We start from the raw sequence: 57,227 nt of genomic DNA, 5'->3' as shown, positions 1-57,227 counted from the left end.
TACCTCTACCGCGTGGGCGACGGCGAGACCTGGAGCGAGTGGTTCGAGTTCCAGACCGCCGCCCAGACCGCCGAGCCGTTCTCGTTCCTCGTGCAAGGCGACGCCCAGAACGACGTCAAGTCGTACGCCTCGCGCTCCTTCCGCGCCGCCTACGAAGCGCGCCCCTACTCGAAGGCCGTCGTGCACCTCGGCGACCTCATCGACACCGACGTCGCCGACGCCGAGTGGGGCGAGTGGTTCACCGCCGCCGGCTTCGAGAACCAGTACCTCAACGTGATCGCCGCCCCCGGCAACCACGAGTACTACCCGGGTCCCGAGCTCACCCGCTACTGGGGCGCCCAGTTCGAGTACCCGAAGAACGGCCCGGCGCAGACGGATGCGGTGAAGCAGCTCTTCAATGAGAACGTCTACTTCACCGACATCCAGGGCGTGCGCTTCATCACCCTGAACGCCAACATGGCCTACGGCGCCGAGCTCGACGCGCAGACCGCGTGGCTCGAGCAGGTGCTCGCGACCAACCCGAGCAAGTGGACCGTCATCGCGTTCCACCAGCCGATCTTCTCGGTGACCTCGGGTCGTGACAACGCCTCCATCCGCACCGCCTGGCTGCCGATCTTCGAGAAGTACAACGTCGACCTGGTGCTGGCCGGGCACGACCACGCCTACGGCCGCGGAAACCTCTTCGCGAACGAGCAGAACCTGCCCGCGGGAGCCGACCCGAAGACCAGCCAGACCGGACCGGTCTACATGGTGACCGTCGCCGGACCCAAGATGTACGTTCCCGACCCGCTCGAGTCGAACAACTGGGTCACCAACGGGGCCGACCTCAAGAGCACCAACCGCGACACGCAGATGTACCAGACGGTCGACGTCGTGGGCGACCAGCTGCACGTCGAGAGCCACAAGGTCACCGGTGAGCTGTTCGACGCCTTCACCATCACGAAGCCCGCGGGCGGCACCAAGCTCGTGACCGACGAGACCGTGGCCTGGGCCTCCGGGCCCGGTTCGGCCCGCGCCGACATCGGTGCGCCCGAGCGCCCCACCGCCGTGGTCCCCGGCGGCGAGTCGACCCCCGAGCCGACGCCGACCCCGGAGCCGACCGCGACGCCCGAGCCGACGGCGACCCCGGAGCCGACTGCGACCCCCACCCCGCAGCCGACGACCACGCCGGAGCCCACCGCGACCCCGGAGCCGACGGCCACGCCGGAGCCCACCTCGACCCCGACCCCGGAGCCGACCGTGACGCCCACCACCGAGCCCACGGCCACGCCGGAGCCCACGACGAGTCCCGAGCCGACGAGCCAGCCCACCAGCCAGCCCACGACGGAGCCGACGGCCCAGCCGACCTCGGAGCCGACGGCCCAGCCCACGGCCGGCCCGACGACGCAGCCCACCACACCCGGCACCGAGCTGCCCACCAGCCCGAAGCCCGCGGCCAACCCGAGCTCCATCGAGCTCTCGGCCACCGGCATCGCGGCGGGCGACAGCCTGAGCCTCAAGGGCAGCGGCTTCTGGCCGAACGAGGACCTCCAGATCACGTTGCACTCCGACCCGATCGAGCTCGGCTACCCGAGCGCGGATGCGAACGGCGGCTACTTCTTCACCGCCCACATCCCCGCCGGCGTCGAGCCGGGGGCGCACAAGATCATCGTGCGCGGCCTCGAGTCGGGCGCCACCGCCTCCGTCGACATCACGATCCTCGCCCCGGGCTCCGCGGCGACCGGCGTGAAAGACCTCGCGAACACGGGCGTGCAGGGCGTCGGCGTCGTGATCGCCCTGGCCGGAGCCGCGCTCCTGGCCGGCGTGATCGTGATGATCGTGCTCTCCCTGCGCCGCCGCCGGGCCGGTGGTCTCGCATGAGCCGCCCCGCCGCATCCGGAATCTTCTCCACAGCATCGAAAGGTCGTCAGGACATGACGAACACGTCCACGCGGGGCCGCAGCAAGCGGATGCTCGCCGGTCTCGCGATCGCGGCCGTCGCCGCCTCGCTCTTCACGCCCGTGCTGGGGGTGAGCTCCTCGGCGCAGGCCGCCACGGTCACGCCGCTCGTGCAGCACGGCCCGTCGGTCGTGCCCGACCGCATCGTGCTCACGCCCTCGGGTGACCTCTCCACCTCGCAGGCGGTCACCTGGCGCACCTCGAAGGGCGTCACCACGGCGAAGGCCGAGATCCGCACCGCCACGGCCACGCCGTACCCCACCGGCATCCAGACGGTGAACGCCACGTCGAACACCGAGCTGTCCACGGCGAACTACGACGAGTCGTTCCACTCGCTCACCTTCACGGGCCTGACCCCCGACACGCAGTACCAGTACCGCGTGGGCGACGGAACGAACGTCAGCGAGTGGCAGCACTTCACCACCGCGTCGGCCACCGCCGACCCGTTCTCGTTCATCTACCTCGGTGACGTGCAGAACGGCATCAAGTCCGACGCGAGCCGCGTCATCCGCAACGCCTTCCGCGACCGCCCCGACGCGAGCATCGTGCTGCAGGCGGGCGACCTGATCGACGAGGCGAACAACGACTCGCAGTGGGGAGAGGTGTTCGACGCCGCCGGCTACCAGTTCGGCACGCAGAACTTCCTCGCGGCCGCGGGCAACCACGAGTACGAGGGCGAGCAGCTCTCAAGCCAGTGGCAGGCCCAGTTCGAGTACCCCGACAACGGACCCAAGGGCACCGACGGCATCGAGGCGCTGCTTGCGGGCACGGTCTACTACAACGACTACCAGGGTGTGCGGTTCATCTCGCTGAACAGCAACATCACGGATGCGGCGGCGCTCGCCGTGCAGACCGCGTGGCTGAAGCAGACCCTCGAGTCGAACCCGAACAAGTGGACCGTGGTGTTCTTCCACCACCCGGTGTTCTCGCTCGACGAGGGACGCAACAACCGCGCCATCCGGGAGGCCTGGCTGCCGCTGTTCGAAGCGAACAACGTCGACCTCGTGCTGCAGGGTCACGACCACAACTACGGGCGTGGCAACACGCTCGCCGCCGAGGAGGGCAACCCCGCCACCTGGAACAAGGACCTCAACTACGACGGCCCCGTGTACGCGGTCTCGGTGGTGGGCTCCAAGATGTACTCCGGCGCCGGCCCCCGGGTGTGGAACGAGAACGGCGGTCACCTCAAGAAGCTCGAGGGCGACACCGAGCTCTACCAGCTGATCGACGTCTCGGGCGACACCCTGCGCTACGAGTCGCGCACCGCCGACGGCGAGTACTTCGACGGCCTCACCATCGTCAAGAACGCCGCCGGCAAGGCCGTGACCGACGACGAGAAGCCGCAGGAGATCAAGCCGAACGACCCCGGAACCTGCCTCGGCTGTGTGCCGAACCCGGATCCGGGCGGAGAGACACCGACCGACCCCACCGACCCGGAGACGACCGTCGACTACCAGGTCACGGCCCAGCTCGACTCGGTCAACAAGTCCAACGCCCAGCTCCCCGCCGGCTCCGCCTACTCGGAGTCGAAGGACCTGCTCTACCTCGGCGACCAGAACAGCCGGAACATCTTCGAGATGGACCCGACCACCGATGAGGTCAAGCGCACGATCACGCTGCCGGAGAACATCCGCGACCTGGGCATCGACGACGAGAAGCAGCTGCTCTACGTGGGCCAGCAGAACCGCAACTGGGTCGTGGTCTCGATCGCGGATGCGAACTTCGGCCAGGTCGTGCGCGGGCCGTACTCCTTCATCGAGTCGAACCGCTCCATCGACGTCGACCCGGTGAACGACCTGGTCTACGGCGCCGTGCCCTCCCGGGGCATCGAGGTGCTGCGCGCCTCGACCGGAGAGTCGCTCGGCGTGATCGGCGAGACGACGGGGGCCTACTACGTGGCGGCCGACCCGAAGCGCGGCTACGTGGCCGCGGCGTACTTCGAAGAGGTGCCCGACGCCATCCAGGTGGGGGTCTTCGACGCGAAGAACGGCTTCGGGCAGGTGTGGGAGAAGGCGACCCGCGTGAACGCGCGACAGGTCGACATCGACTCCACCAACGGACTGCTCTACCTCGGCTACACCGGCACGGCGGCGGGCACCGGAGGGTTCTCGGTGCACGACATCGCCACCGGCACCCAGCTCGGCGACTTCGCCGACCCGAAGTTCGGCAAGGACGGCTACGGCATCTCGGTCGACGAGGAGCACCAGCGGGTGTTCGTGTCGAACCGCGACTTCCGCCTGAACCCGCCCGGATCGGAGCTCGAGGCCTCGGCGGTGACCGTCTCCACCCGAGTCGTCGACGAGACGCCGAGCTACGAGTACGAGGCCGTCGGAACGGTCGACGCGGTGAACAAGTCGAACGCGCAGCTTCCGGCCGGCTCGGCTTACTCGCAGGCCAAGAAGAAGCTCTACCTGGGCGACCAGAACGCGCAGAACATCTTCGAGGTCGACCCCGACACCAACGCGATCAGCCGCACGATCACGCTGCCGGAGAACATCCGCGACCTGGGCATCGACGACGAGAAGCAGCTGCTCTACGTGGGGCAGCAGAACCGCAACTGGGTGGTGGTGTCGATCGCGGATGCGAACTTCGGCCAGGTCGTGCGCGGCCCGTTCTCGTTCATCGAGTCGAACCGCTCCATCGACGTCGACCCCGTCAAGGGCTACGTCTACGGGGCTGTGCCCTCGCGCGGCATCGAGGTGCTCGACGCGAACACGGGAGCCTCGCTCGGCGTGATCGGCGGAACGGCGGGTGCGTACTACGTGGCCGCCGACCCGGCGCACGGCCAGGTGGCGGCGGCGTACTTCCAGGAGACGCCCGACGCCATCCAGATCGCCGCGTTCGACGTGAACGACGGTTTCGCGCAGCTCTGGCAGAAGGCCACCCGCGTGAAGGCCCGTCAGCTCGACTACGACTCGACGCACGGTCTGCTCTACGTGGGCTACACCGGCACCGCGGCGGGCACCGCTGGATTCTCGGTGCACGACTCGGCGACCGGCGAGCAGCTGGCCGACCTGGCCGACCCGAAGTACGGGAAGGACGGCTACGGCATCTCGGTCGACGAGCAACGCCAGCGGGTGTTCGTGTCGAACCGCGACTTCCGTCTCAACCCGCCCGGGTCGGAGACCGCCGCGGTGGCCGTGACGATCAGTCAGCGGGTGGGCGCGGGCGGCACGCCGGTCGACCCGACGGACCCGACGGACCCGACCGACCCGACCGACCCGACGGATCCGACCGACCCGGAGCCCCCGATGGGCTTGGCCTACGCGCCCACGGCGCTGAACGCCATCCCCTCGGCGGCCGACAACGCCGAGCTCGACACCAAGCCCGTCGGCTCGGTCGTCGACTCCCGCAACGGCCACCTGTTCGTGGGCAACGAGCAGCGGCCGGCGCGTGTCGTCGAGGTCGACCCGGCGACGGATGCGGTGCTCGCCACCCACATCGTGCCGAACGCGGCCGGTGAGGGCGTGCGCGACGTCGCGATCGACGCGGCGAAGAACGAGCTCTACGTGGCCTACGGCAATTCGTGGGTCGTGCTCGATCTCGCGGACGACTCCGTCAAGCGCGGGCCGTTCGTGTTCTCCGGCAACGTGCGCGGCATGGACGTGGACCTGGTCAACGGCCGCGTCTTCGGCGCGACCCGCGGTTCGGGCTTCGACGTGATGGATGCGAACACCGGCGCGGCCGTCCAGGTCGTGACCGGCGACGGCGCGACCTGGCAGTCGCACGGCATCGCCTTCGACCCGAAGGCGAACCGCGTCTACCTGACGAACGACAACCAGACCAACGGCACCGAGGGTATCCGGGTGTTCGACGGAACGAGCTACGCCCAGCTGCAGTCGCTCGCGGTCTCGAAGCCGGACTACCGTTCGGTGGCGGTCGATCCCGAGGCCGGGCGCCTCTACATCGGGCACTCCTCGGATGCCTACGAGGCGAGCGGTGTTCGCGTGCTGAACGCGGCCGACTTCACCGAGATCGCGAACTACCCGGGCACCGCCTACGGCAACAAGGTGTACGGCATCTCGGTCGACCCGGCGCTCGGCAAGGTCTACGTCTCGGCGCGCGACCGCTTCCCCACGGGCCTCATCGCCCTGCAGCGCGCGAAGTAGCCCTCACCCGCCCCGCCCCGCCCCATCCCGGACTCGTCACTTTCGGCTCGATACGCGCGCGTCTTCGAGCCGAAAGTGACGAGTCTGCGTCTTAAGGGGAGGAGAGGGGTCAGGCGCGGGCGCCGAGGGAGGCGCCGAGAGCGGATGCCTCGGCGTGCGCTGCGGCGAGCTCGGCGCGGCTGCGGTCGAGCTGGTCGGCGAGGGCCGGAACGGTCTCGGCGAGGGTGAGGCTCGCGGTGATCACGGTGACGTCCATGCCGAGCGCCGTGCCGAGGATGAGCCTCAGCGCAGGGACCTCGTGGTCCCAGCCGTCGGTCGGCGACCCTGCGTCGTAGGAGGCGCCGCGGCTCGTGACGATCACGGCGGGGCGTCCGGCGAGGGGCTGGGTGTCCACGTCGAAGGGCGCGGTCACGGCCGGCACGTGGATGTTGTCGATCCACGCCTTGAGGCTCGAGGGCAGCGAGTAGTTGTAGAGCGGAGCCCCCACGAGCAGCACGTCGGCGGCGAGCAGCTCGGCGATGAGCGAGGCCTGCAGCGCCTCGGCCTCGGCGGGCGGCTGCGAGCCCTCGGGGCGCAGCCGCGGCGGCCAGTGCAGGTCGGCGTCGGCGAGGTGCGGCAACGGGTCGCGGTGCAGGTCGCGGTGCGTCACGGTGTTGCCGGCCGCGGCCGCCAGCCAGGCTTCGCTGAACGAGTGCCCGATCGACCGTGACCGGGAGTGCCGAAGATCGGCGGAGGAGTCGAGATGAAGCAGATTCGCCATGCCGCCACGCTATACCGCAGCGGATGCGCGGGACAGCGGCGACCGCACCCGGCCGTGCGACGGGGTCAGGCCGACAGGCTCTCGCGCTGCGCCGCGACGAGGGGCAGCAGTTCGGCCAGTCGTGCGGTCAGCTGCGGGGTCATGGCCGCGGTGTCGAGCTGCAGGTCGAGGATGAGGGCGTGCAGGCGCGCGATCGTGTCCGCGTCGAGGGCCCCGATCGAGGCTTCCGAGAACGGCAAGGACACCGCGAGTGCGGCGATCTCATCTGTCCACGCGATGCGGCCCATGGTCCCCCTCACGAGCATCCGTCGTTAACGGCTGAGCATATCGCCGCCGGGGCCGCAGGCGGTGACCCCAGTTGGGGGCGGATTCGGCGTGTCGCGCCGGTTCGGCGCCGCCGCGGCGAGGCGTGGCCGGGCCTCAGGGGTGCGTCGGGGGCTTTCGGAGCTCAGGAGGCGGATGCGGTGAGCGAACGCACCTGCTGCAGCAGCTCATCCGACACCAGGTCGAAGGGCTCGAAACTCTGCTCGGCGCGGCTCAGAACCACGGCCCCCTCGCTCGAGGCCACGAGCAGCGCCGAGAAGCGGGCGGCGTCGGCCGCGCTCAGCCCGCCGAGCTCGAGCAGCCGGGCGAGCTTGCGGCGCCACGCCCGGAACACCTCCGCGGTGTGCGTGAGCAGCTCGGGGGAGTCGGTGGCCACGGTGACGGCGAGCACCGCGCATCCGGCGCTGAACGTCGAGCGCTCGAGCACGCTGCGCCAGAGCTCGAGGAAGTAGCCCGTGACGGTCTCGGCGCTCTGCCCGGCCACGGCGTCGAGCACGTCGAGGGCCCGCTTGCCCGCGGCGTCCAGTGCGGCGTCGACGAGCTGCTGCTTGCCGCCGGGGAAGTGGTGGTACACCGAGCCGCGTGGCGCCCCGGTGAGCTCGAGCACCTCGGAGAACGAGGTGGCGTGCAGGCCGCGCTTGGCCAGGAGCAGGGCGGCGCCGTCGACCATCTTGGTGCGGGCGTCCGACGCCATTCGTTCTCCTCGCTCCTTGACTATGACGCTCGTCATAATGAATGATCTATGTAGACCATCATAATCCTGAAGGAGCCACCCATGCCCATGATCGACGTCTACGCCCCGGCCGAGCTCTTCCCGCCCGACGCGGATGCGCAGCTCGGCGACGAGCTCACCCACGCCGTGCTCCGAGCGGAGGGTGTGGCGACGCCCGGGCCGTTCCACCTCGACAACACCGCCGCGTTCATCCACCGCCTGCCCGCGAGCGCGATCTCCACCGCGAGCAGCCAGCCGGCCCGCGCCGTGCGCGTGCAGATCATCACGCCGCCCGGCTCGCTGAACCGCGACGGCCAGAAGCAGATCACGGCCGAGGCCACCGAGATCGTGGCGCGACTCGCGGGCGATCCGGCCCTCGCCGCAAGCACCTGGGTGATCCTCACCGAGGCCGCGGAGGGCGGCTGGGGCCTCGCCGGCACCGCCTTCGGCCTCGAGGAGTTCGGCGCCCTCGCCGCACAGGCGGCCGCCGCGCGCGCCGCCGCAGCGGGAGCCTGACGCCCGAAGCGGGCGCCGCCGGGCAGCCCGGCCTACCATCTCAGCATGCGCGATTTCGATGCGATCACCCTCGAGCAGCTGCAGTCGAGCGGCGGCCTCAAGTGGGAGACGTTCCCCGGCGCCATCGGCGCCTTCGTGGCGGAGGCCGACTTCGGCACCGCTCCGGCAGTGAGGGATGCATTGCGCACGGCCGTCGAGGAGGACCGCTTCGGCTACCTCCCGCCGTCGCTCGCGCGCGGGCTGGGGGAGGCCTGTGCTCGCTGGCAGAGCGAGAACCACAGCTGGGAGGTGCGGCCTGAGCGCGTGCATCCGATCGCCGACGTGGTTCGCGGCCTGGAGCTCGCGATCGAGCATTTCTCGCGACCCGGCTCCGCCGTCATCCTGCCGACTCCGGCGTACATGCCTTTCCTCGAGGTGCCGATCGCGGCCGGACGGGAGATCATCGCGGTGCCGATGCTCGTCGAGGCCGGACGCTACGCGCTCGACCTCGCCGGGATCGACGCGGCCTTCGCGGCCGGAGGTGGGCTGCTCGTGCTGTGCAACCCGTACAACCCGGTCGGGCGTGTGTTCTCGCGCGGCGAGCTCCTCGCGGTGAGCGAGGTCGTGTCGCGGCACGGAGGGCGGGTGTTCTCCGACGAGATCCACTCGCCGCTGGTGTATCCGGGCGGGCCCGCGCACATCCCGTACGCCTCGGTGTCGGACGCGGCGGCCGGCCACTCGGTCACCGCCACTTCGGCCTCGAAGGCGTGGAATCTGCCGGGCCTCAAGTGTGCGCAGTTCATCCTCACCAACGACGCCGACGCCGACGTGTGGGCGCCCGTCGAGCACGCCGCCACACACGGCGCGAGCACTCTCGGCGTGATCGCGAACACCGCGGCCTACACGGCGGGCAAGCCGTGGCTCGACGATCTCGTGTCCTACCTCGACGGCAACCGCCGGGTCCTCGGCTCGCTGCTGTCGTCGCTCCTGCCCGAGGTGGGCTACCGGATGCCCGAGGGCACCTACATCGCCTGGCTCGACTTCCGTGCGCTCGGTCTCGGCGACCACCCGGCGCGCTTCCTCCGGGGGCAGGCGGCTGTGGCGCTCACCGACGGCCCCGTCTGCGGAGCCTCCGGCGCGGGCTTCGCCCGCTTCGTGTTCGCCACCCCGCGCCCCGTGCTCGAGCAGGCCGTCCGCCGCATGGCGGACGCCCTCGCGTCTCGCTGACGCGTCTCGCGCGCCTACCCCCCCCCTCGCGCCCCCACCTCTCGCGCCCCCACCTGTCGCGCCCCTACCCCTCGCGCCCCACCCCCTCCTCGCACCCGCCAAGGTAGCGCCAAGTGCTGCCGGAGCACTGCGGGCGTGCACTTGGGGCGACCTCGGGCCCGAACCCCCCCCGCGCTCCTCCCGAGGTAGCGCTAAGTGCTGCCGAAGCGCTGCGGGCGTGCACTTGGGGCGACCTCGGGCCCGTGCCCCCCTCGCCCTCCTCCCGAGGTAGCGCTATGTGCTGCCGAAGCGTCGGGGCCGTGCACTTGGGGCGACCTCGGTCCCGCGCACCCCTCGCGCTCCTCTCGGGGTAGCGCTATGTGCTGCCGAAGCGTCGGGGCCATGCATTTGGGGCGACCTCGGGCCCGTGCACCCCTCGCGCTCCTCCCGAGGTAGCGCTATGTGCTGCCGAAGCATTGGGGCCGTGCACTTGGGGCGACCTCGGGCCCGTGCCCCCCCTCGCGCTCCTCCCGAGGTAGCGCTAAGAGCTGCCGAAGCACTGCGGGCGTGCACTTGGGGCGACCTCGGGTGGCGAGGGGCGGGATGCGCGGAGGAGAGGAAGAGAGGAAAGCGCGGGGCGCGGGGCGCTGGGTCCTGAGCGAGTCCGGGGTGCGGGGCGTGCGTGGGGGCGGGGGCGCGCGCGGGCGCGGGCGCGGGGCATCAGCGCGCGCGGAGGCAGCGGGGCGTCAGCGCGCGGGGGCGGCGAGGCGGCGGGCCGCGTCGAGGCCCTGGCGGGTGGCGCGCACGGCGTCGACGCGGGTGGCGTCGAGGGCGCCGCCGACGAGCTCATGGGGCACGCCGAGTTCCGTGAGCGAGGCGCTCAGCGGGTCGTGGGACTCCTGGCCCGCGCAGACGATCACGGCCTCGGCCGGCACGAGCTCGACCGATCCGTCGGCAGTGAGGCGCACCTCCACGCCCGCGGGGGTGATGCGCTCGTACGTGATCTCGCCGAGCATCCGCACCCCGGCCTCGCGCAACTCCGCGAGAGCCACCCAGCGCGAGGTGATGCCCATGCCGGCGCCGAACTTGCCCGAGCGCCGCAGCACGGTGACGTCGGCGCCCGGCCGTGGCGTCATCCGCACCCCCTCCGCCGCGGACCGGGCCTCCGCCCGTTGCGGCAGCGACGCCCCCTCGAGCACCGTGCTCGGCGCCGCGAGCCCGTACTGCTCGGTGAAAGCGCGGGCTCGCTCGAGCGGGTCGTGCGAGAGCACGAGGTACTTGGCCACGTCCACGCCGATGCCGCCCCCACCGATGATCGCCACGCGACCCGCCGGAACCCCTTCGGTGATCGCCCTCTCGTAGCTCAGCACATGGGGCAGCCCGGCACCCGGCAGCTCGAGCTCACGCGGACGCACACCGGTCGCGAGCACCACGCCGTCGAAGCCGGCGGCGAGCTCGGAGGCGGTCGGGGCGTGCGAGAGCACGACCCGCGCGCCGAGCCGTTCGAGCCGCGAGGCGTAGTGCGCCACGGTGAGGGCGTAGTCCTCCTTGGTGGGGATGCGCGCGGCCAGCGTGAACTGACCGCCGAGCCGGTCGGATGCCTCGAACAACGTCACCCGGTGCCCCGCCTCCGCGAGGTCCACCGCGGCCACGAGCCCCGCGGGCCCTCCGCCGACGACCGCGAAGGCGGCAGCGCCGGCGCCGGCTGAGTGGCCGACAGCGTCCGCTGCGCTTGCACCCGCGTCGCCGCGCGCATCTGCGGCGCTTGCGCCCGGGCCTTCGAGCGCCTCGGCTTGGCCGCGCGTACGCGCGTCGTCTGCCGTGCCGGTACCCCCGAGCGCCTGCGCCGCGCGCGCGTCCAGCGCCGCGCCGGCCGCCCCGAGCGGGTACCGCGTCTCGTTTCCCGCCCGCGGATTCACCAGGCACGACACCGGCTGCTTCACGAAGGAGCGGTCGAGGCAGGCCTGGTTGCAGCCGATGCACGAGTTCACCTGCTCGAACAGCCCGGCCCGCGAGCGGGCGACGATCGCCGCGTCCGCGAGGAACGGCCGCGCGAGCGCCACCGCGGTCACGAGCCCGCCCGCGAGCACGTCTTCGGCGTCGCGCAGATCGGTGAGCCGGTTGCTCGCGATCACCGGGATGGCGGTCAGCGGCAGCGCCGCCGGGGCGCTGAGCCGCGCCACGGCGGGCGAGTCGGCGGGCTCCAGCGCCGATGCCTCCGCGGCGGGGAGCGACACCGGCATCGAGATCGCCCGTGCCACCGCCTCGGCATAGCCGAGCCACACGCCGTGCGGCACCGCCGCCTGCACGGTCGGCACCCGCGACTCGTGCCAGCCGATGCCCACGTTCAGCGCGTCGGCCCCGGCCCGCACGAGGTCGCGGGCGAGCTCGTCGGTCTCGTCCTGCGTGCTCGAGCCGGGCACGAGGTCGGCGCCCGACATCCGCACGATCACGGGCACGTCGAACCCCGTCCCACGCCGCACCGCCCGCACGGCCTCCACGGCGAAGCGGCGGCGCCGCCGCGCGTCACCGCCCCAGTCGTCGTCGCGCAGGTTCGTGACCGGCGAGCAGAACTGGTTGATCAGGTAGCCCTCCGAGGCCATCACCTCGACGGCGTCGAAGCCGAGTTCCACGGCTCGCTCCGCGGCGGCGCGGAAGTCCCCGAGCGTGCGCAGGATGCCCACTTCGTCGAGCTCTTCCGGCACCTGGGCGCCGGCGCTGCGCCACGGCAGCGGCGACGGCGCGACCGGATGCACTGGCCGGCCCGCGGCATCCGTCACCCCGTCGAGCAGCGCGTAGCGCCCCGCGTGGAACAGCTGCGCCGCGATGCGCCCGCCCGCCGCGTGCACGGCCTCGACGGCGGCGGCGAAGCGTGCATCGCTCGCCGGGTCGCCGAGCACGCTGAAGTCGTCGGCCCCGCAGCCCTCGAGGTTGACCGCGAGCCCGCCCGTGATGAGCAGCGCCGCGCCGCCCCGCACCCGCTCGGCGTAGTAGGCCGAGAGCGCCGCCCCGCCGTCGTCGATCGTCTCGAGCCCCGTGTGCATGCTGCCGGCGATCACGCGGTGCGGCAGCTCGAGCGCACCGAGGCGCCACGGCGAGAAGGTGCGCGCGAGGGCGGGGGTGGCGAGCATGCGGACGCCCGTCCCTACTCGGCCGCGCCGAGCACGGCCGCGCGCAGGTCTCCGGTGGTGTCGGCCCAGAACGGCGGCGCCACCACGGTGAGGCCGCCGTCGACCACGAGCACCTGCCCCGTGATGTACCCGGCCTTCTCCGAGAGCAGGAACTCGGCCGCATCCGCCATGTCGTCGGCCGTGCCGGGCCGCCCGAGCGGGATCTTCTCGAACACGGTCTCGACCGGCGCCATGCCGGGCACCTTGTTGTAGAAGTAGTCGAGCGAATCGGTGTCGATCAGGCCGCCGTTCACCGCGTTCACCGTGATGCCCCGCGGCCCGAACTCGGTGGCCATGAACTTCACGTAGGCCTCGTTCGCGGCCTTCGCCGCGCCGAGGGCCGCATAGGTGGGGAAGGCGCGCAGCGAGCCGTAGCTCGTGATCGCCAGGATGCGCCCGCCCGCGTCCATGAGCTCGGCGGCCCGGATGGCGCCGAGCACGAAGGAGCGCGTGTTCATGGCGTAGCTGCGGTCGAGGTGGTGCACCTTGAGCGCGGCCACAGGCTTGAAGGCGCTCGCCGCAGCATTCGCCACGAAGGCGTCGACGCGGCCGTAGTGCTCGCGCACCACGTCGAAGAGACGGTCGATGTCGTCGGGGTTCTCGATGTCGGCCTGCACGGTGATGCCCGAGCCGCCGGCGGCCACCACGTCGGCGAGCGACTGCTCGGCGAGGTCGGCGTTCACCTTGTAGTTGATCACCACGGCGGCGCCCTGCGCGCCGAGCTTCTGCGCGAGCAGGCGGCCGATGCCGCGCGAGGCGCCCGTGATCACGACCACGCGGGGCCCGGATGCGCCGGCCGGCCCCGATTCGGGCGTCGCGGACTCGCTGATGTCGGTCATGCCTGCTCCTCGGCCTTCGCAGCTCCGGCTGCCTTCGCGGCGACGGCCTCGGCGAGCACCGCTCGCGCCACCACCGTCTTCTGGATCTCGTTCGTTCCCTCTTCGAAGCGCTGCGCCCGGGCATCCCGGTACACCCGCTCGATCGCGTTGCGATGCCAGTATCCCTGGCCGCCGTGGATCTGCAGCGCCTTGTCGGTGACCCGCGTGAGCATGTCGACGGCGATCATCTTCGACGCGCTCGACAGCGGCCCCGCATCCGGAGCCCCGTTCTCGAAGGCGCGGGCGGCCTCGAACACGAGGGCGCGCGCGGCGGCGATGTCGGCGTAGTTCTCGGCCAGGTAGGCCTGGATGACGGGCCGCTCGGCGATCTTCTTGCCGAAGGTCTCGCGCTTGAGCGCGTACTCGATGGCGAGCTCCTGGGCGCGCTCCGCGAGCCCGACGCAGCTCATCGCCACCGAGACGCGGCTCGGCAGCAGGAAGCCGCCCAGGGCGACCTTGAGGCCCTCGCCCTCCTCGCCGAGGCGCGCGGAGACCGGCACCGGGGTGTCGGTGAAGCGCAGGATGGCGTGGTCGGTTCCGCGCACCCCCATGGTCTCCGAGTCGTCGATCACCTCGGCGCCCGGCAGCCCCGAGTTCGGCACGAGCAGCGCCACGGTGCCGTCGGACCCGCTCGTGCCCTCGAGGCGCGCGAAGAGCAGCCAGTAGTCGCACTTCACCCCGAAGGTGATCAGGTGCTTCTCGCCGTTGAGGTAGTAGGTGTCGCCCTCGCGGCGCACCGTGGAGCGGAGGTCGGCCCCGGTGCCCGCGGTCGCCTCGGTCAGGGTGAAGGCCACGAGCACCTCGCCCGACACCGACTTCGCGATGATCTCGCGCTGCTCGGCGTTCGCGAACGGCAGCATGGCCCGCCAGGTGCCGTTGTTGACGTGCGCGAGCATGCGGATCGACCCGTGCGAGCGCGAGAAGATCTCCATCAGTTCGAGGTAGCGGGTGAACGGGATGCCGCGGCCGCCGAGCTCGGGCGGGGCGGCGAGGCTCATGTAGCCGAGGCTGCGGAGCTCCTCGTAGAGCTCGCGGGGCACGTCGCCCTCGGCCTCGATGCGCTCGGCCCAGACCTCGGCCGGCCCGCGCACCCAGGCGTCGATCTCGGCCTTGAGGCGCTGGAACTCGGTCTCGTCGAATGCGGGTGTCTCGCTCACACGTCTACTCTCTCTTGCTCGTCGATCAGCGCGGCGATGCGCTCGCGCAGCAGGTTCTTCTGGATCTTGCCCACGGGGTTGCGCGGCAGCGCGTCGATGAGTTCGAGCCGCTCGGGCCAGTAGTACTTCGACACGCGGGCCGCGGCGAGGAACTGCTGCATCTCGCCGAAGCCCAGCGCATCCTGCCCCGCGGCGGTCACCACGAAGGCGCAGGCCCGTTCGCCCAGGCGCGGGTCGGGCATGGCCACGATGGCCACGTCGGCCACTCGCGGATGCGTGAACAGCAGGTTCTCGATCTCCACGACGGGCACCTTCTCGCCGCCGCGGTTGATGACGTCCTTCACCCGGCCGGTGACGTGCAGGTAGCCGTCGGCGTCGACGACACCGAGGTCGCCGGTCTTGTACCAGCCGTCGGGGGTGAAGACCTCGGCCGTGAGGTCGGGGCGGTCGAGGTAGCCGAGGAACATCGTGGGGGAGTGCAGCTCGTAGTTGCCCTCCCGGCCGGGCGGCAGCTCGGTTCCCTCGTCGTCGACGATGCGGATGCGGATGCCGTCGAGCGGGCGCCCGTCGGTTCCCCACGCGGAGCCGGGCGGATCGTCCGGCGCCGAGAGTGTGCCGAGGCAGGTCTCGGTGGTGCCGAAGGCGCCGCACACCGCGGTGTCGAGCACACGCGTGGCCCGCTCCGCGAGGGCGCGGGGCACGGCGGCGCCGGTGGCCACGAAGATGCGCAGGCTCGCGGGAACGGATGCGCCGCCCTCGACGGCCGCCACGAGGTCCATCAGGAACGGGGTCGCCGCCTGCACGAAGCTGGCCCGCGCCTCGCCGAAGGCCTGGCTCAAGGAGACCTCGGCGCTCCAGACGGGCTGCACCACCGCGGCGACGCCGAGCCGCCAGCTGAGCAGCAGTCCGTAGAGGAACCCGGTCTGGTGGGCGAGCGGGGAGGGGATGTAGACGCGGTCGGCGGCGGTGAGCCCGAGGTGGGCCACCTCCATCGTGGTCGCGAGCCCGAGCGAGCGGTGGGCGTGCTGCACGCCCTTCGGCTCGCCCGTGGTGCCGGAGGTGAACAGCAGCTGGGCCACGTCGTCGGCTCCGGGCCGTCGGGCGGCCAGGCGCGCGGCGGTCTCGTCGTCGAGCACGACGGCGGCGACGGCAGCGTCGAAGTCGTGCCACTCCCACCCCGCACCCGCACCCCCACCCCCACCCTTCGCGCCCCTGCCACCTCCTCGCGACTCGCCAAATTCCGCCCTATCCGCAGCGTTTTGGGGCGTTTCTTGGCGAGTCGCGAGGAGATCGACGAGGGGGACGACCGGATGCGCCGGGACGTCGTGCGCGGATCCGTCGTGCGCGAGGCCGTCGGTGCCGGCGCGGGCGGCGCCCGCGGGGTCGAGGTCGGCGAGAACGAGCACGTGCTCCACCCGCAGCGGGAGACCGCGCGACGCGGCTTCGCGCACCACCGCGGGGAGTTCATCCGCGTGCCGCCGCCGCCGGAACGAGCGCGGCACGATGAGCACGCGTGCCCGCGAGCGGGAGAGCACCATGGCCACCTCGCGTTCGCCGAACACCGGCATGATCGGGGCGACGACGGCGCCGATCTGCAGCACTCCGAGCGTCACGGTGACGCATTCCGCCCAGTTCGGCAGCTGGAAGGCCACCGATTCGCCGGGCTCGACGCCGAGCTCGAGCAGCAGCGCCGAGATGCGGTCGGCCTCGGCGCGGAGCCCGGCCCAGGAGAGCGTGCGCGGGCGGTCGCCCACCTCGATCACGGCGGCGGCGTGCGGGCTCGTGCGGGCCAGCTCGTCGACGGGGGCGGTGAGGCCGGCGGGCGGCGGCACCCGGGTGGCGGTCGCTCCGGATCGGCCGCGCTCGTTCTCGTGATCGCTCACGAGGCCAGCACCGCAGCGGTCTGCGCTGCTTCGCCTCCGGATGCCGCCGCGGCGGTCACTCCCATGTCGAGTCCGACCCCCGTCATGGCGTCGAGGAAGGTGGGGTAGGAGATGCGGTACGCCCGCGGGTAGGTGAGGCGCGACTCGCCCGAGGCCCGGGTGGCGGCCACGGCGAGCGACATGAGCACGCGGTGGTCGTTGAACGACGACATCGGAGCCCCCCGAAGACTCTCGACGCCCGTGATGCGCAGCTCGTCACCCGCGTCGACGAGGGCGCCGCCGAGTTTGTTGAGCTGCAGCATGGCGTTCACGCGGTCGGACTCCTTGAGTCGGATGTGCGCGATGTTCCGCAGCCGCGAGGTGCCGTTGGTGAAGGTGGCGAGTGCCGAGATCACGGGCAGCAGATCGGGGATGGGCTGGCAGTCGAGATCGATCGGGGCCAGGGCGATGCCGTCGTGCCGCACGCGCACGAATCCGGTGGCGGCATCCGTGGTCATCGGCAGGCCCATCGCCCGCACGATGTCGAGGAACTCGGCCTCGGGGTGGTCGGTCTCGGCGGCGGTCGTGGTGGAGAGCCCGCGGAACAGCACGTCGGAGGGATGCAGCGCCGTGGAGGCGAGGCCGAAGGCGGCCGAGCCGATGTCGGGCGGGATCACGTAGTCGGCGGCCACGGCGGTCTGCCCGGGCTCGATCGTGTAGTGCAGCCAGTCGTCGCTGTGCTCGACCCGGAGGCCGAAGTGCCGCATCATGCGCACGGTGAGCTCCACGTAGGGCTGTTCGTTGAGCTCGCCCACCACGTCGACGGTGGTGGTGCTGCGCGCGAACGGGGCCACGAGCAGGAGGCCGGAGAGCCACTGCGAGAGGGTGCCCGGGATGCTGACGTGGCCGCCGGCGGGCCGGCCCGGTTGCACGGTGATGGGCGGGCGGTCGCTGGTGGCTTCGTAGCGCACGCCGATCGCGGCGAGCGAGTCGAGCAGGGCCTTGATGGGCCGGCGCTGGAAGTACTTCATGCCGGTGAGGGTGATGGGCCGGTCGGCGAGGGCGGCGAGGCCGGTCATGAAGTAGAGCGTGGTGCCGGAGGAGCCGACGTTCAGCACGCCCGCGGCCGACGAGGAGCCGTGGTCGACCACCCCGTTCCTCGTGTGGTACTCGCCTCCGTGCACGACGTAGCCGTCGTCGACCACGTCGATCCGGGTGCCGAGGGCGCGCAGCACACCGATCGTCCACACCACCTGTCTCGTCTCGGAGAGACCGCGGATGACGCTCCGCCCCGGTGCCAGCGAGGCCAGCACGAGGGCGCGGTGGGCGTGGTATTTCGAGACGGGGATGTGGAGCTCGCCGGAGATCGGCCGATCCGATCCGCTCACGAACAACTGCACTTTCTGACCTCCTGGACTGGTATGTCGCGGGCTCGGGCACGCCGGAGTCGCACAGGCATCGAAAAGGTTGTGAGTTCCATATTGCCACTGTCCCCAGGCGGTGATTTCCACAGATGTCTGAAATCGCTGCCGACGCGCTCGGCCACGAGTGAGAATTCCTCCATGAACGGCACACTAATTGATATCATTCCTGCATCCCGCATATATCACGGAGGTCAGGACATGACGAGAACCCTCATCGACATCGACGACGACGCCCTGGCGGCGGCATCGGCCGAACTCGGCACCAAGACCAAGGTCGACACCGTGAATCGGGCGCTCGCCGAGGTGGGCGCCCGTCGTCGTCGCCTCGAGGCGGTGCAGAACCTCCTCGACGCCCCCGACGATCTGGGCGACGCCGATCTCATGCGCGGGGCCTGGTCGTAGCGGCCGTGTACCTCGTCGACAAGTCGGCCTACGAGAGGCAGCGCCACCATCCGGCGGCCGCGGCGCTGCTCGAGGGCCTCGCCGCCGACAACCAGCTCGCCATCTGCGAGATCGTCGCGCTCGAGCTGCTCTATTCCGCCCGCGGGCCAGGTGACTACGAAGAGCGCTGGCGGGCGCTGCAGGAGTTCGTCTGGCTGCGGCTCGACGAGCGCATCGGGGCGCGCGCCCTCGACATCCAGCGGCGGCTGGCGAAGCGAGGGCATCACCGCCGCCCGATCCCCGACCTTCTGATCGCGGCGACCGCGATCGAGCACGGAGCCGTCGTACTGCACTTCGATCGCGACTTCGACATCATCGCCGAGGAGACCGCACTGGTCGCGCGGTGGATTACTCCGAGGCCCGAGCGGGAACCCGCTCCATCCGGGTGAAGCGGGCGTCGCAGAGGCGGTGAGGTCGATCAGCGGCGACCGTCAGAGCGTGGTGCGCACGAGGGGCTGCGAGGTTCCGGCCACGCGGATGTCGACGGAGTGGATCTGGGAGGTCGGGATGCTCGTCGAGGCGGAGAGGCTGCCGGCCTCGCCGCCCGAGGCGGTCCAGCTGGCCACGGTGGTCTCGGCGCCGGCGGTGTCGGTCACCACCAGGTCGTAGGTGACGCCCTCCGGCGTAGCGGAATAGCCGCCGGTGCTGGGCGCTCCCGGTGCGCCGCTCGTGCCGGGGGCGGGGGCGGTGGTGCTCCCGCCGGCCGGCGAGGGGCCGTCGCGATAGCTGCAGTTCCAGTCGAAGCGCGTGCCCCAGCTCTTCGGTGTCACGGTGAGGGCGGCGTCGATCCATCCGGGCTGCACCTGCGCCATCGCGTTCGACACCGCTCCGGGGGCGCCGGGCGCGGCCGTGCTCGTCGCGCCGCCGCCGGCCTGGGGCACCGCGATGCCGCCGCCGCCGACCGCGTTGCCGAGCCCCACTCCGATCAGCACCCCCGCCACCGCGAGCACCGCGCCGGCGCCGGCCGTGACCGCCAGCAGGATGCGCCGTGAACGGCCGCGGCGTCGCCTCACCGAGCGCGCCAGGTTCTGAACGAGCTCGGGCCGGTGCGCCTCGGAGCGCAGGTGCGCATCCGCGGCCGCGCGCGGCTCGTCGTCGAGCAGCGCCCGCGCTTCGTCGGCGCTCAAAGCGCTCAGGATGCCGGGGAGCCCGGCGAGCTCGCCCACCGCCGTGGCACAGGCATCGCAGACGGCGAGGTGCTCCTCGTAGGCGCGCCGCTCCTCCGGCGTCAGCTTGCCGAGCACGTAGGCGGCATCCCAGTCGCGGAACTCGTCGTTCACCGGGTCACCCCGCGTTCCTGCAGGGCGAGGCGCAGCGCCCGCAGCGCGTAGTGCATCCGCGAGCGCACGGTGCCCACGGGCACGTCCTCGCGTTCGGCGATCTCCGCCGCCGACTGGCCGAGGTAGTACGAGCTCACCACGGCGGTGCGGTGCTCGATCGAGAGCGAGAGCAGCGCATCCGAGAGCAGCCACTTGTCGAGCACCGCATCCGTCTCGTCGTGCGCGGCGCGCTCGGGCAGCTCGTCGGTCGGGAACTCGTGGGCGTGCCGGGCACTGCGGCGGTCGTCGATCACCAGGTTGCGGGCCACGGTGAAGAGCCAGGCGCGTGCCGACTCGTCGCTCTGCTCGAGGATGGCGGGGCGCTTCCAGGCGCGTAGCAGGGCCTCCTGCACCACGTCCTGCGCGAAGCCCGGGTCCCGCGTGAGGCGCAGCACGTAGCGGAACAGCGCCGGCCCGTGCGCGTCGTGCACGGCGCGCAGCAACTCCGCCTGATCGTCAGCCATACGCACCTCCACCCTCTACAACGCAGCCGGCGCCCCGAACGTTCACCCCGCGGCGGTCACGGGGTCACGAAGAGGCCGGCCGCCGCATCCTCGGGCGCCCGGCGCTTCATCAGGAAGTGCTGCTTCTTTCCGGTGGCGGTGTAGGGCAGCTCGTCGACGAAGGCGTAGCGGCGCGGGCGCTTGAATCGTGCGAGGGCCACGCTGTCCTGGCAGAAGGCGTCGAGCTCCGCGGCGGCGGCCGCGGCATCCGGCAGCTGGCCCGTGCGCCGCACCACGTAGGCCACCACGACCTCGCCCCACTCCGGGTCGGGCAGGCCCGTCACGATCGTGTCGGCGATGCCCGGATGCGCCGCGAGAGCCTCCTCGACCTGCACCGGATGCACGTTCTCGCCGCCCGAGATGATCATGTCGTCCTTGCGGCCGATGATCGTCACGATCTCGTCGTCGTTCCAGGTGGCGAGGTCGCCCGGGTACATCCAGCCGCTCCGGAACTTCTTCTCCTGCTCCTCCGGGTTGTGCATGTAGGTGTAGCCGCTCTTGACGCTGCGCATGATGACCTCGCCCACCTCGGTGCCGTCCTTCGCCACGGTGTCGCTCGGCTCGGCGAAGCGGTCGTCGTACACCTTCACCACGGCCACGTCGTCGTCGAGGCAGGCCCGGCCGGCCGCGCCCGCCGCATCAGGCAGGTCTTCGGGGCGCAGGTAGGTGTTCCAGAAGGCCTCGGTGGTGCCGTAGCCGTTGGCGATCCGCTTGGTGAGGGTGCTCTGATAGCGCAGGGCGGCGGCGCGGTCCAGCGGCGCGCCCATGGTGACGATGCCCGAGAGCGACGAGAGGTCGCGCGGCGAGGCCTCCTGCGCATCCGCGAGGCGTTCGAGATTGGTGGGGGCGCCGATCACGTAGCTGAGGCCGTGCTTCTCGATCAGGTCGAGCACGAGCCCGGGCTCGAACTGGGGGAGCGTCACGACCTCGGAGCCCACGTAGAACGCGGTGTTCGGCCCGGCGCAGTAGTTGCCGCCGCGATGGAACCATGGCGACATGTTCATGGTCTTGTCGGTGGGCCCGAGGGGGAAGTGCATGATGGCGTCGTGGGCGCTCAGCACCTCGTTGAGGCTGGTGAGCGGCACGGCTTTCGGCATGCCGGTGGTGCCGGAGGTGTAGAGGCGCGAGGTCTCGTCCCAGACCGACCCGCCCTCGGGCGCGCGGAAGCTCGGCGCACCCGCCACGAGCAGCTCGGAGAAGCGGATGGCGCCGGGCAGGAGCCCTTCGGTGTCGTCGCCGGGGGCCGCCGCGCCGACCGCGACGAGGGTGTCGGGAACGAAGTCGGTGAGGGTGAGCGCCGTCGCGACATCCGCGGCGGCCGCCGCTTCGTAGAGGAAGATCTTCGGTCGCGACTCGCTGAGGATGTGGGCCGTCTCCGCCGGCGCCAGCCGGAAGTTCATGGGCGAGGAGACCGCGCGCAGCCCTTGCGCGGCCACGTACAGAAAAGCGAACTCGGGGCGGTTGATGAGCTGGTAGCCCACGATGTCGCCCACGCCGATGCCCCGTCCGGCGAGGCCGGCGACGAGGGCGCCGGTGACCTCGCCCAGCTGGCGGTAGCTCCACGACTCGCCGGTGACCGAATCGGTGATGGCGGTGCGGTTCGCATAGCGGTGCGTGTTGCGCTCGACGGCGGAGGCGTAGGTGAAGTGCTGCTCGAAGACCTGACGGAACGCGGACGTGTCGTAGTCGGTGTTTCCGGTCGAAGCGGTGTCGACGTCGTCGGCCGTGATGCTCATGGGTGCCCCGTTCTCTGGCTCGGTTCAGGTAGTCCAGGTATACAACCGCCGCGGGCTCCGCATCCATTCCGGGCTCGTGCTGCCCCGACCCCGCGGTTGCCTTCGGAGTCCAGGGATTGTTAGCGTGACCTCACGCCCGATCGCAACGACGCGAGACCCGGGCGTTCTCAAGGGGGAGCACCATGGGTTCGTCGACCACGCCCGTCTCACCGCGCCGACGCGTACGCGCCGTCGCCGCCATCGGGGCCTTCGCCCTCGTGGCGGCGGGCGCCCTCACCGCGGGAACGGCCGCCCAGGCGGCCGTGAGCCACACCGTCACCTTCGACTACGCACCGGGCGCCCAGAGCTGGGTGGTGCCGGCCGGCGTGACCTCGCTCGCGATGACCGTCACGGGCGGCTCGGGCGGCGCCGGCGGTGGAACCAACGGCGGCGCCGGGGGAGCAGGATCCGTGGTGACGGGCACGCTCGCCGTCTCGGCCGGGCAGACGCTCGCGATCACGGTCGGTGACGCCGGTACCTCGGCGTACCGGCTCGAGACCGGAGACTCCGGCTACGACTCCGCGCAGGCGGGCGCCCCCGGCGTCGGTGGCCTGGGCTGGACGGACGGCGGCGAAGGCGGGCACGGCTCGCTGCTCTCGCGCTCGGGCGGTGGCGGCGGCGGTTCGACCGCCGTGGTGGTCGACGGCGGCACGGCGGACGCGATCGTGGCCGCGGCGGGCGCGGGCGGCGGAGGCCGCGGCGTGGTCGGCTTCTGCTTCGGCGGCGACGGTGGGGCGGCCGGTCAGGCCGGGCACGCGCCGCGCGACGACTCTGCTCTGCCGGGCGACCCGGAGTTCCACCTGCACTGTCTCGCCGAAGGCGCGGGCGGCGTGCTCAACGACTCGGATGACGGCGACGGCACCAACGGCGGCTCGGTCTTCTTCCTCGGCGGTGGCGGAGGAGGAGGCGGCGCGAGCGTCTTCGGCGACGGCCTCTCCGGCGGCGAAGGCGGCCACGCCGGCGCCCTGTTCGCCTTCGACGACAGCGACCCCGCCACCCCCGACGGCGCGACCGGCATCCAGAACTCGATCGTCGGGCTCGGCGGAGGCGGTGGCGGCGGCGCCGGCGGCGGCACGGCCGTGGGCGCGCTCACGGATGCGACCCAGTCGCTCTCGGCGGGCGGTGCCGGCAGCGTGGTCATCAGCTACGCCGTCTCCTACGCCACCTCGACGTCGGTGGCGGTCACCCCGGCATCCCCCGTCTACGGAGCCGAGCTCACGGCCACCGTGACGGTCGCGAACCTCACCAGCTCGGCCGTCCCGGCCGGCACCGTGACCGTCATGGTGGACGGAGCGACGGTGGGCGCCGCGCTCCCGCTCGTCGACGGTGTCGCCGTGCTGCCGATCGCGGGCGGGGTGCTCGGCGGGGGTGCGCACGCGGTGACGGCGTCGTACCTGCCGGCCGACGCATCCGAGTTCCAGCCCTCCGACGGCGGGACGAGCACGACGATCGCGCGCGCCCCGACCACCACGAACCTCGTGGCGACGCCCACCTCGGTGGCGACCGGAGGCGGGGTGTCGCTTCTCGCGACGGTCTACGGCAACCTGGCGGGCGACATCCCGGTGGCCGTCAGCGGGCAGGCGACAGCGCTCGCCGCCGTGGTACCGGCAGCGCCGACCGGCACCGTGGCCTTCTACGCCGGGAGCACTCTGCTCGGCACCACGGCGCTCGCGCAGAACGGAACCGCGACGCTCTCCATCACGCCCACCGTCACCGAGACCGTGCGTGCGGTGTACTCGGCCGACGTGAACTACTCCGCGTCGACGAGCGCCGACGTCACGGTCACGGTCGCGGCGGCCCCGCCGACGCCCACGCCGACGCCGACTCCCGTGCCCGTGGTGCCGGCGGGCCTCGCCAACACCGGCCTCGACGCCGCCGCGCCCCTGCCCTGGGCCCTCGGCCTCCTCGCCCTCGGCCTGCTCGCGGCCACCGCGGCCGTGCTCATCCGCCGTCGCCGCACCCCCGCCACCCCTCCCACCCCGAAGGACTGACCCCACCCCCGCCCCACCCCCACTCGCAAAAACAAGGAGTATTCACAAAAACAAGGAGCCGTTCCCCGACACCCCGTCTGCCGGCGGTGCCGGACCGGCGTGTCGGGGAACACCTCCTTGTTTTTGGAGGGGGCCTAGGGGAGGGGCGGGGCGGTCGGGTCCGGGGAGGACCGGGCGGGCCAGGCCGTGAGTAGCATGGCCGCATGAGCTCCGCAGCCGTCGACGTCGTGGTGGTCGGCAGCGGGCCCAACGGGCTCGCGGCCGCCGTCACCATGGCGCGCGCCGGCCTTTCGGTGCGCGTGTTCGAGGCCGCCGGTTCGCCCGGCGGAGGCGCCCGCACCGCCGAGCTCACCCTGCCCGGGCACCGGCACGACGTGTGCTCCGCCGTGCATCCGATGGCCCTCGCCTCGCCCTTCTTCCGCGCGTTCGCGCTCGCCGACCGCGTCGAGTTCGTGACCCCCGAGATCTCCTACGCCCACGGCCTCGCCGGCGGTCGCGCCGCCGTGGCCTACCGCGACCTCGATCGCACCGTCGAGGGCCTCGGCCCGGGCGGCGAAGCCTGGCGGCGCCTCTTCGGCCCGCTCCTCGACGCCCAGGATGCCGTGGTCGACTTCGCGATGTCCCCGCTCGTGCGCCTGCCCCGGCATCCGCTCGCGGCGGCGGCCTTCGGGGCGCGGGTGCTCGCCTCCGCCCGCACGGCGGGCGCCGGCTTCCCGGGGGAGGCCGCCGGCGCGCTGCTGGCCGGGCTGAGCGCGCACTCGATCGGCCGAGTGGCGTCGCTCGGCGCCCGGGGCGCCGGCGTTCTGCTCGGCATGCTCGGGCACGCGCCCGGCGGCTGGCCGATCCCCGTCGGCGGCTCGCAGGCCATCGTCGACGCCCTCGTGGCGGAGCTCCGGGCCTGCGGCGGCGAGGTCGTCACCGAGACCCGGGTCGACGAGCTGCGCGCCCTGCCCTCCGCCCACGCCGTGCTGCTCGACGTCACGCCCCGGGCGCTCGCCGACATCGGCGGCGAGCTCCTGCCCACCGGCTACCGCAACGCGCTGCGCCAGTTCCGCTACGGCGACGCGGCCTCGAAGGTCGACTTCGTGCTCGACGGCCCGGTGCCGTGGAGCAACCCGGACCTCGCTCGCGCAGGCACCGTGCACCTCGGCGGCACGGCGGGGGAGGTGGATGCCGGGGAGCGCGAGGTCGCGCGCGGCCGGCATCCGGAGTCCCCGTTCGTGCTCGTGTCGCAGCCGAGTCTCTTCGACCCGGGCCGCGCCCCGGCCGGCCACCACACGCTCTGGGCCTACACGCACGTGCCGCGCGGCTCGGGGCGCGACATGACCGAGCCGGTCACCGCCCGCATCGAGGAGTTCGCGCCGGGCTTCCGCGACCGCATCCTGGCTTCCGCCGCCATCCCGGCCTCGGCGCTGCAGCACTACAACGCCAACTACGTCGACGGCGACATCGCGAGCGGAGCCACGGGCTTCGGTCAGCTGCTCGCGCGCCCGATGCTCTCGTCGTCGCCGTGGAGCACCCCGCTCGACGGCGTCTACCTCTGCTCCGCCTCGACCTCGCCCGGCCCCGGCGTGCACGGCATGGCGGGCTGGCACGCCGCCCGCCGCGCCCTGCGCGACGTCTTCGGCATCACCAGCCCGCCCTCCCTGGCCCCGGGCCCCCTGCCCTGAGAGCACCCCTCACCCTGGGCTCCGTTCGGACTCGTCGCTTTCGGCTCGAAAACCCGACGGGTTCGAGCCGAAAGCGACGAGTCCGCGGATGCGCGCTAGAGGTCGAGCGAGTCGCCGGGCTGCAGGTTGACGTACTCGCCGCCGCCCTGCGCGGTGGCCCACGCGAGACGGTCGGCGGCCATGTTCTTGCCGGCCACCGAGAGCACCATCTCGTGGGTTCCGAACGCCCGCTGGGGCTTCACCTCGAGCACGTAGTCGATCGCCTCGCCGATCTTGAGCCACGGCGCCCCGGCGGGAACGGCGAGCAGGTCGACCTCCACGCCCTCCGGCACGGCGAACGAGTCGCCCGGGTAGTAGAGCACCTCGTTGACGAGCACGCCCACGTTGTCGATCACGGGGATCGAGGAGTGGATGACGGCGTGCCGGCCGCCGAAGAAGCGCAGCGTGAACGGGCCGATCTCGACGGTCTCGCCCGGAGCCACCGTGACGACGGGGAAATCGGATGCCGCGGCCGCGACTCCTTCGGGGCCGTACAGCACCGCATCCGGAGACTGCTCGAGGATGCGGTTCAGCTGGTCGGGCGTCCAGTGGTCGGCGTGCTCGTGGGTGATCACCACGGCCACAGTGTTCGCCGCGTCCGTGATCGGGGTGGTGAAGGAGCCGGGGTCGACGAAGAGCTTCTTGCCGGAGAGTTCGAGGAGCAGGGCAGCGTGTTCGAATTTGGTGAGTCTCATGATTTCCGACTCAACACCCGCGCGGTGACGGACGCAAGTTGGGGAATAATCGGTCAACATGCACTCCTCACCGAAGCGGATCGTCGTGGCGATCAACCCGAACGCCTCCTTCGGCAAGACCCGCGCCGTGGGTCCCACCGTGGTCGCCGCGCTCAAACGCCGTGGCCATGAGGTGGTCGCGCTGAGCGCTCCCGACTTCGACGGTCTCGTGCGGGTGGTGCGCCAGGCACTCGCCGAGCCCGCGGCCCCGGATGCGCTGGTCGTCGTGGGCGGCGACGGCATGGTGAACCTCGGGGTGAACCTCGTGGCCGGCACCGGCATCCCGCTCGGCATCGTCCCCACCGGCACGGGCAACGACTTCGCGGCGGGAATCGGCCTGCCGACGGGTGACACGGATGCCGCCATCCGGGTTCTCGAGGAGGCCCTCGAGCGCGCGCCCCGCGTGATCGACGCGGCCCGGGTGTCCGGCCTGCCGGAAGGCGGCGAGGGCGGCGACGGCGGCGACGGCAGCGGAGGCGCCCCCGGCGTGCGCTGGTTCGCCGGCGTGCTCTCGGCCGGTTTCGACGCCGCGGTCAACGAGCGGGCGAACGGCATGCGCCGGCCGAAGGGCGCCTCGCGGTACGTGATCGCCCTCGTGGCCGAGCTCGCGATGCTGAAGTCGCGGCGCTACGCGCTCGAGATCGACGGCGAGCCGTACTCCGTCGACTCGTGTCTGCTCTCCATCGCCAACAACACCACGATCGGCGGCGGCATGAAGGTCGCGCCCGATGCGCTGCTCGACGACGGGCTGCTCGACGTGTTCATCGTGAAGCCGGTGTCGCGGCTGCGCTTCATCCGGCTGTTCCCGAAGGTGTTCTCGGGCACGCACAAGAGCCTCGACGTCGTGGAGTTCCGCCGGGGGCGGGTCGTGTCCATCGCATCGCCCGGCATCGTCGGCTATGCCGACGGCGAGCGATTCGGGCCGCTGCCCCTCACGGTGGAGCTCGTTCCGGGCTCGTTGTCGGTGCTGGTCTGAGGCCGCACGGCTGCGGCGCGCCCGGCCTGCATCGCCCGATTTGAGAAGGCTCGTGGCGTGTGGCATACTCGATGAGTTGTCTGAACGGCCCCATCGTTTAGCGGCCTAGGACGTCGCCCTCTCACGGCGGTAACGCGGGTTCGAATCCCGCTGGGGTCACAACAGCCCGGTTTCCTCGCATCAGCGCGGAAACCGGGCATTCTTGTCTTAACGCCGGCGCCACCCGGCGACGACGACGAGGAGCACGCCATGACCGACAAGAACGAACCCGTCGACCTCAGCGACATCGAATACCCCGACGGCGCCGGTTACCCCGACGGCCAGGGCATCGTGGGCAACGGTCCGACCACGGATGCGCCGCCCTCGGGTGTCGACGCCACGCTCGCCGACGAACCCGAGCCCGACCTCGACGGCCGCGAGATCTCGACCGACGACGAGACCCTGGTCGAGAACGACGGCTGACCTCCCCGAGCGCCGCGCCGGCGTCGACCTCACCGCCACGGGTCACGGCGGTCGTTAACCCGTATGAAGCTGATGTTTCATCATCTGCCGTCCACCTCCCCTTCATCTGCCGAGCGGCATCCCGTCATCGACGACCTCGATGGTTTCCCAGGACATACACGGGACTTTCAGGGGGAATTGATGGCGGATTCGCCGCGCGTCGTCTTCTCGTCGTTCCGCTCGGGGGGTGACCCCATGCTCGACTCCTGGACGCGCTTCCGCGACGCCGTGGCGCCGGCCTCGACCGTCGAGCGGCCGCGCGCCAGCCGCTCCGGGGTGGCGGCCGGCTCGGCCGGCGCGCAGGACCGCAGCGGCGTGTGGCGCATCCTCGCCACGAACAACCGCGAGCTGTGCCGCTCGGCCCACGTCTACCCCACCTTCGCCACGGCGCGCGCCCACGTGCTCCACCTGCGCGAGCAGGTCGAGAAGCTCGTCGTGACCCCGGTCGTGGGCCCCCGCCCCGGCAGCCGCGGCTGGTACATGACCCTCGACGGGGTGGTGGTGATCACCTGCGGCCGCTGGTACGGCGCCGCGGCCTCGAGCGGCGAGGCGGCCACGGCCAGCCTCGAGGCCCTCGTGGGCGCCGTCATCATGGACGAGGCCCGCGACGTCACGGCACCCGGCCGCCGCGCGACGCGCGACCCCGCCGGTGACCGCCGTGCGCTGACCTGGTAGCCCGGCCGGCCGAGGAACCCGCCCCAGGCCGAGCCCAGCGCGGCGCCGGACTCAGGTCGCGCGCAGCACGTCGTCGGTGAACGACTCCAGCCGGGAGCTCAGCCCCGAGGCCCGGCTCGCGATGATCTCGGCCGGGTCGGGCTGCATCTCCGACGGCGGCGGCAGCTTGCGGATGAGCATCGAGCAGGTCAGGTCGGAGCAGATGTAGTACCCCACCGTGCTGCCGTCGATGCCCGCCTGGCCGGCCCGCGGCGCCGTGAACAGCGTCACCTGACCGCCGGGCAGCGGCGTGCGGCAGAGCGAGCACATGGCCGAGATGCCGGGCCGGGTGTGTGAGCCGGCCGCCTTGAGCAGGATGCCGACCGGCCGGCCGTCGCGCCAGTACACGATGTACCCGCGCTGGATGGCGTGCGCGTCGCGCCAGCCGAGGAACTCGCGGTCCTCCCAGACGATCTCGTGCAACCCGGGGAAGGTCATGTGCTCGAGGTCGTGACCGCCGGTGTTGGCGAACGATCCGCGGATCTCCGACTCGGTGAGTGGCTGCATCCCTTCGAGCTTAATCGCTCGCGGCGCCCTTCGCATGCGCGATCGCATCCGCGGCCCGCACGAGCGCGAGGTGCGAGAAGGCCTGCGGCGTGTTGCCCACCTGACGCTTGCCCACCACGTCGTACTCCTCCGAGAGCAGGCCCACGTCGTTCGCCAGCGCCACCAGGCGGTCCATCAGCGTGATCGCGTCCGCCAGCCGGCCCGAGTGCGCGTACTGCTCCACGAGCCAGAACGAGCACGCGAGAAACGGATGCTCGCCGCCGGGCAGCCCGTCGACCCCTGACTCCGTGCGGTAGCGCAGAAGAAGGCCGTCGCGCAGCAGGTCGTTCTCGATGGCGGCGACGGTGCCGAGCATCCGTGGGTCGTCGGCCTCGACGAAGCCGATCTGCGAGAGCAGCAGCAGCGAGGCGTCGACCTCGGTCGATCCGTAATGCTGCACGAAGGTGTTGCGCTCGGCGTCGTAGCCGTTGGCCTCGATCTCGGCGCGGATGCCGTCACGGAGCGAGGCCCACCGGTCGGCGTCGCCCGGCAGGCCGTATTCGCGCACGGCCTCGACCCCGCAGGCGAACGCCGCCCAGATCATGGCCCGGGAGTGCGTGAACGCCACCTGCGGGCCGCGGATCTCCCAGATGCCGTTGTCGGGGCGCATCCAGTTCGCTTCGAGGTAGCCCAGCAGCGCGCGCTGGAGCGGCCACGAGAAGCGGTCCTCGTCGACGCCGATGCGCCGGGCCTCGCGCAGGGCGATCATGAGCTCGCCGAAGATGTCGCCCTGGTACTGCCCCGAGGCCCCGTTGCCCACGCGCACCGGGGAGGCGCCGTTGTAGCCCGGCAGGCTGTCGAGCTCGTACTCGGGCAGGCGCCGTTCGCCGGAGAGACCGTACATGATCTGGATGTCGGCGGGGTCGCCCGCGATGGCCCGCAGCAGCCAGCGGCGCCAGTGGCCCGCCTCCTCCTCGTAGCCGTGCAGCATCAGCGCCGAGAGGGTGAGGGCCGCATCGCGGATCCAGACATAGCGGTAGTCCCAGTTGCGCGAACCCCCGAACTGCTCGGGCAGGCTCGTGGTGGCGGCCGCGACGATGCCCCCGGTGTCTTCGTGCGTGAGGGCGCGCAGCACGAGCAGCGAGCGCCGCACCGCGGCCTCGTAGTCGGGCGGCAGCTCGGTGGAGTGCGCCCAGGTGCGCCACCAGGCGGCGGTGGCCTCGAGCTGCTCGTCGACGTCGACGGCCTCGGGCGGGTTGCGGTGTGAGGGGAACCAGGTCATCACGATGTCCACCTGCTCGCCCTCGGCCACGGTGAACACCGATTCGTGGGCGTGGATGTCGGCGCGGGCGTGCAGCCGGGGACCGCGCACGATCACCGCGTCCGGGCCCGCCACTCCGACGACCGAGTGGTCGCCGTGCTCGGGCGTCTGGCGCATCCAGGGCAGCGCATCCGCGTAGCCGAAGCGGATCGCGAGCTCCTGCCGCATCTCCACCGTGCCCGAGACGCCCCGGATGCGCCGGATCACGTCGGCGCGCCGGTCGCCGTGCGGCATCGCGTCGAGCACCTCCACCGAGCCGGTGGGTGTCTGCCAGATCGTCGAGAGCAGGAAGGTGTCGTCGACGTAGGAGCGGGCGGAGGTGGCGTTCTCGTCGCTGGGCGCGACGAGCCAGCGGCCGTGCTCCCGGGTGCCGAGCAGGGCGCCGAAGGTGGAGGCGGAGTCGAAACGGGGCAGACAGAGCCAGTCGATGCTGCCGTCGCGCCCCACGAGCGCCGCCGTGTGGCAATCGCCGATGATCGCGTAGTCCTCGATGGGAAGAGCCATGGGGTGATTCTGTCAACTGCGCCGCAGATCCGTTCGCAGGCGCGGCGGCGGAGCCGGGCGCTGCGGTTGTGCTGAGACCGGGGGCGCTACAGAATGGGGCGGATGAAGTACCAAGGCCCGCTCCTCGGCGTCGTCGCCATGACGTTCGCCTTCGGTGTCGCGGTCGCCACCTCGGTGCCCGCGGCCTCGCTGGCGACCCCGGGCTCCTTCGACTCGGTCCAGATCGCCGGGGCGGCGGGAGCGGATCAGTCGTACTCGGCCGAGGGCGGCGCCGATCCCACCGTCACGCGCGACGGCTTCGCGGTGCACACGCCGACCCCCACTCCGAAGCCCCTGCCGGTGAGCTCCGGGGCGAGCGAGGGCGGCTACGGGGGAGCGCAGTGCCAGGCCGGGTCGGATTCGGTGCCCGAGTCCGCGGCCTTCTCACCGGTCTACCCCGACGGCTACAAGCTGTCCGACGGCTTCGGGCCGCGCGCCGAGGGCTTCCACAAGGGTGTCGACATGCTGAACGGCCCGGGTGTGCCGGTGCACGCCATCGCCGACGGTGTGGTGATCGCCGCCTCCGGCAACGGCGGGACCGGCGGCGTCTACCTCTCCATCGCCCACAAGGTGGGCGGGCAGCCGCTCTGCAGCATGTACATGCACTTCCTCGACGGATCGCTCACCGTCGGAGTGGGGTCGCTCGTCGTGGCCGGCCAGGTCATCGGCCTCACCGGCCGCACCGGCAACGCCACCACCGAGCACACGCACTTCGAGCTCTACGGCGCCGACGGCGTTCGCTTCGACCCCATGCCCTTCCTCGCCGAGCACGGCATCGGCTGATTCTTCTGGTCGCGCCGGTCCCCGCCCGGCGCTCCGCGACATGTTCCCGTGCGGTCGCTGTCGCGGCCGCGCGCTCACCTTCGGGCGTCGAGCGCGGCCTGCAGCTTTCCGTCACTCGCGATATAACTTGACTTCGGTGCAACTCGCGACATATCGTGTTCTCAGGACAAGACGCGATATATCGCGAATCGGGCAGGAGAACACCGTGGTACTGGAGAAATGGATCGTCGACGGTCCCAAGATCATCGACATCGAGCTCGTGCGCTCGCTCAAGGTCGGCCTCATCGGCGGCCAGATCGACATCATCGGTCACGACGAGCCCGGCGCCCGCATCGAGGTGCACTCGGTCTCGGGCAAAGACCTCAAGATCTCGATCGACGGCGACACGCTGGAGATCGACCACCCGCAACTGCGTTGGGACAACTTCGTCGAGGTCTTCAAGTCGTGGCGCGGCAACGCGCGCGCCGACATCAGCCTGGTGGTGCCGAGGGACGTGGCCCTGAAGTTCGGGGTGATCTCCGCATCCGGCCTCATCTCGGGCCTCACCACGGATGCCCGCATCAGCACGGTCTCGGGCGACGTCGTGATCGACGCGGTCACCGGCGACCTCGACCTCAACAGCGTGAACGGCGAGATCTCCATCCGCGACCACGTCGGTCTCGTGAACGCGCACACGGTCTCGGGCGACATCACCGCTGTGGGCGCCTTCCGCCGGTTCTCGGTCGACGGCGTCTCGGCCGAGGTGTTCGTCGACACCACGGGCACGCCCGACGAGATCCAGAACAACACCGTCTCGGGCGACCTCACCGTGCGCCTGGACGGCGACGTGGCCGCGCGCTACAACGTGAACTCGGTCTCCGGGGTGCTCCAGCTCGGCCCGAGCACCATCAAGGGGCTGCGCGGCGGCGGCTACAACGGCCACACCGGCGTGCTCGACGGCCGCTGGACCGAGTTCCGCGCCAACTCCGTGTCGGGCAACATCACGGTGATGTTCCGCGAACCGGATGCGGCGGCCGGGCCGGCGGCGGATGCCGCAGCGCACGACGCCACCGCGGAGGCCCCGGCGAACGAGAACGAGCAGGCCCCGGCATGAGTCCCGTCTTCGGCCATGGCCACCTCAGGCTCTATCTGCTGAGCCTGCTCGACGAGTCGCCCAAGCACGGCTACGAGCTCATCCAGGCCCTCAGCGACCGCTTCGGCGGCACCTACAGCCCGAGCGCGGGCACCATCTACCCGCGCCTGGCGAAGCTCGAGGAGGAGGGCCTCGTCACCAAGACCGCCGACGGACGCAAGACCGTCTACGCCATCACCGACGCGGGGCGCGCGGAGCTCGCCGCGCGCCGAGGCGAGCTCGACGACATCGAGGCGGAGCTCTCCGACTCGGTGCGGCGTCTCGCCGACGAGGTGCGCTCGGGCGTCGACCAGGCGATGAAGAGCCTGAAGGCCGACCTGGCCTCGGCGGCTCGGGATGCGCGGGCCGGCGCGAAGGCGGCTGCCTCGGGGTTCACGGGCGGGGGCGGGGGTGCGGGCGCCGGCGCTTCGTCGGGCGCGGCGGCCGGCGGCACGAACGGTGCGGGCACCTCCGGCGGAGGCCGTCCGGCGCCCACGCGTGCCGACTCCGCGCTCCTCGCGCGGGAGGCCGAGGCCGCGGTGAACGAGTTCCGGCAGCAGCTGCGTCTCGACCTGCGCAAGGCCGCGACGGCGGAGGGCCTCGACGCGGATGCGGTGGCGCGGCTCAAACAGCGCCTCAGCGAGGTGCGGCACGAATTCCGCGACGATCTGACGCAGGCGCGGGCGCGGGCTGCCCGCTGAGGGGTGCCGATCGGTGCCGACCGGCCGCTGCCGGCTACGCCTCGACGAACTTGCCGTCGATGAGGTAGCCGCGTACGGCCGTCACCGGCACCGCTCCGGCCGGCACGAGGCTCGACTCGCGCCCATCCGGAGCCTGGCCGCCCTGACCCGTGTGGGCCGGGCCGCCGCCTGCCGGCGGGGTGAAGGTCGGCTCCGTGGGGTCGAGCGGCGCCCGCCCCTTGAGCTTGCGGGCGCCGCCCTTGTGCGACATCCGGTCGATGAGGGCCAGCGCGAGCGCCGACACCACGAACGACAGATGGATCATCACCTGCCAGAACACGCCGGCCTCGGTGTAGCGCACCTCCTCCTCGCCGTCACCGGTGACGGACAGGGCCCCGGGCGAACCCAGGTCGCCCACCTCGATGAAGGTGCGCAGCAGGTGGATCGACGAGATCGAGATGATCGAGACCGCCAGCTTGACCTTCAGCAGGTTGGTGTTGACGTGCGAGAGCCACTCCGGCTCGTCCGGATGCCCGTTGACGTGCAGCTTCGACACGAAGGTCTCGTAGCCGCCGATGATCACCATGATCAGCAGGTTCGCGATCATCACGACGTCGATCAGGCCGAGCACCGCGAGCATCACGACGGTCTCGTCGATGGTGGCCCAGTTGTGCAGCACCTGGTCTTCGATGATGTGCCACAGGTCGACCATGAACACGATCACGTAGATGATCTGCGCGATGATCAGGCCCAGGTAGAGCGGCGCCTGCAGCCAGCGGCTGGCGAAGATGAAGTAGCTCAGCGTGCGGGCAGTGGGGGAGTACTTGTAGGGGCGGGCGGGGTCGGGGCTGTCGTCTCGGCTCACGCGCACGATTCTAGTGTCGGCCCGGCTGTACTATTGCCGTGAGAAGGGGAGTATCCCAGCTCGTAGACCTCGTCATCACGGGTCCCATCGCCGGGGCCCCGGGGCTGCGGCGCGCGCGCGTGCGGGAGAGACTTTCGGCGCTTCGCCGCGTCCGAAATCCGCCTCCGCTTCCGTCGAAAGGTCCTCGTGACCCAGCTTCCTCTCGCGTTCGAGATCGTCTCGCTCGTCGTGCTCGTCGTCATCCTCGCCGCCGACCTGATCCTGGCGTTCAAACGCCCCCACGTGCCCTCGTTCAAGGAGGCCACCCTGTGGGTGGTGTTCTACGTGGCGCTGGCGCTCGTCTTCGCCGTTCTGATGCTCGTGTTCGGCGACGGCGAGCACGCCGGGCAGTTCCTGGCCGGCTGGCTGACGGAGTACAGCCTGTCGATCGACAACCTCTTCGTCTTCGTCATCATCATGTCGCGCTTCAACGTGCCCCGGAAGTATCAGCAGGAGGCGTTGATGGTGGGCATCATCATCGCGCTCGTGCTGCGCGGCATCTTCATCCTGATCGGCGCGCAGCTGATCGAGTCCCTCAGTTGGATCTTCTACATCTTCGGAGCGTTCCTGCTCTACACCGCGTTCAAGCAGGCCTTCGGCAAGCAGGACGAGGGCGACGGCGAGAACGCCTTCGTGCGGCTGCTCCGCAAGCGCGTGAACATCGCGCCCGACTTCGACGGCGCGAAGGTGCGCACCACCTTCGACGGCAAGCGCATGTTCACCCCGATGCTCATCGTGTTCCTCGCGCTGGGCTCCACCGACCTGCTCTTCGCGCTGGACAGCATCCCGGCCATCTTCGGCATCACCGAGTCGCCGTTCATCGTGTTCACCGCGAACGTGTTCGCCTTGATGGGGTTGCGGCAGCTGTACTTCCTGCTCGGCGGCCTGCTCGAGAAGCTGGTGTACCTGCACTACGGGATCGCGTTCATCCTGGCCTTCATCGGCGTGAAGCTCGTGCTCCACGCGCTGCACGAGAACCAGCTGCCGTTCCTGAACGGGGGCGAGCCCATCACCTGGGTGCCCGACATCGACACCTGGACGAGCCTCGCGGTCATCATCCTCTCGATGACCGTCGCCACCGTCGCCTCCCTCATCAAGATGCGCCGCACCCCCGCGGCCCCCTCCCTCCACCCCTGAGGTGGGGCGATGAGGGCTGGGGCTCGAATCGGCCACCGTGGTGCACGTCTCGGCGATCGGCAGCGGGCAGAGGAGGGGTGGGAGGGGCGGTGGTACGATCTGTGAGTGCTGTTCGGTCGGCTTCTTCTTCGGTGCCGCGACGAGTCCTAGTTCCAGGCCTCCCTCGTCGCGGAGTTTGTCGTTGGCTGACCCCCTACTCTCCGAAGGACACGCGAATCCATGAGCACCCCATCGACTCCGGAACCCGGCGCCGCCGCCGGCACTCCTGAGAACCACACCGTCGAACCCGCCGACACCGTCGCCATCGACATCCGCGAACTGCTGCGAGCGGATGCGGATGCCGCCGCCGCCGAGGCCGAGCTCGCCGACGAGATCGCCGAGGCCGAAGACGCTGCCGCCGAGCCCGTCGACCTGGCCGAGGACGCCGATGAGGTCATCGCGCACATCGAGGCCGCTGCGGAGCAGACGGGCGCCCGCCCCCGCACCCTCGCCGAGAAGGTGTGGGACGACCACCTCGTCGTGAAGGGCGAGAACGGCAGCCCCGACCTGCTCTACATCGACCTGCACCTGGTGCACGAGGTCACGAGCCCCCAGGCCTTCGACGGCCTGCGCGCCGAAGGCCGCCCGGTGCGCCGGCCCGACCTCACGATCGCCACCGAAGACCACAACACCCCCACGCTGGCGATCGACAAGCCGATCGCCGACCTCACCAGCCGCACCCAGATCGACACCCTGCGGGGCAACGCCAAGGAGTTCGGCGTGCGCCTGCACTCCCTCGGCGACGTCGAGCAGGGCATCGTGCACGTCGTGGGCCCGCAGCTCGGCCTCACCATGCCCGGCATCACGGTGGTCTGCGGCGACTCGCACACCTCCACCCACGGTGCCTTCGGCGCCATGGCGTTCGGCATCGGCACGAGCGAGGTCGAGCACGTGCTCGCCACGCAGACGCTGCCGCTCAAGCCCTTCAAGACCATGGCCGTCACGGTCGAAGGCACGCTGCGCCCCGGCGTCACCGCGAAGGACATCATCCTCGCCGTGATCGCCAAGATCGGCACCGGCGGCGGCCAGGGCTACGTGCTCGAGTACCGCGGCAGCGCCATCCGGAGCCTGTCGATGGACGGCCGGATGACCATCTGCAACATGTCGATCGAGGCGGGCGCGCGTGCCGGTATGGTGGCTCCCGACGAGACCACCTTCGCCTACCTCCGGGGCCGCCCCCACGCCCCCGCAGGGCAGGACTGGGATGACGCCGTCGAGTACTGGCGCACCCTGCAGACCGACGACGACGCCGTGTTCGACGCCGAGGTCTTCCTCGACGCCGACGAGCTGGAGCCCTTCGTGACCTGGGGCACCAACCCCGGCCAGGGCGTCTCGCTCAACGAGCGTGTGCCCGACCCGGCCGCCATCGCCGACCCCAACGAGCGTGCGAGCGCCGAGCGCGCCCTCGAGTACATGGACCTCGCGGCCGGCACCCCGCTCAAGGAGGTCAAGGTCGACGCCGTCTTCATGGGCTCCTGCACGAACAGCCGCATCGAAGACCTGCGCGCCTTCGCGAGCGTCATCAAGGGCCAGAAGAAGGCCGACCACGTGCGCGTGATGGTGGTTCCGGGCAGCGCCCGGGTGCGCATCGAGGCCGAGGCCGAGGGCATCGACAAGATCGTCGAGGAGTTCGGCGCCGAGTGGCGCTTCGCCGGATGCTCGATGTGCCTGGGCATGAACCCCGACCAGCTGGCTCCGGGCGAGCGCTGCGCCAGCACGAGCAACCGCAACTTCGAGGGCCGGCAGGGCAAGGGGGGCCGCACCCACCTGGTGTCGCCGCTCGTGGCCGCGGCGACCGCGATCCGCGGCACGCTGAGCAGCATCAGCGACCTGCAGGATGCGCCGGTGCGAGCAGCAGAAACCGTGGAGGTCTGAGCGTGGACAAGATCGACATCCTCACCGGCGTCGCCGTTCCGCTGAAGCGCGGCAACGTCGACACCGACCAGATCATCCCGGCCGTCTACCTCAAGCGCGTCACGAAGACGGGCTTCGAAGACGCCCTCTTCGCCGGCTGGCGGAACGACCCCGAGTTCGTGCTGAACCAGGAGCCCTACAAGAACGGCAAGGTGCTCATCGCCGGCCCCGACTTCGGCACCGGCTCGAGCCGTGAGCACGCCGTCTGGGCCCTGCGCGACTACGGCTTCACGGCCGTGCTCAGCTCGCGTTTCGGCGACATCTTCCGGGGCAACTCGGGCAAGCAGGGCCTGCTCACCGGTCAGGTCGAGGAGGCCGACATCGAGCGCCTCTGGGCGGCCATCGAGGCGAACCCGGGGGTCGAGATCACGGTCGACCTCACCGAGCGCACCGCCACCATCGGGGAGCTCACAGTCTCCTTCGCCATCGACGATTACACTCGATGGAGATTGCTGGAGGGGCTCGACGACATCGGCCTCACACTCAGAGACGAAGCGGCGATCACGGAATTCGAGAGCCGGCGGGCGAGTTGGAGACCAAGAACTCTTCCCGTGAAATAGCGTGAGCGGTGCTCCACAACGGCACCGCTTCGCGATCAATCGTCAAACAGACAGTGCAGGTGATTCAGTGAACAGTCTCGTACAGGATGGGCGCAAGGCAGCCGAGCGCGTCGGGCTCAAGTCCGACACGATCGTCATCAACGGCGGCCGACCGCTCCGCGGCACGATCGACGTGCGCGGGGCGAAGAACCTCGTCACGAAGGCGATGGTGGCCTCGCTCCTCGGCGACACGACGAGCACCCTCCGGGACGTTCCCGACATCAGCGACGTGCACGTGGTGGCGAGCCTGCTCGAGATCCACGGCGTGAAGATCACGGGCTCGGCCGCCACCGGCGTGCTGCAGCTCGACCCGGCCGACGTGGCCAGCGCGAAGAGCGCCGAGATCGACGCTCTCTCCGGCTCCAGCCGCATCCCGATCCTGTTCTGCGGCCCGCTGCTGCACCGGCTCGGTCACGCCTTCATCCCCGATCTCGGCGGCTGCCGCATCGGCGACCGCCCGATCGACTTCCACCTGGATGCGCTGCGCGCGTTCGGCGCGGTCGTCGACAAGCTGCCCAGCGGCATCAACATCACGGCACCCAACGGCCTCCGCGGCGCGAACATCGAGCTGCCCTACCCGAGCGTCGGCGCCACCGAGCAGGTTCTGCTCACCGGCGTGCGCGCGCTCGGCACCACCGAGCTCAAGAACGCGGCCATCGAGCCCGAGATCATGGATCTCATCGCCGTGCTGCAGAAGATGGGCGCCATCATCTCGGTGGAGCCCAACCGCACCATCTTCATCGAGGGCGTCGAGAGCCTGAACGGCTACGACCACCGCGCGCTCTTCGACCGCAACGAGGCCGCATCCTGGGCCTCGGCGGCCCTCGCCACGGGCGGCTCGATCTTCACCACCGGCGCCAAGCAGTCGGAGATGATGACCTTCCTCAACGTGTTCCGCAAGATCGGCGGCGCCTTCGACATCGAGGAGGAGGGCATCCGCTTCTACCACCCCGGTGGAGATCTCAAGCCCGTCGTCATCGAGACGGATGTGCACCCCGGCTTCATGACCGACTGGCAGCAGCCGCTCATCATCGCCCTCACGCAGGCGCACGGCACGTCGATCGTGCACGAGACCGTCTACGAGAACCGCTTCGGCTTCGTGGACGCGCTCATCAAGATGGGCGCGAACATCGAGGTGCACAAGGAGGGTCTCGCCGACCCGAACCGCCGCGTCCCCCGCCGCGCGCTCGAGCAGGCCGCGGTCATCACCGGGCCCACCCAGCTGCACGGCGCCGAGCTCGAGGTTCCCGACCTGCGCGGTGGCTTCAGCCACCTCATCGCGGCGCTCACCGCCAAGGGCCAGTCCTCGGTGTCGAACGTGGGTCTGATCGCCCGCGGCTACGGCGACTTCGTGGGCAAGCTCGAGAAGCTCGGAGCGGACTTCTACTTCGCCGAGTAGTCGTCATGTCGGCGGCGTTCCCGGGCGGATGCGGCTAGCGTGGGAACAGTGAGTCAAGAGCAGACGCCGAAGCCGGCGAAGCCCGTCGTGCGGCGCAAGCAGAGCGAGCGCACCGTCGCCTTCACGGCGATGTCCGCGGCGGTGGTTCCGTTCCTCAACGTCATCGCGAAGCTCGACATCCGTCACGGCGAGAAGATGCCGGCGAGCGGCCCCTTCGTGCTGAGCCCCAACCACTACAGCAACATCGACCCCGTCATCATGGCGTGGTCGGTGTGGCGGCTGGGGCGGGCGCCGCGTTTCCTCGCCAAGGCGTCGCTGTTCCGCATCCCCGTGGTGGGCTTCGCCCTGCGCCGCAGCGGGCAGATCCCGGTCGAGCGCTCGGGCCCCGGCCGCGGCAGCGCCTCGATCGTGGCGGCGAACCAGCTGGTCGACCATCAGCAGGGCGTGATCGTCTACCCCGAGGGCACGCTCACGCGCGACCCCGAGCTGTGGCCGATGCGCGGCAAGACCGGCGCGGTGCGCGTGGCGCTCGAGCATCGCATCCCGCTCATCCCGGCGGCCCACTGGGGCACGCAGGCGGTGCTGCCGCGCTACTCGAAGAAGCTGAGTCTGTTTCCGCGCAAGACCATCCAGATCGTCTTCGGCGATCCCGTCGATCTCGACGACCTCCGCGGCAACCCCCTCGACCAGAAGACGCTCACCGAGGCGACCGACCGCCTGATGGCCGCGATCACCGTGCTGCTCGAGGAGCTGCGCGGCGAAACCGCCCCCGCCGAGCGCTGGAACCCGTCGAAGCACAATCAGACCGAGTTCGGTCGCCTCGAGAAGGACACCGAATGACCCGCAACGCCGCCCGCGACCCGCAGCGATCAGCACGAGCCGGGCGCGGTGCATCCGTGCGTCCTCGCGTGACCGTGCTGGGCGCGGGCAGCTGGGGCACGACCTTCGCGAAGGTGCTCGCCGACGGCGGCTCCGACGTCACGCTCTGGGCTCGCCGGCCCGAGCTCGCCAAGGAGATCAGCGAGGCCAAGCGCAACAGCGACTACCTGCCGGGCGTCAACCTGCCGCTCGCGGTGACCGCGGTGCCGGATGTGGCCGCCGCGCTCGACGGGGCGCAGTTCGTGTTCGTGTCGGTCCCGAGCCAGTCGCTGCGGGGCAATCTCGAGCAGATCCGTTCGCTCGTTCCGGCCGGCGTGCCGGTGACGAGCCTCATGAAGGGCGTGGAGAAGGCCAGCGGGCTTCGGATGAGCGAGGTGCTCGAGCAGGTGCTCGAGATCGACCGCGACCGCATCGCCGTGGCCTCCGGACCGAACCTCGCGCTCGAGATCGCCAAGGAGCAGCCGACCGCGGCCGTGGTGTCGTCGACGAGCCTGGAGACCGCCGAGGCGGTGGCGGCGATCGCGACGAACCGCTACTTCCGCTCCTTCGTGAACACCGACGTGATCGGCACCGAGTTCGGCGGCGTGCTGAAGAACCTGATCGCCGTGGCGATCGGCATCGTCGACGGCGTCGGCTACGGCGAGAACACCAAGGCCTCGATCATCACGCGCGGACTCGTGGAGATGACCGACTTCGCGGTGGCCTACGGCGGGCATCCGGAGACCCTGTCGGGTCTCGCGGGGCTCGGCGACCTCATCGCCACCTCGGGCTCGTCGCTCTCGCGCAACAACACCGCCGGCCGCCTGCTCGGCCAGGGCTACAGCTACGCCGACGTCGTGAAGTCGATGCAGCAGACGGCCGAGGGGCTCGCCTCCGTGGCGCCCGTGCTGGCCCTCGCGGCGGCCAAGGGCGTCGACATGCCCATCTGCCGTCAGGTGAGCGAAGTGCTGGCCGGTACGCTCGATCCGAAAGACATTGCACCCCACCTGACGACCGACGACGACTCGGGGCCGCAGGGCGAAAGGACTCTCGATGCCAGGCAAGATCACGGTGGTGCTGCTCTTCGGAGGTCGCTCCAGCGAGCATTCGATCAGCTGCGCCACCGCGGGCGGAGTTCTTGACGCCATAGACCGCTCGCGCTTCGACGTGATCCCCGTGGGCATCACCCGCGAGGGTGCCTTCGTGCTCGAGGACGACGACCCGGCGAAGTTCCGGCTCGATGTGAACGCGCTCCCGGAGGTCGTCGACAACGGCTCGCGCATCCTGTGGCCGGAGTCGACCGCGACCCGCGAGCTGGCGGTGCGCTCGGTCGACGGCTCGGTGCGCTCGCTGGGCTCGGTCGATGTCGTGTTCCCGATCCTGCACGGCCCTTTCGGCGAGGACGGCACCATCCAGGGCATGCTCGAGCTGCTCGGACTGCCCTACGTAGGGTCGGGCGTGCTCGCCTCGGCGCTCGGCATGGACAAGCACTTCACCAAGACGGTGCTGGCCGCCGACGGCATCGCCGTGGCGCCGTGGCGCACGGTGACGGCCCGCGAGTGGGCCTCGGCTCCGGATGCGGTGGTCGCGTCGGCCGGGTCGCTCGGCCTTCCGCTGTTCGTGAAGCCGGCTCGCGCCGGATCGTCGGTGGGCGTGAGCAAGGTCGCGACGGCCTCGCGCGACGAACTCGCCGCGGCGATCGACGTGGCCTTCGCCGAAGACGACCGCATCCTGATCGAGAGCGGCATCGCCGGTCGTGAGGTGGAGTGCGGCGTGCTGGGCGGCCGCGACGGCGGCGCGCCGAGGGTGTCGGTTGCGGGCGAGATCGTGATGACCACGCGGGAGTTCTACGACTTCGACGCGAAGTACCTCGGCGCGGCCGGGGTGGAGCTGGTGTGCCCGGCCGTGCTGACGCCGGAACAGCTGGCCGAGATGCAGGAGCTCGCCGCGCGTGCGTTCACGGCCGTGGGCGGCGCGGGTCTGGCACGCATCGACTTCTTCCTCACGCCCACCGGGTTCGTGGTGAACGAGATCAACACGATGCCCGGGTTCACGCCGATCTCGATGTTCCCGAAGTGCTGGATCGCCTCGGGCGTGAGCTACCCCGAGATCATCGACGAGCTCATCGCGCTCGCGCTCGAGGGCTGAGCCCCTCCGCATCCCGCCCGCTCGCTCGCTCGTCCGCTCGTCCGCTCGTGAGGTCGCGCCAGGTGCTCGCGAGCGCCAAGGGTCGAGCATCTAGCGCTACCTCGCGGCCGTTCGCGAGCGGGTTGGGGCTGGGACCAGGGCTGGGGCTACGGGGCGTCGCTCGGGATGGGCACGGGCGTTGCCGTGCCGGTGGTGTCGTCGACGTTGAGGCACTGGCCGGTCTGCGGGATCGAGCCCACGGCGGTGGCCAGGTCGACGAGCGTCGAGCTGCTCGAGACCGCGCCGGAGTCGAGCACGACCTCCACCGCGGGGGTGCGTCCGAAGGTCGTGAAGCGGTAGAGCGGGGCGTCGCTGTCGTCGCGGATCCAGTCGATGCCGTTCACGTTGTCGCAGGGCAGCGTGGTGGGGCCCGGGGAGGCCACACCGCAGTGCAGCAGGATGCTCGCGGGGTCGCCCCAGGCGCCGGTGGCCTGCGCATCCGTCTCGCGCTTGGGCTGGTCGCCCACGGTGTCGGGCAGGCGCACGATCACGTCGGCGCAGCTCGGGTTCGTGGCGTCGGCGGCCGGGTCGAGGGCGACGGCGCCGGAGCAGCCGCTGAGCGCGATCGCGGCGACGAGGCCGGCGGTGATCAGGGCGAAACCGCGGGCGGAGCGGGCCGGGCGGCGCGCGCGCAGGCGGGCTGACAGGGATTCGGGGAGGGACATCGCTGTTCAGGCTACCGTTGAGGGGTGACCGCCGACTTTGGGTTCCCTGCGAATGAGCACTCCGCGACCCTGGCCGAGGTCGGTGAGGGCGAGACGCTGCGCCGCATTTTTCCGCGGCTGCCGCACGCCGCGGCCGAACTGCTGGGCCCCGGTGACGACGCCGCCGTGGTGGCCGCCCCCGACGGGCGCTTCGTGGTGACGACCGACATGATGGTGCACGGCCCCGACTTCCGCACCGCGTGGTCGACGCCGCACGACCTCGGCTGGAAGGCCGCCATGACGAACCTCGCCGACGTGGCCGCCATGGGAGCACGGCCCACGGCGCTCGTCGTGGCCATCGCCGCCCCCCTCGACACGCCGGTGGAGGCGCTGCTCGGCATCGCCGATGGCTTGCGCGACGGCTGCGCGGCCGCCGCGCCCGGCTGCGGGGTGGTCGGCGGCGACCTCTCGGTATCGTCGGCGCTCACCCTCACGGTGACGGCCTTCGGCGACCTCGAGGGTCGTGCTCCCGTGACGCGTTCCGGTGCCCGCCCCGGAGACGTGCTCGCCGTGGCCGGCGAGCTGGGCCGCGCCGGCGCCGGGATCTGGCTGCTGTTCCGCGACGGTGTGACGGGTGCGGCGGGCGGGTGGTCCGCCGGCGCTGTGGAGGAGGGGCGGTCGTCGGGCGAGGCGGGTGCGGATGCATCTGGTGCGGCGGGCGGGTGGTCCGCCGGCGCTGCGGAGGAGGGGCGGTCGGGCGCGGAGGGTGCGGATGCATCCGGTTCGGCGGGCTCGGGGCGCGTGGCGACGCCGGCAGTCGGGGCGGGTGCGGGTGCGGGGGTGCGACCCGAGGCCGCGTCCGGCGTCGTGCCCGGCGAGCCCGACGCGGCGCGTGCGGCGGTTCTGCGGCGGGATCACGCCGACATCGTCGAAGCCCAGCTCCGCCCGACCGTGCCGGTCTCGCTCGGCGTCGCGGCAGCCCTCGGCGGCGCCACGGCCATGCTCGACGTCTCCGACGGCCTCGCCCTCGACGCCCGCCGCATCGCGGTGGCGAGCGGATGCACGGTGCGACTCGACCCCGGAGCCATCGCCCGGGAGGCGCGCGACCTGATCGACCTCGATGCGGTCGTCGGCGACCACGCCGTCGACTTCGTGCTCGCCGGGGGAGAGGACCACGCCTTGCTCGCCGCATTCCCGCCTGGAGTGCCGCTGCCGACGGGCTTTCGCGCGCTCGGCACCATCGTCGACGCCGGCGGTGCGGCGCCCGTCGTGCTCCTCGGAGACCGCCCTTACGACGAACTCGGCGGCTGGGACCCCTACGCCGACTGGAACGGCGAGGCCGGCTGACCGCACGCCGGTGTCAGGGCACTCTGCCAGCGATCGCATCGGTCCTGGCGCGTAGGCCCGCCCGCTCGCTGCCGGGTGCGGGGTCGGACGGCCCGCTCGGATCGGCGGTGGATGCCTCGGACGGTCGGTTGGTCGGGTGGTCGGGCCGCGGGTCGGTCGTGTCGGCATGCCTCGGGCGGTCGGGCGGCCGGGTTGGGTCGGCGTGACCGAGGGTCGGCGGGGTCGGGTCGTGAGTCGATCGAGCCGCCGATGGGTGCGTCGGGTGGGCGGGCCGGCGGGCCGGTGACAGGTGCCCCGAATGTTCGGGTCGCGGGTGGGCCAGGCCGGCGACGGCAGCGCCGGATGTTCGGGTCGCGGGGTCGGCCAGCCCGGCGACCGTAGCCCCGGGTGGTCGGGCCGCGGGGTCGGCCAGCCCGGCGACCGTAGCCCCGGGTGGTCGGGCCACGGGGTCGGGAAGCCCGGCGATGGTAGCCCCGAGTGTTCGGGTCGCGGGTGGGCCCGGCCGGGGACGGCAGCCCTGGGTGCTCGGGCCGCGGGTCGGCCCGGCCGGCGACGGCTGCCCCGGCCGGCTGCTGGGGTCAGGCGGGGCTCGCCCACCAGAGCACGGTCTCGCCGTACGATTTCGAGCGGTCGAGCACGAGCGCGGGGCCGGGGCCGGCCGGCCACGCCGGCTCGGGCGAGCGGCTGCTGCGCTCCACCATCACGGTGCCGTCGTCGGCCACGAGCGGCGCGAGGGCGGCGAGGGCCTCGCCCAGCTCCGCGTCGCTGAGGTCGTACGGCGGGTCGAGGAACACCACGTCGAAGCCCGCGCCCGCCACGACGGGCGCCCCGCGGAGGTAGGCCGAGACCGACTGCACCGCGACGTCGATGCGGGGCCGCGGTGACGCATCCGCTCTCCCGCGCTTGCCCGCCGCGGTCTCCACCACGCCGGCGTTCTGACGGGCGACCCGTGCCGCGGCCGGGTTCTTCTCGACCAGGGTGACGGATGCGGCCCCGCGGCTCGCCGCCTCGAGCCCGAGCGCCCCCGAGCCCGCGTAGAGGTCGAGCACGCGCAGCCCCTCCAGGCCGCCGCGGGCCTCCAGGGCCGAGAAGATCGCCTCGCGCACGCGATCGCTGGTCGGGCGGGTGCCCGATCGGGGCACCGAGAGCGGCAGCGATCCGGCGAATCCGGCGATGATGCGAGTCACCCCAGCACCTTACCCGCCCATCGGCGCCCGGGCCCGGTGTCGGCGCCGCCGCCTAGACTCGAGGCATGACAGCCTCGGCTCCCGCGTCGTCGCCCGACACGGGTGCGGCGCTCGACGCGAAGCTCTCCGGCGTGCTCGGCGGCCGCACGGCCACGGCCTTCGAGAAGGCGTTCGGGATGCGCACGGTCGCCGACCTGCTCAGCCACTACCCGAGACGCTACGCCCGCCGCGGTGAGCTCACCGCCATCGCCAAGCTGCCGCTCAACGAGAACGTGACCATCGTGGCCGAGGTGCGCGACGTGCGCGAGCGCCAGATGCGCGCCCGCCGCGGCACCATCCTCGAGGTGTCCATCTCCGACGGAGAGGGCATCATCAGCCTGACCTTCTTCAACCAGGCCTGGCGCGCCCGCGAGCTCCGCCCCGGCTCACGCGGCATCTTCGCCGGAAAGGTCTCCGAATACCGCGGCGCGCTGCAGCTCGCCCACCCGAACTACGAGCTCTTCGACGAGCTGGGGCTCAGCGCCCTCGGCGACACCGAGGCCGACGCGACCGCGCTCGACGACGCCGCGGCCCGGCGCTGGGCCGAGATGCCGATCCCCATCTACCCGGCCACCGCCTCCATCCCGAGTTGGCAGATGGCGAACGCGGTCGGCATCGTGCTCGACGGCCTGCGCGGAGCCATCCCCGACCCGGTGCCCGACGAGCTCCGCGCCGAACGCGGCCTGCTGACGGCCCAGCGCGCCTACGAGCTCATCCACCGGCCCGAGAAAGACGCCGACTTCATGCGGGCGCGCGACACCCTGCGCTTCCACGAGGCCTTCGTGCTGCAGACCGCGCTCGTGCGCCAGCGCAGCCTCGCCCACGCCGTTCCCACCACGGCCCGGCGTCCGAAGCCCGGCGGCTACCTCGAGCGCTTCGATGCCGCCCTGCCGTTCCGGCTCACCGCCGACCAGCAGCTCGTGGGCTCGGAGATCGCCCGCGACCTCGCATCCGAGCTCCCGATGATGCGTCTGTTGCAGGGCGAGGTCGGCTCGGGAAAGACCCTGGTGGCGGTGCGCGCCATGCTCGCCGTGGCCGACTCCGGCGGCCAGTCGGCCCTGCTCGCTCCCACCGAGGTGCTCGCCTCGCAGCACCTGCGCTCGATCGTGAAGGTGCTCGGCCCCGACCTCGCCGCCGAGCTCGTTCCCACCCTCCACACCGGGCAGCTCTCCACCGCCGAGCGCAAGAAGGCGCTGCTGCGCATGGTGTCGGGCCAAGCGAAGCTCGTCGTCGGCACCCACGCCCTGCTCTCCGAGACCGTGCAGTTCTACGACCTCGGACTCGTGGTGGTCGACGAGCAGCACCGCTTCGGCGTGGAGCAGCGCGACACCCTCCGGCAGAAGGGGGCCACTCCGCCGCACGTGCTCGTGATGACCGCCACGCCCATCCCGCGCACCGTCGCCATGACGGTGTTCGGCGATCTCGACGTCTCCACGATCACCGAGCTGCCCGCCGGCCGGCAGGGCATCGAGAGCTTCAGCGTGCCGCTGGCCGACAAGCCGGGCTGGGCGGGCCGCATCTGGCAGCGCGTGGCCGAGGAGCTCGCCCAAGGGCGCCAGGCTTTCGTGGTGTGCCCGGCCATCGACCCGGCCGACCGCTCCGGCGACGGCACCGAAGACTTCGACGGAGACGAGGGCCCCGGCGAGACCGGCGAATCGGATGCGCCCCCCACCGCATCCGTGCCCGTCGCCAACGTCGTCGAGACCCTGCAGCGCCTGCGCGACAACCCGGCCCTCGCCGGAGCCCGCATCGAGGCGCTGCACGGCCGCATGCCGAGCGAGCAGAAAGACGCCGTCATGCGCGCCTATGCGGCCCGCGAGATCGACGTGCTCGTGGCCACCACGGTCATCGAGGTGGGGGTCGACGTGCCGAACGCCTCCACCATGGTGGTGCTCGACGCCGAACGGTTCGGTGTGAGCCAGCTCCACCAGCTGCGCGGTCGCGTGGGCCGCGGCGGCGTGCCCGGGCTCTGCCTGCTCGTCACGAACGCCGAGCCCGAGTCCCTCGCCCGGCAGCGGGTGGATGCCGTCGCCGAGACGCTCGACGGCTTCGCGCTCGCCGAGATCGACCTCGAGCTGCGACGCGAGGGCGACGTGCTCGGCAGCGTGCAGTCGGGCGGGCGCTCCTCGCTGCGGCTCCTGCGCGTGGTGAAGGACGCCGACATCATCCAGGACGCACGGGCCGCCGCGTTCGAGATCGTCGACGCCGATCCGGGGCTGGATGCGCATCCCGCCCTCCGCGACGCCCTCGACCGTCGCCTGCGCGAATCCGAACGCAGCTTCCTCGCCAAGAACTGACCGCGATCGGCGGGTTCCCGCAGCACGGATCGCCCGCGCCCCATTGAAAAATCGCGTCGGTGGGCGCACAGTGGAATCCAGTGGAGATGAGGTGGGTATGAAGACCACGAAATCGCGTCGCAACGGGATGGAATCCCGCACCAGCACCCTCGAGCTGGACATCATGCCGGTGCTCTCGGCGGGGCGGCACCGCAGCCCGCGCTCCGGCGCCTGCTTCATGGAGTTCGCGTCGTTCCTCGCCGGCGAGCGCTGGAGCGATCACCCCGGGTGCACGCACGCGGGGCTCGCGCACATGGCCCGGGCGGTGAACGACCTCACGTCGAACGAAGGGCGGGGCAGGCTGGCGCCGCTCATCCCCTCGGTCATCGGGCTCACGAGCGACGACCCGCGGCTGGATTCGCTCATCGCGGTGCGCGCGGCCTCGGCCGCCATCCCGATCGCGTCGATCGACCGTCAGCACGCGCTCGCCGTCGGCGCTCTCGTCTGCGCCGAGGCGCTAGAACGCGCGGGCGGATCCGGCACGGGCGAGGTGGAGCACCGGCTCGCCGAGGCCCTCGCCGAAGCCCCGGAGGCCGATGCCTGGGCCCGGCGGTTCCTCGAGCGCAACCTGCGCTGGCGGCGCGCGGAGATCTCGCAGCGGCAGACCCACGTGACCATCGCGATGTCGGTCGACGGCGTGCGGTCGGCGTGCGCGCCGTTCCCCGACGAACGCCTGCGCGAGCTGCTGGCCGACACCATCGACCTGTGCGCGGCCTTCGTGGCGGCCGAGCGAGCCGCCCAGACGGCGCAGCCGGAGGTCCAGGATGCCGCGGCGACGCATCCGGTGCCCGGTTCGATCCGCGATGCAGGCCGGGAGAGAACCCTCATCCGGTGACGACGTGTAACGAGGAGGTAACGCCGCGTTGATAGCCTGGGAGGCATGAGCAGCGTCGCGGTCGTCCCTGGTTCGTTCGATCCCATCACCCTGGGGCATATCGACGTCATCGAGCGTGCCGCGCGGCTGTTCGACGAACTGCACGTCGTGGTGGTGCACAACCCCGACAAGAACGCCCTCATCCCGATCGCGCACCGCGTCGCCCTCATCGAGAAGGCGCTCGCGGAGCGCGGTCTCACCGGGCGGAACATCATCATCAACTCGTGGTCGGTCGGGCTGCTCGTCGACTACTGCACCGACGTGGGCGCGACGGCCATCGTGAAGGGCATCCGCTCGCAGGTCGACGTGGCCTACGAGACGCCGATGGCGATCGTGAACCGCAACCTCGCGGGGGTCGAGACGATCTTCCTGCTGCCCGATCCGGCGCACGCGCACGTGTCGAGCTCTCTCGTGCGGCAGGTCTCGGCGCTGGGTGGCGACGTGGCGCCCTACGTTCCGGCTGCCGTGGCCGAGTTCCTCAAGCACACGACGGACTGACGCGTGTCGGAGACGGCCGGAGCCGGGACCGGAGCCGTGACCGCAGCCGCGGCGGGGGCGACCGGCGAGGTGCCTGCGGGCGGCATCCTCGTGGTGCCGGTGCCCGGCCTTCCCGAGATCGCCGAAGGGGCCGACCTCGTGGCGCTCATCGGCGACGCGCTCGTGGCCGCCGGGCTGACTCCCGCCGAGGGCGATGTGCTCGTCGTGACGAGCAAGATCGTCTCCAAGGCCGAGGGCCGCAGGGTGGCTGCCGCCGACCGCGAGGACGCCATCACCGCCGAGACCGTGCGGGTGGTCGCGACGCGCGCGCATCCGGGCGGCGTCACCCGCATCGTCGAGAACCGGCAGGGCATCGTGCAGGCGGCCGCCGGCGTCGACGCCAGCAACACCCCCGAAGGCACCGTGCTGCTGCTGCCCGCCGACCCGGATGCCTCGGCCCGCGTTCTCGCCGCCGGGCTGCGCGCGCGCTTCGGCGTGCGGCTCGGCGTGATCGTGTCGGACACCCTCGGCCGCGCGTGGCGCGACGGCCAGATCGATCAGGCGATCGGCGCCGCCGGCGTGCGCGTGCTCGACGATCTCCGGGGCAGCCGCGACAGCTTCGGGCAGGAGCTCGTGGTCACCCAGGCCGCGATCGGCGACGAGCTGGCCTCGGCGGGTGACCTGGTGAAGGGCAAGGCCAGCGGCATGCCCGTTGCCCTCGTGCGGGGCTTCGGCCACGCGGTCGTCGACGGGCTCGACACGCCGGCGCGCATCCTGAGCCGCACGGGGGAGAAGGACATGTTCCGGCTCGGCACCGACGAGGCGCTCGCGCTCGGGCGCGCCGAGGGCCACGCAGCCGGCTTCGCCGAGGGTTTCGCCGCCGGGCTCGCGGCCGCCCGCGACGCCTGATCGTGCCGGTGCGCCCCGAACGGGAGGAGATTCGGGGGTGTCGCGTGCGAAACGCGCCTTTTCGGGCCGATTCTCCTTCCGTTCGGGGCAATCCCCGGCTCGCGGCGTCGCGACCGCGCCTTACACGACGAGCCGCCGCAGCACCTCGCGCTCGCCGAGGGTCCACGCGGTCGTGACCAGCAGGTAGATGCTCGCGGCGAGCGGCACGAAGGCGGCGAACACCACCGTGAGGAGCGGCAGCCAGCTCAGGATGCGCGTCGCCGAGCCGTCGGGGCCGAACGCCGCGAGAGCGGCCGCTCCCGTCGCGTCGACGGGCAGCGCCGCCGCGGAGCCGGCTCCGGCGCCGGGCCGCGGTGCCGCCGCGGAGCCCGCGTTCGCGGCGGCGGCCCGCAGGTTACGCCACCGGGAGAGCAGCGCCACCCCCGTGATGAGCGCGAGCACCACGGCGCTCGCCACCACGCCCGCGGCGTCGGTTCCGCTGCCCAGCGCGTTCGTGAAGCTGGTGCCGAGAGGTGCGCCGAACAGTGTGGCGCTGAGCAGGGCGTTCGGGTGCCCGTTGATGGTGGGCAGCAGGAACAGCCCGTAGATGAGCGAGAGGACGGGCGCCTGGATGAGCACGGGCAGGCATCCGGCGAACGGCGAGGCCTTCTCGGCGGCGTAGAGGGCCATGGTCTCGCGCTGCAGGCGCTGGGGGTCGCCGGCGTGACGGCGGCGCAGCTCGGCCAACCGCGGGGCGAGGCGCAGGCGCATCCGCTGGGCTCGGGCCTGCGAGAGGCCCACCGGGATGAGCGCGATGCGCACGAGGACGGTGATGAGCACGATGGCGAGGGCCGCCGCGTTCGCGCCGGCGAGCGGTGCGAGGGCGGTGGAGAGGGCATTGATCACGGATGATGCGGCGTCGAGCGCGGCCGCGATGGGGCCGAAAGCATAGATGTTCATGGGACTCCTGAATGAGCGACGGATGAGGGTTCATCTGGTCGCAGGAGGAGTCGTCGCGCCCTTGCGGGGTGCGCGAACGGGGGAGGCTCCTAGACGACCGCCAGGAGGCGGCCGGGAGCTCGGGGTTGCGGCCGGCCCGGGGCATCCGGACGGCTCTGAGTGATGACGGCGGGGAGGCCGGGGTCGTCGTCGCCTCCGCGTTCGGTGCGGGGGCCCGAGAGGGCCAGGATGCTCGCGAGCAGCAGCCGCGCCGAGGCCGAGACATGCGCGAGGCCGGCTGCGGCGGCCAGCACCGCGACGGCGGCGAGGATGCCCGTGGGCGCCGGATCGAGCCCCGGTGCCGCGACCGATCCGAGGCCCGCCGCCACGAACCAGGTGAACCCGAGGCCCATCGCCACGGCGAGCAGGCGCAGCAGCGCGGTTCGGCCGAGGCCGCCTTCGCTGCCGCGCGTGCGCGTCGCGTCACTCATGCAGGAACTCTATCGCGAGGCTTCCGTCGCAGCCCGGGGCGAGCGGCTCGGCTCAGGCGGCGCGGGCGGCGGCTCAGGCGGCGCGGGCGTAGTCCGTGCCGCGGGCGCGACCGGCTTTCGAGCCGGGCGCGATGTTCGAGTCGCGTTCGACGGTGGCGCCGTCGGCGATCACCGCCTTCTCGCCGATGCGCGAGTGGCTTCCGACTTTGGCCGAGCGGCCGATGACCGCTCCGGCTCCGACGTGCACGTTCGCGCCGATGACGACGCCCGCGCCGATGGCCGCGTCGTTCTCGATCCAGCTTCCCCCGCCGATCGAGACCTTCTGGCCCACGCGCGCGCCGGCCTCGATGTAGGCGGTGGGATCCACATAGGCCGAGGGGTCGACCTCGGCGCCGACGGCCACGTAGCCCCTGCCGTTGGGGTGGCGGCGATACTTCGACACGATGCCGCGTTCGCCTTCGATCTCCAGGAATGTTCTGCTCACGTTGTCTTGAACAAACAATGCAGCTGTATCATTCCGCCAAGCGGACCGATCGTTCTGTCTCGCCGCATACCCGCTCCCGCGTGGGCGATAATCGATCACAGTGTCTGACTCCCCGCTCCCCGAATCCGCCCTCCGCTGGACCGTCGTGGTCCCTGTCAAGGGCACCGCCGATGGCAAGTCCCGCATGGCGCCGGCCCTGTCGGCCGAGCAGCGGATGCGCCTCGTCGAGGCCTTCGCGCTCGACGCCGTCTCCGCGCTGATCGCCTCGCCCCGCGTCGCCCGCGTGATCGTGGTGACGGATGCGCAGTCCGCGGTCGCGGCCCCGCTCGGCGCCCTCGGCGCCGACATCGTCCCCGACCCCGGCGCCGGCCTGAACGCGGCCGTCGCCGCCGGCATCGCGGCCGCGTCAGCCGTCGCCGCCGCGCGCATCGCGGGCCCTCTGCCGACCGCTGGTGTGGGGTCGACTGCCGGCGCAAGGGGGACTGCCGGTGTTGGGCAGACGACTGGCCTCACGCCTGCCGCCGGTGCCGTGCCCACCGCCGTCGCCGCCCTGCTCGGCGATCTGCCCTGCCTCACCACTGCCGACGTCGACGCCGCCCTCGAGGCCGCCGCCGCGCATCCGCTCGCCGTCGTGCCCGACGCCGAAGGAACCGGCACCACCCTCATCACCGCGCTCCCCGGCGTGCCCCTGGTGCCGCGCTTCGGTGCCGGCTCCGCTGCCCGCCACACCGCCGCCGGCCATGCGCCGCTCGAACTGCCCCCCACCTCCACCCTCCGCCTCGACGTCGACACCGCCGCCGATCTCGCCCGCGCCGAAGCCCGCGGCCTGGGCCCGGCCACAGCCCTCGTCGTCGCCGACGCCGCGCGCCGCCACACCCCTCCGCCGAGCGTCACCGCCCCCTGACCGCCCGCCGCTCCCGCCCCACCGACGACGCCCCGCCCGAACCGACGGACCGCCCCCGAACCGACGGACTGAGCATCCGTACTCCCCGCGTCCGGGCCCAGAACTCCGCAGTTCTATGCCCGCGTGCCGCCCGACGCTGCCACCCCGAACCGACGGATCCCGCCCGAGCCGACGGACCCCGCCCGAGCCGACGGACCCCGCCCGAGCCGACGGACCGCCCCCGAACCGACGGACTGAGCATCCGTACTCCCCGCGTCCGGGCCCAGAACTCCGGAGTTCTACGCCTGCGTGCCGTCTGACGCTGCCACCCCGCCAGACGCCACCACAGGCCTCCGTATCCCGCCCGAGCCGACGGACTCCGCGCGAGCCGACGGACCGCCCCCGAGCCGACGGACTGAGCATCCGTACTCCCCGCGTCCGAGCCCAGAACTCCGGAGTTCTACGCCTGCGTGCCGCCCGACGCTGCCACCCCGCCAGACGCCACCACACGCCTCGTATCCCGCCCAAACCGACGGACCCCGCCCGTACCAACGGACTGAGCATCCGTACTCCCAGCGTTCCGGCGCAGAACTCCGTAGTTCTCCCCTGCGCGCCGCCCACGCCGCACCCGCGCCCGGCGCCCGGCGTCCCACGCAGCGGGCCCCAGCCCCCTTCCTCCCCGCCCCACGACTCACCCCGCGACCCCGCCGCAACAGGCCCTGCTCGACGACCCAAGGTGAGCGCGCGGCCGCGCCAGCGACCGCACGCTCACATGTCGCGGAGCGCCGGGCGGGGACCGGCGCGACCCGTGGACGCCGCGCGAAGCACGGCGCCCACGGCAGCTAGCTAGCCAGCCAGCAACCCGTGCGCCGTCGCCTCGTCGATGATCAAGTCGGTCATCACCCCTGCCGCCAGCGCCCCCCGGAGAGCGGGCAGCTTCGAGCGGCCCGAGACCACGCACACCCGCCGCGAGACCTTCAGGAGCAGCGACAGCGAGGGGCCGGAGGACCGCGCGTTCATCGGGATGTCGTCGCTGGACCCGTCGGCCCGATAGAACACGGTCGCCACGTCGCCCACCACGTCGGAGTGGGTGAGCTGCTCGAAGTCGGCGTCGTCGAGGTAGCCGCCCACGTAGACGTGCGACGGCACCTCGGCGAAGGCCGAGCCGAGCCCGAACAGCGCGATGTCCATGTGCTTCTGGATCTCGAGCACCCGCCGGATGCTGCGCTCGCGCCAGAGCACTTCCTTCGTTCTCGGGTCGTCGAAGAACGCCGGCACGGGGAACTGCTGCACGTAGGCGCCGAAGGCCGTGCCGAAGCGGCTCATGATCTCGCTCGCATAGCCGATGCCCGTGGTGCGCGCGTTCGACGCTCCGTTCAGCTGCACGATCTGCGAGTTGTGCGTCACTTTCTCCTGCAGGTGCCGTGACACCGCCGAGAGCGTCGAGCCCCACGCGATGCCCATGGTCATGTTCGAGTCGAAGAACGGCCCGAGAATCCGTGCAGCGCTCATGGCCACGCGTTCGAGCCGGTCGACCTCGGGAGTGGAGTCGGGCACCGGAACCACGTGCGCCGTGACGCCGTAGCGCTCGAGGATGCGGTCCTGCACCGACGAGACCCGGTCGACCGGCGACTTCACCTGGATCTCCACGAGGCCCGTCTCCCGCGCAAATCCGAGCAGCCGCGACACCGAGGAGCGCGAGGTGCGCAGTTCGCTGGCGATCGCCTCCATGGTGAGGTCCTGCATGTAGTACAGGTGAGCCGCGCGCAGGGCGTCCCGCACCTTGTCGCCGCCGGGGCTCGCTTCGATCGCCATGCTCCGTCGCATCCTTCCGTCTCGTGCACATATGTGCAACCAGCTTGATCATATGTGATGAACGTCGTAGAACTGGATGTCGTCGCATGGATTGCCAAGACGCAACCCTCACGAGAGCACGAAGGCGAGTACACAGTGAGTTCACAGAGCCAGCAGGCCGAAGTCCGAAAGAACGTCGAGAGCATCCGTTCCAACCCCCGAGCCCAGGTGCTCATCGTGGGCGGCGGCATCAACGGCATCGGCACGTTCCGCGATCTGGCGCTGCAGGGCGTCGACGTCATCCTCGTCGAACGCGGCGACTACGCTTCCGGTGCCTCCAGCGCGTCGAGCCACATGATCCACGGCGGCGTGCGCTACCTCGAGAACGGCGAGTTCCGCCTGGTGCGCGAGAGCGTGCAGGAGCGCAACCGCCTTCTGCGCCTGGCGCCCCACTACGTGAAGCCGCTGCCCACGACGATCCCGATCTTCTCGACCTTCTCGGGCATCCTGTCGGCTCCTCTCCGCTTCCTCACCCACAAGCAGGGCAAGCCCAAGGAGCGCGGCGCCCTCCTCATCAAGGTCGGCCTGATGGGCTACGACTCCTTCTCGCGCGACGGCGGCAACGTGCCGCGCCACAAGTTCGTGGGTCGCAAGAAGTCGCTCGCGAAGCTGCCCAAGCTCCGCCCCGACGTGAAGTACACCGCCACCTACTACGACGCCGCCGTCGAGAACCCCGAGCGCCTCGCGCTCGACCTGGTTCAGGATGCGCTGGCCACCGGCCCGAAGGCCCGCACCGCCAACTACGTGGAGGCCATCGGCGCCGAGGGCGACGCCGTCGTGCTGCGCGACACCCTGAGCGGCGAGACCTTCACGGTCACCGCCGACGTCGTGGTGAACACCACCGGCCCGTGGACCGACCTCACCAACGCCGCATTCGGCGAGGCCACCAAGTATATGGGCGGCACGAAGGGCTCGCACATCGTGCTCGACAACCAGGAGCTGTTCGACGCCTGCGCCGGCGGCGAGGTGTTCTTCGAGAACAACGACGGCCGCATCGTGCTGATCTACCCGCTCAACGGCCGCGTGCTCGTGGGCACCACCGACCTCGAGGCCGACCCGGCCCAGCCCGCCGTCTGCACCGAGGAGGAGGTCGACTACTTCTTCGGACTCGTGAAGCACGTCTTCCCGACCATCCACGTCGACCGCCCGCAGATCGTCTACCGCTACTCGGGCATCCGCCCGCTGCCCGGCCACGGCGACACTGCCCCCGGCTTCGTGTCGCGCGACTACCGCATCGAGCAGACCTCCTTCGGCACGTCGGCCACGGTGAAGCAGCTCAGTCTCGTCGGCGGCAAGTGGACCACCTTCCGTGCCCTCTCCGAGCACCTCGCCAACGACACGCTGGCCCTGCTCGGCAAGACCCGCACCGTGAGCACCGTCGACCTGCAGATCGGTGGCGGCGTCGGCTTCCCGCAGACCCCGGCCGCGGTCGCCAGCTGGGTGAAGGCCCACGGGGCCGACCTCGGTGAGGCGCGCACGCGCATCCTGCTGGCGCGCTACGGCACCAACGCCGCCAAGGTCATCGAGCGCATCGTCGCAGCGGAGGAGACGGATGCTCCGCTCGCGACCCTGCCCGGCTACAGCACCGCCGAGGTCGAGTTCCTGATGGGCGAGCACGTCGCGCACCTCAGCGACCTGGTGCTGCGCCGCAGCATCATCGCCTTCGTGGGCTCGCTCGACCAGGCCGTGTTCGACGAGCTCAGCGAGCTCGCCGCCGCGGCCCAGGGCTGGTCGGCCGAACGACTGACCGCCGAGCGCGAGCTCGCGGCCGAGAACCTCCGCTTCTTCCACGGCATCGTGGTCGACGCGGCGAACACGACGGCGACCGCCGCCGTCAACTGAGTCGGGCGGCGGAAGCCGTCGCCCCTGAAGAAAGGTCAACGTGGACAATCTCGGTATCGACTTCCTGTCGGAGCTGGTGGGCACAGCCCTCCTCGTGCTCCTCGGCTGCGGTGTGGTCGCCAACGTGGCGCTCATCCGCACCAAGGGCTTCAACGGCGGATTCCTGATGGTGAACATCGGCTGGGGCCTCGCGGTCTTCGCCGGTGTCATCGTCGCTTACGCCTCGGGCGCCCACCTCAACCCGGCAGTGACGCTGGGTCTCGTGGCGAACGGTGCGAAGAGC

50 protein-coding genes and 1 tRNA gene (1 of these 51 running past the window's edge) are annotated in these 57,227 nt (G+C 71.5%); 30 read left to right on the top strand and 21 right to left on the bottom strand.

What is annotated here, in order from left to right; translation table 11 throughout:
- Together VD659_RS00255 and VD659_RS00250 are read left to right on the top strand one after the other, a co-directional pair.
- Positions 1-1,860, top strand: the 3' portion of a protein-coding gene (locus VD659_RS00255; protein WP_423259097.1) for a fibronectin type III domain-containing protein. The gene continues 414 nt to the left of window position 1, outside the view; 1,860 of the gene's 2,274 nt are visible here — the last part of the coding sequence; its start codon lies off the left edge, out of view; it ends in the stop codon at positions 1,858-1,860.
- Positions 1,861-1,913: 53 nt separating this feature from the next.
- Positions 1,914-6,047 (top strand): metallophosphoesterase, encoded by a 4,134-nt coding sequence (locus VD659_RS00250; protein ID WP_423259096.1) that lies wholly within the window; start codon positions 1,914-1,916, stop codon positions 6,045-6,047.
- Between the two features lie 109 nt (positions 6,048-6,156).
- Here the strand turns inward: VD659_RS00250 and VD659_RS00245 are convergent, their stop codons facing one another.
- From VD659_RS00245 to VD659_RS00235, 3 genes are all read right to left on the bottom strand, one after another.
- Positions 6,157-6,807, bottom strand: a complete 651-nt coding sequence (locus VD659_RS00245) for an FMN-dependent NADH-azoreductase (RefSeq protein WP_423259095.1) — start codon at positions 6,805-6,807, stop codon at positions 6,157-6,159.
- A gap of 65 nt (positions 6,808-6,872) precedes the next feature.
- Positions 6,873-7,094: a hypothetical protein gene (locus VD659_RS00240; protein ID WP_423259094.1), complete on the bottom strand. Its 222-nt coding sequence runs from the start codon at positions 7,092-7,094 to the stop codon at positions 6,873-6,875.
- A gap of 161 nt (positions 7,095-7,255) precedes the next feature.
- Positions 7,256-7,825, bottom strand: a complete 570-nt coding sequence (locus tag VD659_RS00235) for a TetR/AcrR family transcriptional regulator (protein ID WP_423259093.1) — start codon at positions 7,823-7,825, stop codon at positions 7,256-7,258.
- A gap of 81 nt (positions 7,826-7,906) precedes the next feature.
- Between VD659_RS00235 and VD659_RS00230 the strand changes: the two genes are divergently transcribed.
- Together VD659_RS00230 and VD659_RS00225 are read left to right on the top strand one after the other, a co-directional pair.
- On the top strand, positions 7,907-8,359 hold the full coding sequence (locus VD659_RS00230; RefSeq protein WP_423259092.1) for a tautomerase family protein: 453 nt from the start codon (positions 7,907-7,909) through the stop codon (positions 8,357-8,359).
- Positions 8,360-8,404: 45 nt separating this feature from the next.
- A complete protein-coding gene (locus VD659_RS00225) occupies positions 8,405-9,565 on the top strand; it encodes a MalY/PatB family protein (RefSeq protein WP_423259091.1) in 1,161 nt (386 codons plus the stop codon).
- A gap of 725 nt (positions 9,566-10,290) precedes the next feature.
- On the opposite strand, the gene VD659_RS00220 is transcribed toward VD659_RS00225, so the two are convergent.
- From VD659_RS00220 to aroA, 5 genes are read right to left on the bottom strand one after another with little or no spacing between them, the layout of a single operon-like run.
- Complete coding sequence (locus tag VD659_RS00220) at positions 10,291-12,675, bottom strand: FAD-dependent oxidoreductase (protein WP_423259090.1); 2,385 nt, start codon at positions 12,673-12,675, stop codon at positions 10,291-10,293.
- 14 nt (positions 12,676-12,689) lie between these two features.
- Positions 12,690-13,553 carry an SDR family oxidoreductase gene (locus VD659_RS00215; protein WP_423259089.1) on the bottom strand — a complete coding sequence of 288 codons (864 nt, stop codon included), beginning with the start codon at positions 13,551-13,553 and terminating at the stop codon, positions 12,690-12,692.
- Positions 13,550-14,749, bottom strand: coding sequence for an acyl-CoA dehydrogenase family protein (locus VD659_RS00210; RefSeq protein ID WP_423259088.1), 1,200 nt, complete (start codon positions 14,747-14,749; stop codon positions 13,550-13,552). Before VD659_RS00210 ends, VD659_RS00215 begins: the two co-directional genes overlap by 4 nt.
- The gene (locus VD659_RS00205; RefSeq protein ID WP_423259087.1) at positions 14,746-16,632 is read right to left on the bottom strand and encodes an AMP-binding protein; all 1,887 of its coding nucleotides are present in this window, start codon (positions 16,630-16,632) and stop codon (positions 14,746-14,748) included. The genes VD659_RS00210 and VD659_RS00205 overlap by 4 nt, the downstream gene beginning before the upstream one ends.
- Positions 16,629-17,999, bottom strand: coding sequence for a 3-phosphoshikimate 1-carboxyvinyltransferase (gene aroA, locus VD659_RS00200; RefSeq protein WP_423259086.1), 1,371 nt, complete (start codon positions 17,997-17,999; stop codon positions 16,629-16,631). The genes VD659_RS00205 and aroA overlap by 4 nt, the downstream gene beginning before the upstream one ends.
- A gap of 234 nt (positions 18,000-18,233) precedes the next feature.
- On the opposite strand from aroA, the gene VD659_RS00195 reads away from it, so the two are divergent.
- Together VD659_RS00195 and VD659_RS00190 are read left to right on the top strand one after the other, a co-directional pair.
- Positions 18,234-18,437: a type II toxin-antitoxin system VapB family antitoxin gene (locus VD659_RS00195; protein ID WP_423259085.1), complete on the top strand. Its 204-nt coding sequence runs from the start codon at positions 18,234-18,236 to the stop codon at positions 18,435-18,437.
- 5 nt (positions 18,438-18,442) lie between these two features.
- The gene (locus VD659_RS00190; RefSeq protein ID WP_423259084.1) at positions 18,443-18,865 is read left to right on the top strand and encodes a PIN domain-containing protein; all 423 of its coding nucleotides are present in this window, start codon (positions 18,443-18,445) and stop codon (positions 18,863-18,865) included.
- Positions 18,866-18,907: 42 nt separating this feature from the next.
- Here the strand turns inward: VD659_RS00190 and VD659_RS00185 are convergent, their stop codons facing one another.
- From VD659_RS00185 to VD659_RS00175, 3 genes are read right to left on the bottom strand one after another with little or no spacing between them, the layout of a single operon-like run.
- A complete protein-coding gene (locus VD659_RS00185; RefSeq protein ID WP_423259083.1) occupies positions 18,908-19,756 on the bottom strand; it encodes an anti-sigma factor family protein in 849 nt (282 codons plus the stop codon).
- A complete protein-coding gene (locus tag VD659_RS00180) occupies positions 19,753-20,259 on the bottom strand; it encodes a sigma-70 family RNA polymerase sigma factor (protein WP_423259082.1) in 507 nt (168 codons plus the stop codon). The genes VD659_RS00185 and VD659_RS00180 overlap by 4 nt, the downstream gene beginning before the upstream one ends.
- 56 nt (positions 20,260-20,315) lie before the next feature.
- Complete coding sequence (locus VD659_RS00175) at positions 20,316-22,034, bottom strand: class I adenylate-forming enzyme family protein (RefSeq protein ID WP_423259081.1); 1,719 nt, start codon at positions 22,032-22,034, stop codon at positions 20,316-20,318.
- A 182-nt stretch (positions 22,035-22,216) separates the two neighbouring features.
- On the opposite strand from VD659_RS00175, the gene VD659_RS00170 reads away from it, so the two are divergent.
- On the top strand, positions 22,217-24,064 hold the full coding sequence (locus VD659_RS00170; RefSeq protein ID WP_423259080.1) for an Ig-like domain repeat protein: 1,848 nt from the start codon (positions 22,217-22,219) through the stop codon (positions 24,062-24,064).
- A 203-nt stretch (positions 24,065-24,267) separates the two neighbouring features.
- On the top strand, positions 24,268-25,734 hold the full coding sequence (locus VD659_RS00165; RefSeq protein ID WP_423259079.1) for a phytoene desaturase family protein: 1,467 nt from the start codon (positions 24,268-24,270) through the stop codon (positions 25,732-25,734).
- Between the two features lie 95 nt (positions 25,735-25,829).
- On the opposite strand, the gene VD659_RS00160 is transcribed toward VD659_RS00165, so the two are convergent.
- Positions 25,830-26,468 (bottom strand): MBL fold metallo-hydrolase, encoded by a 639-nt coding sequence (locus VD659_RS00160; RefSeq protein WP_423259078.1) that lies wholly within the window; start codon positions 26,466-26,468, stop codon positions 25,830-25,832.
- A 58-nt stretch (positions 26,469-26,526) separates the two neighbouring features.
- On the opposite strand from VD659_RS00160, the gene VD659_RS00155 reads away from it, so the two are divergent.
- The 4 genes from VD659_RS00155 to VD659_RS00140 all read left to right on the top strand — a co-directional run bounded on the left by VD659_RS00155 (position 26,527) and on the right by VD659_RS00140 (position 28,659).
- Entirely contained in the window at positions 26,527-27,483 is a 957-nt protein-coding gene (locus VD659_RS00155) for a diacylglycerol kinase family protein (protein ID WP_423259077.1), read from the top strand.
- Positions 27,484-27,569: 86 nt separating this feature from the next.
- Positions 27,570-27,642, top strand: a tRNA-Glu gene (locus tag VD659_RS00150).
- Positions 27,643-27,732: 90 nt separating this feature from the next.
- Positions 27,733-27,945 carry a hypothetical protein gene (locus VD659_RS00145; RefSeq protein ID WP_423259076.1) on the top strand — a complete coding sequence of 71 codons (213 nt, stop codon included), beginning with the start codon at positions 27,733-27,735 and terminating at the stop codon, positions 27,943-27,945.
- A gap of 180 nt (positions 27,946-28,125) precedes the next feature.
- Positions 28,126-28,659, top strand: coding sequence for a hypothetical protein (locus VD659_RS00140; protein ID WP_423259075.1), 534 nt, complete (start codon positions 28,126-28,128; stop codon positions 28,657-28,659).
- Between the two features lie 51 nt (positions 28,660-28,710).
- On the opposite strand, the gene VD659_RS00135 is transcribed toward VD659_RS00140, so the two are convergent.
- Both VD659_RS00135 and VD659_RS00130 read right to left on the bottom strand, forming a co-directional pair.
- Positions 28,711-29,205, bottom strand: a complete 495-nt coding sequence (locus tag VD659_RS00135) for an FBP domain-containing protein (RefSeq protein ID WP_423259074.1) — start codon at positions 29,203-29,205, stop codon at positions 28,711-28,713.
- A 10-nt stretch (positions 29,206-29,215) separates the two neighbouring features.
- Positions 29,216-31,009 (bottom strand): glycoside hydrolase family 15 protein, encoded by a 1,794-nt coding sequence (locus VD659_RS00130; protein WP_423259073.1) that lies wholly within the window; start codon positions 31,007-31,009, stop codon positions 29,216-29,218.
- 102 nt (positions 31,010-31,111) lie between these two features.
- Between VD659_RS00130 and VD659_RS00125 the strand changes: the two genes are divergently transcribed.
- The 3 genes from VD659_RS00125 (at position 31,112) to VD659_RS00115 (ending at position 33,643) form a co-directional block, all read left to right on the top strand.
- Positions 31,112-31,831 (top strand): M23 family metallopeptidase, encoded by a 720-nt coding sequence (locus VD659_RS00125; RefSeq protein WP_423259072.1) that lies wholly within the window; start codon positions 31,112-31,114, stop codon positions 31,829-31,831.
- Between the two features lie 205 nt (positions 31,832-32,036).
- Entirely contained in the window at positions 32,037-32,924 is an 888-nt protein-coding gene (locus VD659_RS00120) for a DUF4097 family beta strand repeat-containing protein (protein WP_423259071.1), read from the top strand.
- Positions 32,921-33,643, top strand: a complete 723-nt coding sequence (locus VD659_RS00115; RefSeq protein WP_423259070.1) for a PadR family transcriptional regulator — start codon at positions 32,921-32,923, stop codon at positions 33,641-33,643. The genes VD659_RS00120 and VD659_RS00115 overlap by 4 nt, the downstream gene beginning before the upstream one ends.
- Positions 33,644-33,677: 34 nt before the next feature.
- On the opposite strand, the gene VD659_RS00110 is transcribed toward VD659_RS00115, so the two are convergent.
- Entirely contained in the window at positions 33,678-34,487 is an 810-nt protein-coding gene (locus tag VD659_RS00110; protein WP_423259069.1) for a TIGR00645 family protein, read from the bottom strand.
- A gap of 186 nt (positions 34,488-34,673) precedes the next feature.
- Here VD659_RS00110 and VD659_RS00105 point away from each other — a divergent pair, with 186 nt between their 5' ends.
- The 7 genes from VD659_RS00105 to VD659_RS00075 all read left to right on the top strand — a co-directional run bounded on the left by VD659_RS00105 (position 34,674) and on the right by VD659_RS00075 (position 42,620).
- Positions 34,674-35,663: a TerC family protein gene (locus VD659_RS00105; RefSeq protein ID WP_423259068.1), complete on the top strand. Its 990-nt coding sequence runs from the start codon at positions 34,674-34,676 to the stop codon at positions 35,661-35,663.
- Between the two features lie 219 nt (positions 35,664-35,882).
- Positions 35,883-37,577, top strand: coding sequence for a 3-isopropylmalate dehydratase large subunit (gene leuC, locus VD659_RS00100; protein ID WP_423259067.1), 1,695 nt, complete (start codon positions 35,883-35,885; stop codon positions 37,575-37,577).
- A gap of 2 nt (positions 37,578-37,579) precedes the next feature.
- Positions 37,580-38,176: a 3-isopropylmalate dehydratase small subunit gene (gene leuD, locus VD659_RS00095; protein WP_423259066.1), complete on the top strand. Its 597-nt coding sequence runs from the start codon at positions 37,580-37,582 to the stop codon at positions 38,174-38,176.
- Positions 38,177-38,243: 67 nt separating this feature from the next.
- Complete coding sequence (gene murA, locus VD659_RS00090; RefSeq protein ID WP_423259065.1) at positions 38,244-39,614, top strand: UDP-N-acetylglucosamine 1-carboxyvinyltransferase; 1,371 nt, start codon at positions 38,244-38,246, stop codon at positions 39,612-39,614.
- A gap of 129 nt (positions 39,615-39,743) precedes the next feature.
- A complete protein-coding gene (locus VD659_RS00085; RefSeq protein WP_423260030.1) occupies positions 39,744-40,454 on the top strand; it encodes a lysophospholipid acyltransferase family protein in 711 nt (236 codons plus the stop codon).
- Complete coding sequence (locus tag VD659_RS00080; protein ID WP_423259064.1) at positions 40,451-41,614, top strand: NAD(P)H-dependent glycerol-3-phosphate dehydrogenase; 1,164 nt, start codon at positions 40,451-40,453, stop codon at positions 41,612-41,614. Before VD659_RS00085 ends, VD659_RS00080 begins: the two co-directional genes overlap by 4 nt.
- The gene (locus VD659_RS00075) at positions 41,526-42,620 is read left to right on the top strand and encodes a D-alanine--D-alanine ligase family protein (protein WP_423259063.1); all 1,095 of its coding nucleotides are present in this window, start codon (positions 41,526-41,528) and stop codon (positions 42,618-42,620) included. The genes VD659_RS00080 and VD659_RS00075 overlap by 89 nt, the downstream gene beginning before the upstream one ends.
- Before the next feature lie 146 nt (positions 42,621-42,766).
- On the opposite strand, the gene VD659_RS00070 is transcribed toward VD659_RS00075, so the two are convergent.
- Positions 42,767-43,324: a DUF3515 family protein gene (locus tag VD659_RS00070; RefSeq protein WP_423259062.1), complete on the bottom strand. Its 558-nt coding sequence runs from the start codon at positions 43,322-43,324 to the stop codon at positions 42,767-42,769.
- Between the two features lie 24 nt (positions 43,325-43,348).
- Here VD659_RS00070 and VD659_RS00065 point away from each other — a divergent pair, with 24 nt between their 5' ends.
- Positions 43,349-44,650: a thiamine-phosphate kinase gene (locus VD659_RS00065; RefSeq protein ID WP_423259061.1), complete on the top strand. Its 1,302-nt coding sequence runs from the start codon at positions 43,349-43,351 to the stop codon at positions 44,648-44,650.
- A 578-nt stretch (positions 44,651-45,228) separates the two neighbouring features.
- Here the strand turns inward: VD659_RS00065 and VD659_RS00060 are convergent.
- Positions 45,229-45,837, bottom strand: a complete 609-nt coding sequence (locus VD659_RS00060) for an RsmD family RNA methyltransferase (protein ID WP_423259060.1) — start codon at positions 45,835-45,837, stop codon at positions 45,229-45,231.
- A 65-nt stretch (positions 45,838-45,902) separates the two neighbouring features.
- Between VD659_RS00060 and VD659_RS00055 the strand changes: the two genes are divergently transcribed.
- From VD659_RS00055 to VD659_RS00040, 4 genes are all read left to right on the top strand, one after another.
- On the top strand, positions 45,903-48,173 hold the full coding sequence (locus VD659_RS00055; protein ID WP_423259059.1) for an ATP-dependent DNA helicase RecG: 2,271 nt from the start codon (positions 45,903-45,905) through the stop codon (positions 48,171-48,173).
- A gap of 97 nt (positions 48,174-48,270) precedes the next feature.
- A complete protein-coding gene (locus VD659_RS00050; protein ID WP_423259058.1) occupies positions 48,271-49,047 on the top strand; it encodes a hypothetical protein in 777 nt (258 codons plus the stop codon).
- A gap of 45 nt (positions 49,048-49,092) precedes the next feature.
- A complete protein-coding gene (gene coaD, locus VD659_RS00045) occupies positions 49,093-49,584 on the top strand; it encodes a pantetheine-phosphate adenylyltransferase (RefSeq protein WP_423259057.1) in 492 nt (163 codons plus the stop codon).
- 69 nt (positions 49,585-49,653) lie between these two features.
- On the top strand, positions 49,654-50,472 hold the full coding sequence (locus tag VD659_RS00040; RefSeq protein ID WP_423260029.1) for a coenzyme F420-0:L-glutamate ligase: 819 nt from the start codon (positions 49,654-49,656) through the stop codon (positions 50,470-50,472).
- A 120-nt stretch (positions 50,473-50,592) separates the two neighbouring features.
- On the opposite strand, the gene VD659_RS00035 is transcribed toward VD659_RS00040, so the two are convergent.
- The 3 genes from VD659_RS00035 to VD659_RS00025 all read right to left on the bottom strand — a co-directional run bounded on the left by VD659_RS00035 (position 50,593) and on the right by VD659_RS00025 (position 52,365).
- A complete protein-coding gene (locus VD659_RS00035; RefSeq protein ID WP_423259056.1) occupies positions 50,593-51,411 on the bottom strand; it encodes a YidC/Oxa1 family membrane protein insertase in 819 nt (272 codons plus the stop codon).
- An 89-nt stretch (positions 51,412-51,500) separates the two neighbouring features.
- Positions 51,501-51,881 carry a DUF6412 domain-containing protein gene (locus VD659_RS00030; protein WP_423259055.1) on the bottom strand — a complete coding sequence of 127 codons (381 nt, stop codon included), beginning with the start codon at positions 51,879-51,881 and terminating at the stop codon, positions 51,501-51,503.
- A gap of 73 nt (positions 51,882-51,954) precedes the next feature.
- Positions 51,955-52,365, bottom strand: coding sequence for a transferase (locus VD659_RS00025; protein WP_423259054.1), 411 nt, complete (start codon positions 52,363-52,365; stop codon positions 51,955-51,957).
- A 100-nt stretch (positions 52,366-52,465) separates the two neighbouring features.
- Here VD659_RS00025 and VD659_RS00020 point away from each other — a divergent pair, with 100 nt between their 5' ends.
- The gene (locus VD659_RS00020; RefSeq protein ID WP_423259053.1) at positions 52,466-53,269 is read left to right on the top strand and encodes a 2-phospho-L-lactate guanylyltransferase; all 804 of its coding nucleotides are present in this window, start codon (positions 52,466-52,468) and stop codon (positions 53,267-53,269) included.
- Between the two features lie 825 nt (positions 53,270-54,094).
- Here VD659_RS00020 and VD659_RS00015 read toward each other — a convergent pair.
- Positions 54,095-55,063, bottom strand: a complete 969-nt coding sequence (locus VD659_RS00015) for a sugar-binding transcriptional regulator (protein ID WP_423259052.1) — start codon at positions 55,061-55,063, stop codon at positions 54,095-54,097.
- A gap of 135 nt (positions 55,064-55,198) precedes the next feature.
- Between VD659_RS00015 and VD659_RS00010 the strand changes: the two genes are divergently transcribed.
- Positions 55,199-56,944, top strand: coding sequence for a glycerol-3-phosphate dehydrogenase/oxidase (locus VD659_RS00010; protein WP_423259051.1), 1,746 nt, complete (start codon positions 55,199-55,201; stop codon positions 56,942-56,944).
- Between the two features lie 40 nt (positions 56,945-56,984).
- Positions 56,985-57,227, top strand: a 243-nt coding sequence (locus tag VD659_RS00005) for an aquaporin (RefSeq protein WP_423259050.1), incomplete at its 3' end; no start/stop codon positions are given.

Source organism: Herbiconiux sp. 11R-BC, assembly GCF_049472555.1.
GTDB lineage: Bacteria > Actinomycetota > Actinomycetes > Actinomycetales > Microbacteriaceae > Herbiconiux.
Note: the sequence above shows the minus strand (reverse complement) of the source record. Positions and strands in the feature narration are given on the sequence as shown.

Bases quoted from the DNA above. Each gene is read 5' to 3' on its own strand.
- VD659_RS00245 (WP_423259095.1), bottom strand. From the start codon at position 6,807: ATGGCGAATCTGCTTCATCTCGACTCCTCCGCCGATCTTCGGCACTCC.
- VD659_RS00135 (WP_423259074.1), bottom strand. From the start codon at position 29,205: ATGCAGCCACTCACCGAGTCGGAGATCCGCGGATCGTTCGCCAACACC.
- VD659_RS00170 (WP_423259080.1), top strand. From the start codon at position 22,217: ATGGGTTCGTCGACCACGCCCGTCTCACCGCGCCGACGCGTACGCGCC.
- VD659_RS00155 (WP_423259077.1), top strand. From the start codon at position 26,527: ATGCACTCCTCACCGAAGCGGATCGTCGTGGCGATCAACCCGAACGCC.
- VD659_RS00030 (WP_423259055.1), bottom strand. From the start codon at position 51,881: ATGAGTGACGCGACGCGCACGCGCGGCAGCGAAGGCGGCCTCGGCCGA.
- leuC (WP_423259067.1), top strand. From the start codon at position 35,883: ATGAGCACCCCATCGACTCCGGAACCCGGCGCCGCCGCCGGCACTCCT.
- VD659_RS00115 (WP_423259070.1), top strand. From the start codon at position 32,921: ATGAGTCCCGTCTTCGGCCATGGCCACCTCAGGCTCTATCTGCTGAGC.
- VD659_RS00180 (WP_423259082.1), bottom strand. From the start codon at position 20,259: ATGGCTGACGATCAGGCGGAGTTGCTGCGCGCCGTGCACGACGCGCAC.
- coaD (WP_423259057.1), top strand. From the start codon at position 49,093: ATGAGCAGCGTCGCGGTCGTCCCTGGTTCGTTCGATCCCATCACCCTG.
- VD659_RS00085 (WP_423260030.1), top strand. From the start codon at position 39,744: ATGTCCGCGGCGGTGGTTCCGTTCCTCAACGTCATCGCGAAGCTCGAC.
- VD659_RS00165 (WP_423259079.1), top strand. From the start codon at position 24,268: ATGAGCTCCGCAGCCGTCGACGTCGTGGTGGTCGGCAGCGGGCCCAAC.
- VD659_RS00055 (WP_423259059.1), top strand. From the start codon at position 45,903: ATGACAGCCTCGGCTCCCGCGTCGTCGCCCGACACGGGTGCGGCGCTC.
- VD659_RS00230 (WP_423259092.1), top strand. From the start codon at position 7,907: ATGCCCATGATCGACGTCTACGCCCCGGCCGAGCTCTTCCCGCCCGAC.
- VD659_RS00145 (WP_423259076.1), top strand. From the start codon at position 27,733: ATGACCGACAAGAACGAACCCGTCGACCTCAGCGACATCGAATACCCC.
- VD659_RS00075 (WP_423259063.1), top strand. From the start codon at position 41,526: ATGCCAGGCAAGATCACGGTGGTGCTGCTCTTCGGAGGTCGCTCCAGC.
- VD659_RS00240 (WP_423259094.1), bottom strand. From the start codon at position 7,094: ATGGGCCGCATCGCGTGGACAGATGAGATCGCCGCACTCGCGGTGTCC.
- VD659_RS00140 (WP_423259075.1), top strand. From the start codon at position 28,126: ATGGCGGATTCGCCGCGCGTCGTCTTCTCGTCGTTCCGCTCGGGGGGT.
- VD659_RS00195 (WP_423259085.1), top strand. From the start codon at position 18,234: ATGACGAGAACCCTCATCGACATCGACGACGACGCCCTGGCGGCGGCA.
- VD659_RS00175 (WP_423259081.1), bottom strand. From the start codon at position 22,034: ATGAGCATCACGGCCGACGACGTCGACACCGCTTCGACCGGAAACACC.
- VD659_RS00225 (WP_423259091.1), top strand. From the start codon at position 8,405: ATGCGCGATTTCGATGCGATCACCCTCGAGCAGCTGCAGTCGAGCGGC.
- VD659_RS00160 (WP_423259078.1), bottom strand. From the start codon at position 26,468: ATGAGACTCACCAAATTCGAACACGCTGCCCTGCTCCTCGAACTCTCC.
- VD659_RS00250 (WP_423259096.1), top strand. From the start codon at position 1,914: ATGACGAACACGTCCACGCGGGGCCGCAGCAAGCGGATGCTCGCCGGT.
- VD659_RS00035 (WP_423259056.1), bottom strand. From the start codon at position 51,411: ATGAACATCTATGCTTTCGGCCCCATCGCGGCCGCGCTCGACGCCGCA.
- VD659_RS00015 (WP_423259052.1), bottom strand. From the start codon at position 55,063: ATGGCGATCGAAGCGAGCCCCGGCGGCGACAAGGTGCGGGACGCCCTG.
- VD659_RS00215 (WP_423259089.1), bottom strand. From the start codon at position 13,553: ATGACCGACATCAGCGAGTCCGCGACGCCCGAATCGGGGCCGGCCGGC.
- VD659_RS00080 (WP_423259064.1), top strand. From the start codon at position 40,451: ATGACCCGCAACGCCGCCCGCGACCCGCAGCGATCAGCACGAGCCGGG.
- VD659_RS00235 (WP_423259093.1), bottom strand. From the start codon at position 7,825: ATGGCGTCGGACGCCCGCACCAAGATGGTCGACGGCGCCGCCCTGCTC.
- VD659_RS00070 (WP_423259062.1), bottom strand. From the start codon at position 43,324: ATGTCCCTCCCCGAATCCCTGTCAGCCCGCCTGCGCGCGCGCCGCCCG.
- VD659_RS00220 (WP_423259090.1), bottom strand. From the start codon at position 12,675: ATGCTCGCCACCCCCGCCCTCGCGCGCACCTTCTCGCCGTGGCGCCTC.
- VD659_RS00050 (WP_423259058.1), top strand. From the start codon at position 48,271: ATGAAGACCACGAAATCGCGTCGCAACGGGATGGAATCCCGCACCAGC.
- VD659_RS00125 (WP_423259072.1), top strand. From the start codon at position 31,112: ATGAAGTACCAAGGCCCGCTCCTCGGCGTCGTCGCCATGACGTTCGCC.
- VD659_RS00130 (WP_423259073.1), bottom strand. From the start codon at position 31,009: ATGGCTCTTCCCATCGAGGACTACGCGATCATCGGCGATTGCCACACG.